Source organism: Leekyejoonella antrihumi, assembly GCF_007845645.1.
GTDB classification, from domain to species: Bacteria; Actinomycetota; Actinomycetes; order Actinomycetales; family Dermatophilaceae; genus Leekyejoonella; species Leekyejoonella antrihumi.
Map to the genome: position 1 here is coordinate 1 of NZ_VCQV01000006.1, position 56130 is coordinate 56130.

Genomic DNA, 56130 nt, shown 5'->3' on the forward strand with positions numbered 1-56130 from the left:
ACCGGTCGACGTCGGCAGTAGCGGCTCGACTATTGCCCAGAACTCATCGGAAATCTGATCCTCACGCACCATGCATCCCACGCTCTCAACGTCAGCGCCGAATCTTTGGGAGACACGCTCTAGTCACCCCACGAAGTTCTCCGCTCGTGCCTCGCTTCGATACTTCGCGGGGACCCCGTCATGCGGGGAGCGGCTGTCAGGGCCTTATGCGGGCGCGACACCGGTGATCCGGTGTATCGAAAACGTCTGCGTCCGGTCGTCGTCCGTGACACCGACTGCCCGCCCGCCTTCGACGCGGTGCGGTGTGAAGAGGGTGCGTCGCACGCTGCCTGATGCGTCGACATACCCGATCCAGACAGGCACCTGTTCTGCGGTGGCGTCCTGCAGCATGCCTAGCGTGACCGTCGGATCGGTCGCCGGTATGCGAGGTCCTGCCTTCGGCGGCTGCTGCGCGCGCGCCGTCTCGGCCTGACGCAGCTCCGAGACCATCGCTCTCGCTGCCGGCTCATCGAGCACCGTCACCTGCACCGGGTGAGCACGAGCATGCCGAGAGTGTGCACGGGGCGGCGTGCGTCCGGTAATCACGACACCACCGTCGGAGGTCTCGGCAATCGGCGAGTGCTGGTGCTCGCGCAACAGGTCCAGCACGGTCCCGGGGCTCGCGGGGGACACCAGCACGGACGGCGCAATCCGACGAAGCTGCAGTGGTGACAGGTCACGATCGGCGAGCATCGCGGTCAGCGCCGTCTCGTCGTCACTGCGGACGTAGGAACTGGCCGTGCCGACGCGGGCCTGTCCGTGCCGCCTGGCCAGATCCGAGATCAGGTAGGTCAAGGGTTGCGGAAGCGGCGTGCTGCTGGCTCCCTGCAGGGTCCGAAGCAGCTCGTCACTGGTCATGCCGGTGTCGAGGGCGCGGCGAACGCTCGCCTTCGTGAAGCGGAATACCGTTGCGCCACCGCGCGACTCCACATCGGCGGCCACATGCATGACGCGGCGCAACGAGTCTTCCAGCGGACCTGGCGCTATCGCTGTCAGGTCGGCCTGGATCAGCACGTGGTCGACGGGTTCTGGAAAGTGCGCGCTCATGGCGGCACTCACGTCGTGCCCGTCGACGACTGCGCGGCCTGCGGACGACAGCGCCCCGCGACCGGTGAGGCCCAGCCAGCCGGCTTCGCGCAGAACAACGTCCGCTCGAGTCGGCACGCCAGGCGGAAGACGCAGTGGGCGATGCCACCGTAGTAGGACATCAACCGAATGAGTTTCTGCCACAGTTCCTTCGGGCAGGGTGGCAACGGTGCGCAGGACGTCCTGACGGCGGTGCCGGATCAGTGGCCAGGCGGCTCCGGGGCCAAGCACGTTGATCGTGGGGGCACTTCCCGTGCGCGAGGGAGGGTGCTCGCCTCCGGTGCCTACGAGGAACGGCGCGCGAATCGTCTCCCACCAGGCGTCGACCAGTCGCGCCCACCGCTCGATGGGGGTGCTCGCAGCCCAGTTGTCATACTCCGACGTCGGCAGCCAGCACGGCTCGAGCTGGCCATCCTCGCTGAGGAGGCCTGCGGCGTAGGCCAACTCGATGATGAAGGCGCTGAGCTCCGGGGACGCCTCCAGTCGGGCGGTCGCGATCCGATGATCACGGACGCTGAGCCCACCGGAGCGCAGCACGCGGGGTGGGTCCGTCTCCCAGGCGGTCGCCAGCTCCTCCAGCCGCCAGAGCAGCTCGAGCGCCTCCGCACCCGCAGCGGCGTCGACGTCAGCCGAGGTGAGGACTTTTCCCTCCGGCGGTGGAGGACGCAGGGCATCGGGATACAGTTGCCCGCCGCGCAGTGCCAGCCCGACCTCGCGGGGGATAGTGCCGGTCTCGAGGTCGGTGCGAACCATGAGCCCGGCATCGGTCAGCTCGGTCAGCACCGTGCGTCCGGTGGCACCGGTGAACGCCGCGCTCGGATGCGTCCACCGCAGCTGGTCGATGGCCTTGCGCGCCCCGCTGGACAGGTGGTTGTATGCCGCGTCGGCGTCCACCGCCCGCGTCGCGGCCGGTAGGTCGGCGGTGGGCGGGCCGAGCTTCGCGGGCCGGGTCAGCAGCTCGCCGACCGCACGGGCGGTGCGCAGTCCCTCCGGCGAGCGCCAGAGCAGCCCGGCTGCCCACAGATCCTGCAGCAACGGGTCGATCTCCGCAGTGGTGCAGCCGAGCAGCCGGGCCGGATCGTTCTCGTCGCCGCTGACCAGGACGGCCTCCAGGGCGTGCAACTGGTCGGCCTCCAGGCCCCCGAGTGCTCGTTGCACACTGGCTCGGGTCGAGGCTCGTGCGGCGAGGGCGGTCAGGTCGCTCGGTGCCGGCCGGGCAAGGTCTGGTCGACGTTGCAGCAGCACACGTAGCTCGTCGTCGCTGCGCGTGCGAAGGTCCTCGGCGTAGCTACGCGCGGTTGACGGCACGGCACCCAGCCTATTGCGTCTCTCCGATGGCGGATCGGCCGTCTTCGGCTGGGCGGATTCCAAGCGATGCCCCGGTCCGCGATCTAAGGTTGAGGCTGCACCGCAACGATGTGTCCCTTGGAGGTCATTGTGTCCGAGCCGCCCGTCCCGTCCTACAGCTCAGCAACGTCGCAGGAGCCGCTGCTCGGCGACACGATCGGGGACAACCTCGCGCGGACCGTGGCGTCGTTCGGGGATCGGGACGCGATGGTCGATCTGCCCAGCGGGCGTCGCTGGACGTATGACGAGCTGCTGACCGACGTCGACCGGGTCGCCAAGGGGCTCATCGCCGCCGGGGTCCTCAAGGGGGACCGGGTGGGGATCTGGGCGCCGAACTGCCCGGAGTGGACCCTGCTGCAGTACGCCACGGCACGCATCGGCGCGGTGCTGGTCTGCGTCAACCCGGCCTATCGCTCGCATGAGCTGTCGTTCGTGCTCAAGCAGTCGGGGATGAAGCTGCTGGTCAGTGCCGTGCAGCACAAGACCTCCGACTACCAGGCGATGGTCGGCGAAGTGCGAGAGAGCTGTCCGAGCCTGAAGGATGTCTACTTCGTCGCGGTCGGCGGTGGGGAACCGCATACCGGTCCGGACAGCTGGCAGGCCCTGCTCGACGGTGGCTCGGGCGTCGCCGATGACGACATCAGTTCTCGTGGCGCCGCATTGACCGCGGATGACCCGATCAACATCCAGTACACCTCTGGCACAACGGGGTTCCCGAAGGGTGCAACTCTTTCGCACCACAACATCCTCAACAACGGCTACTTCGTCGGCGAGCTGGTCAGTTACACCGAGCACGACCGGATCTGCATACCCGTGCCCTTCTATCACTGCTTCGGCATGGTGATGGGCAATCTTGCGGCCACCTCGCACGGGGCGTGCATGGTGATCCCGGCGCCGTCCTTCGAGCCAGTCGCCACACTGGACGCGGTGGTGTCCGAGCGGTGCACCTCGTTGTATGGCGTGCCGACGATGTTCATCGCGGAGCTCGGCCTGGACACGTTCGACGCCTACGACCTGTCCACCCTGCGGACCGGCATCATGGCGGGATCACCCTGCCCGGTGGAGGTGATGAAGAAGGTTGTCGCGCAGATGAATATGACCGAGGTCGCCATCTGCTACGGCATGACCGAGACCTCCCCGGTCTCCACGATGACGAGGGTGGACGACGACCTGGCACGCCGCACGGAGACGGTCGGGCAGGTGATGCCGCACCTCGAGGTCAAGGTCATCGACCCGGTCACCGGTCTGACGGTGCCACATGGTGAGGCGGGCGAGTTCTGCACGCGTGGATACAGCGTGATGCTGGGCTACTGGGAGCAGCCGGAGAAGACCGCCGAGGCGATCGACGTTGCCCGCTGGATGCACACCGGCGATCTCGCCACCATGGACGCGGACGGCTACCTCAACATTGTCGGCCGGATCAAGGACCTGGTGATCCGTGGCGGTGAGAACATCTACCCTCGGGAGATCGAGGAGTTCCTCTACACGCACCCGGACATCGCGGACGTCCAGGTCATCGGGGTACCCGACCAGAAGTATGGCGAGGAGCTCATGGCGTGGGTCGTGATGCGCCCCGGCACCACCCCGCTGACCGCGGAGGCGCTCGCGGGATTCTGCCAGGGCCGGCTCGCGCACTACAAGGTGCCGCGCTACGTGCACGTCACCGACGGATTCCCGATGACCGTCACCGGCAAGATCAGGAAGGTCCAGATGCGCGAGGAGTCGGGCAAGCTGCTGGCGGAAGGGGGCCGTTCATGAGCTTCCCCAGCGGCGAGCAGTGGACGATTCGACACGGCGACCAGGAGGTCACCGTCGTCGAGGTCGGCGGGGGACTGCGCACCTACACGATCGGCGGAGTCGACGTGCTGCACGGGTATGCCGCCGACGCGCGAGCCGACGGCGGCCGTGGGCAGGTGTTGATGCCCTGGCCGAGTCGTATCGGAGACGGCAAGTACACCTTCGACGGGGTGGACCAGCAGCTGCCGATCACCGAAGTGCCGAACCACAACGCGATCCACGGCCTGGTGCGCTGGGCGATGTGGACGGTCAGGCAGCGTTCGGACTCCTCGGTGAGCGTTGCCCATCGACTGTTTCCGCAGCCCGGGTGGCCGGGGTCCCTGGACCTGCAGATCACCTACGCCCTCGGAGCCGACGGGCTGTCGGTGACTCCGTCGGTCACGAACCTCGGCGCTGCCTCGGCGCCCTTCGGGTATGGCGCGCATCCCTACCTGACGGTGGGAGAGGCGAAGGTCGACGAGGTCACGCTGACCGTCCCGGCCCACACCAGGATCAACCTGGATGACCGGTTGCTCCCCGTAGACGCGGCGCCCGTCAGTGGTGCTGCCGACTTCCGCACCCCACGGCAGATCCGGGACACCGTCCTGGACAACACCTACACAGACCTGGCTGCGACGGACGGCGTCTGGCGCGCGCGCCTCGAGCATGGCGGCCGGTCGACCGCGATGTGGGCGCAGGCGGAGGTCTTCGGCTACGCCCAGGTGTTCAGCGGTGACACGCTGCCACCCGGGCGGGCTCGGTGCTCCGGCCTGGCGGTGGAGCCGATGTCCTGTCCGGGCGGTGCGTTCGCCAGCGGCGACTCACTGATCGTCCTCGAGCCGGGGCAGGTCTGGACCGGCACGTGGGGCATCACGGCGACGCTGCCGACCTGAGCTCTCACGGGGGTTGCGTTCGGGCGGTGCATGGACCTGCCCGAGGACGACGACGAGGTGCCCGAGCGCGCGACCTGACGTGTCACGTCACGGCGAGTGCGGGAGGATGAGGCGTGTGAATCCCTCGACTGCCATCGCCACGGTCCTGATCGACGAGCTGATCCGGCACGGTGTGCGGGAGGTGGTGCTGGCTCCCGGTTCCCGCTCGGCACCGCTCGCGTATGCCGTGGAGGAGGCCGACCGGGCAGGTCGGCTCCGTCTGCACGTGCGGGTCGACGAACGATCCGCCGGTTTCCTCGCCCTCGGCCTGGCGAAGACCACGCGGATGCCGGTCCCGGTGATCACCACCAGCGGCACCGCAGTCGCCAACCTGCACCCCGCCGTGCTCGAGGCGTCGCAGGGGCATGTGCCGTTGCTGGTGCTCAGCGCAGACCGGCCGCAGGAGTTGCGCGGCACCGGCGCGAACCAGACGACCGACCAGGTCAAGATCTTCGGTGGGGCGACCCGCTGGTTCCACGAGCTCGGCACTCCGGAACGACGAGCGGGCCAACAGGCGATCTGGCGCTCGGTGATCGGGCGAGCCGTCGCCGAGAGCCGCGGTCTGCCGTCGGGCGACCCCGGCCCGGTGCACCTGAATGTGCCGCTGCGGGACCCGTTGGTGCCGACGACGGACGAACAGCCGTGGCCGGAGTCGCTGGAGGGTCGTGCGCACGGTGAGGCGTGGCTGAGTCTGCGGACACCGAGCAGTCACCGGGGTTCGGCGCCGGCCGGCCCAGGAATCGCGCCCGTCCCGCAGACCTTGGTCCTCCTCGGTGACCTGCCGAATCCGACACAGGCGGCGGAGCTTTCGGAGCTGGCAGATGCTGCGGGATGGCCAGTCATGGCCGAGCCGTTCGGGCAGTACAACCGCGGTCGCGCCACGGCGAACGGCCCGCTGATCCTGCGGGCGCAGGAGTGGCTCGAGGACAACCTGCCCGAGCGCGTGCTCATCGGCGGGCGGGTGACCCTCGACCGCTACGTGGCCAGGCTGTTGCAGCATCCGAAGGTCTCTGTCGAGGTCGTCACCCCGCTGACATCTTGGGCGGACCCCGGCCACGTTGTGCGCCGGGTGCACGACTGGGCCGACATCGAGCGCAGCCATCAGGCCGTCTCGTCGTGCGTGGACCGCGCCTGGGCCTCTCGGTGGCGTCGGGCCAACAGTGACGTCGCGCGGGCGGTGAGTCCGTTGATCGACGAGTCCTGGCCGAGTGGGCCGGCGGTAGCCCGCACCGTGGCGCACAACCTGCCGGAGTACGCCGGTCTGTACGTCGGCTCGTCCAACTCCGCGCGCGACCTGGACCTTGCGCGGGACCCGCATCGGATCGCCTCGGGGGTGGTTGCCGTGGCCAACCGTGGGCTGGCTGGCATCGATGGGCTGGTCTCCTCGGCGGTAGGCATGTCGCTCGCCCGTCCCGGGCGCGCGGCATACGCCTTGGTAGGCGACCTGACCTTCCTGCACGACGCGAACGCCTTGCTGATCGGACCGGAAGAGCCGCAACCCGACCTGACCGTGGTCGTGATGAACGACAACGGTGGGGGGATCTTCGGCACCCTGGAGCCGGGTCAGGCCCGCCTTGCTCGGTCGTTCGAGCGGGTATTCGGCACGCCGACGGTCGCGCGGATCGGCGCTTTGTGCGCGGCTCACGGGGTGGAGCACGAACTGGTCACGCAGCGCGACGTGCTCGCCGATCGGATTGCGCATCCGAAACCGGGGCTGCGGGTTGTCGAGGTGGAGATCCCGCGCGAGCCCCAGCGGCAGCTGCGCGAACGCCTGCGTCAGGCGGCGATCGACGCGCTGGCGTAAGGCACCGATGCGTTTGTGCGGCAGGCGGCCCGGTACCCGACGACAGGCAGCGTAGGTGGCCGATTTGTGACGACCGCCGTCTCGCAGATGACATTCCGGTAACATCCCGCGGTTCGGCACGGGATTTGCGACGCTGGCCGTAATCTCAAGATGTCCACGGCGGCTGTGCGACCTCTGCGCGCCACTGCCGCCGCAGCGCAAGGCATGTGGAGGCCACAAGTGAAGAGACTCAGCACCACAATCATGTCGGTGACGGCCGGTGTTGCGCTGGCTGCGGCCGCCGCCGGCTGCGCGGCCCCCTCGTCCTCCTCCTCGAGCAACTCCTCGGGAGCGGGCTCGGCGACCTCCGCCAAGGCGTTCGGCGGGATGGACGCCTTGGTCAAGGCCGCGAAGAAGGAAGGCACGCTGAACGTGATCGCGCTCCCGCCGACCTGGGCGAACTACGGCGCCATCATCTCCTCCTTCTCCAAGAAATACGGGATCAAGGTCAACTCCGCGCAGCCGGACGGCGCCAGTCAGGACGAGATCAACGCCGCCAAGAAGCTGAACGGGACCTCGCGCACCCCGGACGTGTTCGACCTCGGCCAAACGGTGGCCATGGCAAACACGAGCATGTACGCGAAGTACGAGGTCAGCACCTGGAACACGATTCCGAGTACCTACAAGGACCCGAACGGGTTGTGGACCAACGACTACGGCGGCTACATCTCGATTGGCTACGACTCCAAGAAGGTCCCCGCGGTCACCAGCCTGAACGACCTGCTGAAGCCCGCGTACAAGGGCAAAGTTGCGCTCAACGGTGACCCAACCCAGGCCGGTGCGGCATTCAGCGGCGTGATGATGGCAGCGGTTGCCAACGGCGGCGGCCCGAACAATATTGCGCCGGGCGTGAACTTCTTCGTCAAGCTCAAGAAGGCCGGCAACTTCCTGCCCCTGGACCCGACTCCCGCGACGATCGAGTCGGGACAGACCCCGGTCGTCATCGACTGGGACTACACCAATGCCGCGGAGACCTCGAAGCTGCCGTCGTGGAAGGTCATGGTGCCGAGCAATGCGGTTGTCGGCGGTTACTACTTCCAGGCGATCAACAAGGACGCCGCGCACCCGGCCGCGGCCCGGCTGTGGGAGGAGTACCTCTTCTCCGACGCGGGGCAGAACCTGTATCTGAACGGGGGCGCCAGGCCGGTCCGGGCCGACGCCATGGTCAAGAGCGGCACCATCGACAAGGCCGCCTTCGCCAAGCTGCCCGCGGTCAGCGGCAAACCCGTCATCGCCACGGCGGCCCAGACCAAGAAGGCCGCAACCTACCTGTCCACGAACTGGTCGAAGGTGACCAGTTGAGCGACCCCGGGTCTCGACCGGTCAGTCGAGTTGCGCGCGGCTCATGAAGACGCGGGCACGGCGGCTGCTGCCCACGCTGGGGTTGGTCCCGTTTCTTGGGTATCTCACGGTCTTCTTGTTCATCCCGACGATCATCATCGTCGTCGGGGCGTTCACCGACCACGGTCGGGCGAGCCTGACCAATATCCAGGGACTGGCCAACCCCACCGTGTGGCAGGCGCTGAAGCAGAGCCTCATTCTGTCGGCGAGCACGGCCGCGATCGGCGCGGTCTTCGGCAGCCTGCTGGCGTATGCGCTGGTGTCGGGCAACCCCAGTGGGTTGGCGCGGCGGGCGGCGACCAGCGTATGCGGTGTGCTCGCGCAGTTCGGCGGTGTCATGCTCGCCTTCGCGTTCATCGCGACGCTGAGCTACTCGGGCTCCTTGACCGACCTGCTGCGTGACCATGCCGGCATCGACATCTTCGGCAGTGGGTGGCTGTTTGCGCTGCCGGGCCTGATTCTGGTCTACAGCTACTTCCAGATCCCGCTGATGGTGATCGTGTTCCTGCCGGCGCTCGACGGCATCCGGGTGCAGTGGCGGGAGGCGGCCGAGAACCTCGGTGCGACAACCTGGCAGTTCTGGCGTCATGTCGGCGGGCCGTTGCTGTTCCCCGCGTTCTTGGGGTCGGCCCTGCTGCTGTTCGCGAACGCGTTCGCGTCGTATGCGACAGCGGCGGCCCTGGTGAGCCAGGGCAACCCGATCACGCCGCTATACATCCGTGCCGCACTCACCAGCGAGATCATCCTGGGCCGGCAGAACCTGGCCTACGCCCTGGCGCTCGAGATGATCGTCGTCGTCGCGATCGTCATGGCCGCCTACGCACTGCTGGTGCGCCGAACCTCGAAGTGGCTCTCATGATCAGCACCCCACAAAGTCCTCGCTCCTTCGTCGCTCAGTCCTCGGTCGACAGCTCGCGGAGGCTCACATGAGTAGGACTCCACGGCAGCAGCGAGCGCGCCGGCTGCGGACCTTCCGGATCACCGTCTTCGTGGCTCTGGGCCTGTTCTTCCTCGTCCCACTGATATCGATGGCCGAGTACAGCACGCGGGTCAATGGCGGGGGCCGCTCGGGCGCTGCCTGGGCGGCGCTCGTCACCGACCCCGACCTGAGGTCGGGCATCCTCACCTCGCTCGAGCTCGCCGTGCTCACGGTGGTCGGGATGATTGTGCTGCTCGTGCCGACCATGGTGTGGGTGCGCCTACGGGTTCCCAAGGCGGCGCGGACCATCGAGTTCTTGTGCCTGCTGCCGCTGACGATCCCGGCGCTGGTGATCGTGGTCGGCATCGCCCCCGTCTACGCGTGGGTGACCTATTTCTTGGGGAACTCGGCGCTGACGCTCACGTTCGCCTACGTCGTGCTCGTGCTGCCCTACTCCTTCCGCGCACTGGACGCCGGCCTTTCGGGCATCGACGTGCAGACGCTGTCCGATGCGGCCCGGAGTCTGGGCGCCGGGTGGTTCACGGTGATCGCGCGGGTCATCGTGCCCAACATTGCCTCGGCGCTGCTCTCGGCCGCCTTCATCTCGGTGGCGCTGGTGCTCGGTGAGTACACGTTTGCGTCGCTGCTGGACTTCCAGAACATGCAGGTCGTCATCGACTATCTCGGCAAGTCCAACTCCCAAGCCTCCGTAGCGGCCTCACTCGCAGCATTGATCTTCGGGTTCCTGCTGCTGCTGCTGCTCACACTGGTCGGACGGCGCCGGCGTGGGGAACCCGCCGTGCTGGCACCTACCCCACAACCTGGCCAGGAAGGATGACCATGGCAACTGCTGTCACCGAACGCACCGGACTCGAGGTCCGGCTGGAGGGCCTGTCGCGTCACTTCGGTGACGTGCGGGCCCTGGACAACCTCGATCTGACGCTGCACCCGGGTGAGCTCGTCGCCCTGCTGGGGCCGTCGGGGTGCGGCAAGACCACGGCGCTGCGGCTGGTCGCGGGCCTGGACGAGCCCGACGCCGGCCGGATCCTGGTCGGCGACCGCGACGTGACCCACATGCCCGCAAACAAGCGCGACATGGGCATGGTGTTCCAGTCCTACAGCCTCTTTCCGCACCTGACCACCCAGGAGAACGTCGCCTTCGGCCTCAAGCTGCGCGGCACGGATCGGGGCGCCCGCGAGAAGCGGGCCAAGGAGATGCTCGAGCTGGTTGGGCTGGGGCATCAGGCGAACCGCTACGCCAACCAGCTCTCCGGCGGCCAGCAGCAGCGCGTTGCACTGGCCCGAGCGCTGGCGATCGAGCCATCGGTGCTGCTGCTCGACGAGCCGCTGTCCGCGCTCGACGCGAAGGTGCGCGCCCAGCTGCGCGACGAGATTCGGCGCGTGCAGCTGGAGGTCGGCACCACGGCACTGTTCGTGACCCACGATCAGGAGGAGGCGCTCGCCGTCGCCGACCGTGTCGGGGTGATGAACAAGGGCAAGATCGAGCAACTGGCGGAGCCGGAGACGCTCTACAACCAGCCCGCCAGCCACTTCGTGGCGGAGTTCGTCGGGCTGATGAACCGCGTACCGTGCCACGTGGCCGACGGTCGGGTCGAGGTGCTGGGCGCCACGCTGGGCGCCCGTGAGGGATCGCTGCCCTCGGGCCCGGGGGACGCACTGGTGCGCCCTGAGCAGCTCGAGGTGGCTGCCGCGGAGGGTGGATCCGGGCGCGTCATCACGGTGAGCTTCCTCGGATCGATCACACGCGTCAGGGTGCGGATGCCGAACGGGTCCGAGCTGCTTGCCCAGGCCTCGGGCGCCGAGGCTGCCCGGCTCGCCGCCGACCAGGTGGTCACGGTCAGCATCACGGCCGCCGATGTGCTGGTTGCACCGGCGGACTGAACCCCTCGTAACCGGCAGGGACCGGCCGCGCGCCATACGTCCATCGAGAGTCAGGCTCCCGACCACACGAGAATCGTGCTCCGCGACGTGCTCGGCCGAGTCGGGACGTGCATCCGCGCCGGTACTGCAGTTCGTTTGGGCCCTCCCAAACGCGCCGCGCAGCACCCGAAGCGCGGCACGCAACTGACCTTTTGCGTCGGCGTCGCGGGCGAGTGTCCAGATTTCGTTAAGAATGCACTGAACGTTTGACTTGGAGCCCGTATGTTCAACGCCCGAAGATTCGGCTGACGATCGCATGGATCACGAAATGGGTGACAATTCTGGCGTCGCTGGGCGAGCGATTGTGCAGGTCGCGGCGCTCGAACGCGGGCAGGCCGATGATCTTGTGACTGCCATAAATGTCGGCCGCACGACGTTCACCGTGATGCTTCCGGGCGATAGATTGCTCCGGTTGCCCTACGACATTTCCGCGGATGAGTTGTTCGCGGCGTTGTCAAGCATCGTGGCCGGTCTAGCGGCCGAAGTGCCCACACCTGATCACTTTCCATCCGAACCGCTGACCTGCCATCAGAAATGGACCGAGCTACTCGACGACATCGGTGGGTGGCACCAAATGCTGAACGGGGTGAGCCCCGGCCTGCGACTCGCATCGATCCGCCGCACCGACGCGGTTGCCGACATCACTGTCACCGACGACCACCGGCGCACGACGACCACCATCCCCCTTGACGACGGGCACCTCGTCGTCGGCCTCAACGACGACATCGCCACCCGGTTCGGCACACTATCTGGACACACATGACACTTGAGTTTCGGCCACCGGCGACGGTCGCGGCGTTCTTTACAGTGGCGCGCTCGACGCCGTTGACCACGATCGCGAAGGCAGGGAGCCGATTCGTCCACGCTGACTTCTCGCGTCGAAACCCGGATCGTTGATGTCATGCAGTGCCGACCTTTCCTGACCGCGTCAAGGATGCCAACCTGCTGACGGGAGCGGTTAACACCCCGCCCAGTGGACGATCCCCTCGAAGCAGGATGAACCAATATGGTGCAGTTTGATACCATCACGTCATGGCTATGACATTGCGCCTACCGGCTGAGATGGATGAGGCCCTGCGTGCAGCCGCCGCCGAGGACCACCGCAGCGTGCAGCAGGAAGTGGCTCACGCCATCGAGGACTACCTTGCTCGACGCGAGACCGAAGAGATCAAGTCCGACCCCGAGACGCTGCGCGCCCTTGCCGAGGCGCGTGAGTCGGTTCGGGCCGGTGATGTGGTCTATGGCGTCGAAGCAGCCCGCGCTCTGGTCCGCGACCGCGACGCTTCGTGAAGGAACCCTACGAACTCGGTACTGCCGGACCTGCACGACGAGCCCTCGCCGATCGACTTCCACCCGAGGTGGCCGCAGCAGCCGTCGAACTCATCACGGGCCCCCTCCTGGAGAACCCTCAGCGTGTCGGCAAGGCGCTGACCGAGGAGCTCACCGGTATCCGCAGTGCTCGACTGGGCAGGGACTTTCGCGTGCTCTACGAGATCGATGACACCAAGCACACAGTGATCGTGCTCGACATCCGACACCGAGCCAACGCCTACCGACCACGCTGACGCATGGCGAAACGTCACCGTACGTCGATCGGCAACCGGACGCTTGACAAATCTGCCTGTACGACAGACTGTATACACATGGCGACTTCAACTGGCACGACTGAGGTGTGGCAAGCCCGCATTGGGCGCGGCTTCGCCGAGCAACTGCAGCAGGACGCCGTAGCGCTGGGACTGGACGGGCGCACTGACATCGTCAAGGCTGCTTTGCAGCTGCTCCACCGGCGGGCGGCTGAGGAACGAATGGCAGGCAGTGTCGAAACCTTCTACGCCGGTGCGACGCCGCCACTACCCATCGGGGTGCTGCCCGACGACGCAGACGAGCCGGACCCCAACGACGTGATGGGCGCCAGTGGCCCAGCCTGAACCCCTGCGTGGCGAGGTCTGGGAGGTGCGCTTCCCCGCGTTCGGACTCCACCCGGCCGTCGTGCTCAGCGTCAACCCGCTCAACGCGCGTCTTGGCCACGCCGCCGTGATCCCCATCACCGGCACCCGCGGGCCCGAAGGCACCCACGTCCCATTGACTGCTGACGTTGGGCTGACGCGTTACCCGGAGTCCTACGCCGACGTCACCGGCCTCCAACCAGCCGCCCGCAGTCGATTCCGGCGACGACGTGGACTACTGGCCAGCGCCGAGATCGCCCACCTCGAGGACAGGCTCCGCATCTACCTCGGGCTGTGACCGGTGAACGATCGGCGGGACGGTCGCTGCGGTGACCGTCGCATATTCACCGTGCGGAGCAGTTCCGGAGATCTGAGCCCTGGGCAGCGATCTGCCACACTTCGTCGCCGATGATCGTTAGACGAACCCTCGGAAGATTCCTTGCGAGTCAACGCACTTCGCGAAGTCTTCCCAGTCCATGTTCGAGATGTTGAGATTGTTCTCGATTGCCCATAGCTCGGATGCGATGGAACGAAAAGACGACCGATGCTCAACGAGGTCGATGACCACGATCGGAAAGTCCTCAGTCGTGAGGGTTTTCTCATCTGCGCTGAAGAGGATTGACGGCTCACTCGAGTGCGGCAGAGCCGCTCGGAGTTGATCTGGCAAGTATTCGTACCAGTCCGGGTCGTCTACGAACTCGACGTACGCACGGAATCCGTCATCGTTCTCGGTCAGGACCGCGGACACGAGACGCATCCATTCCTTGTCGTGACCGGCATCTGCGCGAACTAGTAGCGAGGAATTGGCAATCGGCAGCGGAGGCACCAGTTGAGTCTCTCAGTAGAACCACCCGCGGGTCCGATCTTCAACCGGCGACGTGTTCGGGGCCGTTCCGCATAGGGCACCCACGTGGGACGGTCGCGGAGATATGAGCTCCGATCCTCGATCTGCCGGAGTGCCGTCGCCGGTGATGGTACGGCCTACGGAACAGCCCTAAACGCGTCGCCGTAGGTCGATGGTCTATGGCGACCGCGACGGCGACGGTTGAGTGGCTTGAGCCGCGCCGGCTACTCAGCTGAGCTTGACCCCGCGGGAATGCTGCCTCCTCGCCGAGCGCTGTACCGGAGGACCGCCGGAGGAAAGTTTCCCGTGACGCCGGTGGCTGAAGAGGAGCGAAATATATGACCGCGCAAGGCAAGAAAGCGCTCGTCCTGGTGACCGACTTCGGTGTCGAGGAGGCGGAGTTGCTTCGTCCTGTCGAAGACTTGAAAAGGGCCGGCGTCGAAGTGACTGTGGCCTCCGACAGTGGAAACACCGTCCAGACCGTGAGCGGCGACAAAGACTGGGCATCGACCTACAAACCGGACACCTCGCTCGACGCCGTCACCGCGAACGATTTCGACATCATCGTCCTCCCGGGAGGCACGGTGAACGCCGACACCTTGCGCGGCAACGAGAAGGTACAGGCCTTGTTGCAAGCTGTCAGCCGCGCCGGTAAGCCGATCGCCGCCGTCTGTCACGCCCCGTGGGTGTTCATCGACGCCGCTCTCGCCGAGGGCAAGACATTGACGTCATACACCAGCGTCAAGATTGACCTGGAGAACGCGGGTGCGACCTGGGTGGACGAGCAGGTCAAGCGATGCCCGGCAAATGGGTGGGTCGCGATCACTTCGCGCAATCCTGGCGATTTGGACGCTTTTGACCAGGCGATCGTCGACGAGTTGGCGCACGCCTGACCGTCCGTTGGCAGCGGGTTCCTGCCCACGTCGACCCACTACCGAGCACGAGCATCGACCGGTAACCGCGAGGTCGCCGAAGGGAATCCACACAACTCGCCGACGCCCTCATCCGCTTCCACGACTCTCAGTCTCGGTAGACCATCGTCACGCGGAGCGTCACCGTACACCGATCACTGGCATGCGGAGCATGCCACATGGGGCAGGGCCCCGGAAAGGTCGCGTTTCAGCAGGTCAGCAGTAGTGTGATGGCCTGTTCGGGATGCCTGGCGTGATGTCGTAGGCCGGCGGCGATGTTGTCCCATCCGGCCATGCGGAGCAGGCCGATCACGGTGCTCCGAACGGTTGCCATAGTCCGCGGCGCACGCCCGGTGCGCACTTGTGACAGGTCCTCTCGAAGCGTCGAATCACGCACATAGTGAAGACGATTCTCCACACCCCGGTGTCCTCGAGCCCATCCTGCGAGCACGTCCGGTGGCGCGTCGTGACTGCTGGCGGAAGTGATCAGGTAGACGACCTCGATGGTCTTGGCGCCGTTGCAGGTGACGGTGCGACGGAGCTGAGCGACCTGGGCTGCGCCGGGGAAGTCGACCCAGTGGGGTACCTCGGTGACCTTGGTGGTGCGGGTGGCGCGCTGGCCGTGGGCACGGGTGGTCTGTGATGTGGCGGGGATGTCTTTCCAGGGCAGCTTCTTCAGCTTGGCACGCAGCGTCGGGGTATTGCCTTTCACCGTGAGCACGTAGTCGCCACCCGTGGACCGTTTCACGACCCGCGCCGCCACCAACGCCAGTGGAGCTCGGTTGGCATGTCGCGACCGGCCAAGTACACGAGCCGGAACGATACGTGCCAGTTCGAGGTTCGATGGCCGAAGTGCAGCAACTCGCGGAGACGCTGACGACGCCGTGACCTGTTTGAAGTTCGCCGGAGGCTATTCGGACGGGCGCCCCGTCTTTGGCCCCGAGTGGATCGACAACCCCATCGGGTGGTTCATGACCAAGAGACTCGCGCACGAACCAATCGGTAAACCAGCGGCAGGCATCCTGAGTACCGCTGTCGATGGCGCGATCGTGACCGCGCAGGTCACGCTCGGCGCCTCCGGCAGAACCGATGCCCTGGCACAGCCTCGAACCGGTGCACAGCGAATGGGTCGACGACCAGCAGCCGACGACAGCCCAGGTCCGACCGTCGTGTGTCCCGCTCGCCAGTATCACTGGCGGATAGTCAGCAACCCTTCCCGGACTTCCGCAGATGGGAGGCACGCGATTCGGCGGAAAGGGCCTGTGACCTGCGCAAACGTGCATTGAGGGGGTTTGGGGTCGTGTTACTACACGACGTTGTCGGCGCGGGTTTGGTCAGTCGGCGGCCGGGACGGTGAAGAACCGCGGCGTATCTGAGATAGCTAACCAGTTCGCCGGTGGGAGTCCCAGGTGGTCCGGTGATCGATGCGTGATGCGCTTTCCACCCTCCCGTACAAGGAGACCCAGCACCCACAGGGAGGCTCCCTCCCGGTGGGTGCCACGTCGACGGGCGTTGCGCTTGCCTTGCAGCATGGGCTGCGCCTGCCCCCAGCCGGCGCGTGGGGTCAGTCGGTGGAGAACGACTGGTTGGCACCGCCGTTGGGATACCAGGCATCGATCGCCGCGCCGGGCCACGGGCTGTTGCCGTCCACGTCGACGTCCAGCCCGGTCTCGGGGTTGGACATGGTGGCGACGGCGCCCAAGTCGCCCGGGTTCAACCCGGTGTTCCACAGCTGGCTCCAGCCGCCCCAACACGGGTACTGGTACAGCTGGTCGCCCGCCACGCCGTCGGTGGTCAGGCACTGGCCGCTGTTCTGGTTGACGATCTCGTAGCTCCCGCCTCCGGCGTCGATGAAAGACCAGGCCTGGTTGGCCCCGCCGTTGGACCACCAGTCGATGACCGGCGCGCCGGGTGCGGTGGACGCACCGGACACGTCCAGTTGCAGGTAGAAGGTGTTGTTCGGGGTCAGGTGCGTGGTGAAGGCTGTACTGGCCGAAGCGGTGCCGGCGCCGGCCGCGATCAGCACGGCGCTGCACGCGGCGAGGCCGGCGGCGGTGCCGACCCGCCGCAGCCCGCGGCGGCGGTTGCTGCGGGCACCGACGGGTGAATCGGTGGTCGAGACAGTCGCGGTTGTGTCAGTGGTGGTGCGAAACATGATGATCTCCTGTGGTCGACCGGGGTCGCCCCGAGAGACGAGTGCCGGTGGGCTGATGGCCGCGGACTGGGCCACATCACAAGGGTCTCGGCCGGCGGACCGCGAGGCGAGGGTGCCACCCGGTGTCTCGACATGGGGGTGTCCACACCCCTACGGGGCCGCCTGAACGCGGTGCGCCTGGCGAAACCGGCACCGCTGCGGCCGGCTCCCAGATCGCCGATGAGTCCGCAATCACCCGACAGACGATCTGCGCCACCTAACCAAAGCCGAACAACTCCAAGGAAATTCGAGCACAGACACACCACCATGAGTGCGGTGCCGGAACCGCTCCACTCCGTGTCGAAGCTACCTTGCCCCTGGGCACACGTTCGGGAGTACCGGGCCCACTGCCCCCGCCGGTCGCCCTCCCCGGGCCAGACTGCGTAGGTATACGAGCGACCTGGGCGAGCGACTCAGCCTCGACAGGCGTCCACGCCACGATGACCGCGACGGGCGGCGACAGCCCCGGTCAGGTACCCGCCGAAATACCGATGATGATCGGACCACACGGCGAACGCGCCCACGTCCACGCCGACAACCCATGCCCACGCAACGGGCACAGTGCGGCGCCTGGCAACTGTGTCATTTACGGAACCAGCACCGGCGACGGAGAGGGTGAGATGCGCCTCGAGCCAGAGTCGTTCCGCCGGGGTGACCTATACCGGTCGTCTGCCGAAGCCGTTGCAACCAGACCGAGAGCCGATGGTCAATCGCGAAGCTTGACGATCTGCTCCTTCGGAACGTAGAAGGTGACTTCGCCGGTGTCGGCATCCACCCTCGCCTTGAGGTCCACCTTCTGCCGGATGCGATGCCCGTGAGAGATGGACACGGGGTACGAACTCGCTGCGTAGACGTCACAGTTCTCGATGACTTCGCTCATCGCCCGAACATAACGCGGTTTCAGCCGGATCTCCTCGCGGTCCTGGCCGAGGGATGCGGGAACCGTACCGTAGGGAGCACCGTAGCGGAACAGCCGGCTCGCGGCCCCAAAGGTCTGGACATGGCGGGATAATTGGCGAAGGGTGGGGATTCATTCTGCGGCGGTGGTGGCGGTGTGCAGACCCATTCGGACTGCCGGAATGGCGCCGGTTTGACCTGGTCGGCCCTGGAGGCTGCTTACGTCGGCGCCGACCACCCGCTGATAGAAGGCGATCGCTTCGGATGGGCGCGCGACCCATCGTTCGGGCTGGATGTCGCTGATAGTGAGTCCGAGCAGGTCGCGGTTCCCGGCAAGGCCGTGGTATGCACGCGTGCACCCGCCAACAGCAGTTCCGCGGCGACCCGCGCACGACGGATCTGGCCAGTGGTGTCGCCGGTGCGGGCGGTGGCCGATTGGAACCGGTGCTCCACGGTCTGGCCGGATGCGTTCACGCGGTGCCTGATGAGCGTTGCGGCCGCCACCGGGTCGCGGACGAGGCCGCTGCTGCCACGAGTCTGGCCACCAACGCTTCGGCGTCGTCGACGACCTCCCGTCCGGCCGGGTCGTGGTCGGCCGGATGAGAGGTCGTGGCGTTACGCCTCGGGGGTGATGATGACCAGCCCGGCCCGGGCCGCGCCAACGGGGGAGTTGAACCCCCGTTGGCCCCGGCACCGCCAGTCCCGGCCAATCCCGGCTGACCGCCGCCGCCGGCCGTTCCGTTCCTGCCGCTCCCGCCCGCGCCGCCGATACGCGCGACGGGACGGCTCCCAGCGCGGGTCTGCTCGTGGGCCAAACTGGTGGAACATTGGTTCCATCCCGTTCGGCACGTGGCGGGAGCATTCCGCTGCCGGTGCCCCTGACCTAGCCAGCCACCAGGCCCGCGCCGACTGGTGCCGCCGCCGGCTGGGTTGGCAATGGTGGCTGGGCGGTCCGCAAAGGAGGCGACTGCTGGGGTGAGGCCGGGATGGGCACGGGTGGGCTCGCTTGGCTCGTGGTCTGGGTGGTCACGGTGAATCGCGGGGTGGGTGGGGACTCGCGGTCGTTACCTCCGTGGTGTTCTGCTGGCCGGGCCGGGTCAGTGGAGCAGGTTCAGGGTGTTGGTGTCGTCGTTGACGTAGTACACGCCGCGCGGGTGGGTGCTCGTGGCCAGCCCGAACAGGGCACCGCCGGGCGGGTCGACGGGGTCCAGATCGCGGGTGGTGATCACCGTGCCGCGGGGGGTGATCTCAACGAGGGTGTTGTCGCCGCTGTTGACGGTCAGCAGGTCACCGTCGTGAGTCAGCGCCAGCCCGAGTGGCCCGTTCAGGGGCGCCCCGGAAGCGACCGTGGCCCGCCCGGCGCCGGCATCGACCGGAGTGCTGCGGGTCAGGGCGCGGGGAATGCGGGCAATGCGGGAGCCGGCCGTGTCGGCCACGAACAGCGTCCCCCCGGGGGCCAGGGCCAGGCCGGTCGGTCCGACTACGAGTGCGGCCGGGTCGGTGCGCACCGGTAGGTCGTCCGCGACCACCGTCGAGCACAGGATGCGGGGCCGGGCTCCGCGCAGGTCCAGCCTCAGCCGGATAACATCACCGCGCCGGGTCGTCGGTGGCTGCCCGGCTGTGATGCCGGGTAGTACGTTGCTGACGAACAGGTCCGCGGTCCGGCCGTGGTCGGCGGTGGTGGCGTCCCAGGGCCCGTCGATACCGTGGCCGCGCAGGACTGCCCGCACCTGCCCGCGGGGGTCCAGCACGATCAGCGCGCCCGGTCGCATGGTCGCGGGGGTCCCGTCGGTGGTCGGCAGGCTGCCGACGATCACCCAGCCGGATCGCAGCACCACCAGTGCGGTGCTCAGTCCGACGCCGCCGGGTACGGAGGCGGCCCCCACGTGCGCGAACAGGCGCCGGTGCCCGCGGGGGGAGATCTCCACGATCGTGCTGCCTCGACCCTGCTGCCCGCCCGGGCTGCCGGTAGTGGGGGCATTGTTGAAGTTGCTGACCAGCACGTCGCCGACGATCAGCCGGCCGGTGCTGCGCGGGACCACGGCCACGCCGTAGGGGTTCACGTCGCCGTTGCCGGGGATGGTGCTGGCGACCACGTGGGTGCGGGTGAACCCGGTGTTGGTCCCACCGGCCGCCGTTGCGACCGCGGGTGCGGTCAACGAGGTCGCGGCCAACACCGCGGCCAGGGCCGTGCCGGCGGCCAGTAGCCGGGACGGGTGACCCGAGTGTGCATGCATGAGGTGCCTCCTGAGGATTGCGGAAAGTGACGTGTAACTGGGGGATACGAGTGGAGTGGAGGGGCTGTTCAACCCGGGCGGTCCGCCACTGGAGGGCGGTGAGCCCGACGAGCTGATCGGGTCGGCCGGCCAGCGTGCCGTGACAGCTGCAGCCCGGTCGCGGCCAGCAGCGCGGCCACGGCCTGGATGCGGAACAGGCCGGCCTCGCCGACCAGCGCGCCGCGGACCGGGGTGTAGAACATCGCATCGCGCAGGTGCACCACCGCGTCGATGACCAGCGCCGCCGGCACGGCCAGCCGCAACAGCGGCAGGAAGGTCGGGCCCGGGGTGGGGGGTGCCGGTGCCGCGGTAGGGCTCATCTGTTGCCATCCCCGTCGTTGGGTCCGCCGGAGTTGTCCGCGTCGCCGTCACCCCCGTCGCCTTGCGAAATCGGGTTCGTCGGTGCCGGTCGCGTGGTGGGGCGTGCCGGCGGCCGCGCCGGGAGACTGGCTGACGGTGCCGTGACCGGGGCATGCGTGGCAGGGGGGCCGGCGACCGGTGCCGGGGCGGGTTGACGCCCGTCGACGCGGGCGTCGAACCAGACACCGTTGATGCCCTGCCAGTGGGTCTGCCCGGGCTCGTGGTCCCCGGCGAAGGTGTACGGCGGGCGCGACGCGGCGTGTCGAGGGCAGCGCCGCTGCCAGGTGGTGCTGGTATGAGCCGGGTGCGGTCGCCTCCGGCGTGCCTGCCGCCTGCCCAGCGGCGCCGGCGCCGCAGGCGGCCAGCGTCAGCGCGAGCACCCCGATCGTGGCCGCGCCGCCGCGCCGATGCCGTGTCCTGGTGTGCATGACCATCTCCACGTCCTTTGAGCTTTCTGCCTTCCGCGACCACGGGGGATGCTGGTAGGTACGTGTTAGGGCAGCCGCCGGTTCACTCCTCCCGAGTGCCCGGCGATGAGTGAACCGAACGCGATGCAGCCACGTACCTCGTGCGTCACCTTTTGGCGAGTCCCCCGGAGGAACACATGAACCAGCACCACACGACCACCACCTCTGCACGGCTGCTGACCAGGGGTCTGGCCATCGCGGCCCTGGCCGGCATCGCGCTGGTCCACCTGGTCGAGATCCCGGGCGCGTTCGGGCCGATGCCCGTCTTGTGCGCGATGTTCATCGCGCTGACTGCGGGCGCGGTGGTCGTGGCCGCCGCCCTGGTGCATGCCGACCGCCGGGTGCTGTGGGTCGCTGCCGGGCTGACCGCGGCCGGCGCGTCCGGCGGGTACTCGCTGACTCGGCTGGTCGCGGTGCCGTTTGATACCGGGGACGTGGGCAACTGGGGCGAACCGCTCGGGCTGGTGTCTCTATTCGTGCAGACCTGCCTGCTGCTGTTGTGCGGCTACCGGCTGCTCATCCTGCGCGACCTGCCAGCCCGCATCGACCAGACCGGGCCCGCCACCAGGTCGGTCAGCAGCCCCGGATGAGCCAAACCGACGGAGATCCGGCGTCGAGCTCGCGACCGGCCAACCGGAGACGTGACGTCTCCTGGCGCGTGGCCACCACACTCGACGGTTCCGCCAGTCGCCGTTGTCGTCGACCCGACGCCCATAGCGGGTCCGGACGACCCCGGCCCCGCTGGTCGCAACGACAGAAGCGCCGACGCAGCCCCGGGCGCCCCTGCGGCGGGTCCCGGCCGGTGATGCCGCCTGCTGCGTCCGACCACGCGGTTTCGTCACATGGCCGGGTGAACTCTCGAACCGCTCACGTCGTGTCCGTAGTGCCTGCTCCTCGTGGGGGCCTGCCGCCCGGGGCAATTCAGGAGCTCTGCTGAAGGAGGTGACCGATGACCGACACCAACCAGGACACCCTGCTGCGCGCCCTGCACGACCAGCACGCCGATGCGCTGTGGGCCTACTGCGTACGACTGACCGGCGATCGCACCTATGCCCAGGATGTCACCCAGGAGGTATTGCTACGAGCCTGGCGCCACCCCAAGGTGCTGGATCAGTCCCAACGCTCGGCGCGGGCGTGGCTGTTCACCGTTGCCCGGCACCTCGTCATCGACCAGTGGCGAACCCAGCGGGCCCACCGCGAGGTGGTGACCGACCAGCTGCCCGAGCCGCGTCCGGACTCCAGCGTCGAGGACACCGATCGGTTGCTGCAGTCCTGGGTCGTCGCTGAGGCCCTCGACCAGCTGTCCCACGAGCATCGCCAGATCCTGATCGAGTGCTACTACCGTGGGCAGTCCGTGGCCCAGGCCGCGGCCCGTCTGGGCGTGCCGACGGGCACCGTGAAGTCCCGCACGCACTACGCGCTGCGCGCGCTTCGGCTCGCGCTGGAAGAGATGGGGGAGGCCCGGTGAACACCAACCCACCGCTGGACCAGTTCAGCCAAGATGCCGGCGCCTACGTCCTGGGGGCCTTGTCGGTGCAGGAGCGTCACCAGTTCGAGCTGCACCTGCGGGGCTGCCCGCGCTGCGCGCAGTCCGTGCGCGATCTCGCCGGGCTGCCGGGGCTACTGGCCACCGTCCCCGAGGCAGTCGCCGAAGCCGGGCCGGCCGGACCCGCACCGGACACCCTGCTGCCCGCACTCATCCGACAGGTCCGCCGCGGCCAGCGCCGCCGCCGGTGGCTCACCGCGGCTGCCGCTGCCGCTGCCGCTGCCGTGTTGAGTGTCGGCGGCCTCACCCTGGCTGGTGGCCCACCCTCCGGCAGCACCGACGCGCTGCCTCCCTCCGTCACGACCGGGACGACGCCGGCGCACAGCACGCAGGCCCGGTCAATGACCGTGCTGGCGCCCACCGGGCTGCGCGCCAGTCTTAGCGTGCAGGACGTCGCCTGGGGAAGCAGACTGGAGCTACGCTGCACCTACCCCACCAGCGCCGACATGATCCCGCCAGCGAGCAGCGTCGGCGAGCAACCGGAGTACCAGCCGCCGGAGTACCAGTTGATGCTGCGATCTACCACCGGCAGGACCCAACGCCTAGCGACCTGGCGGGCCGTCCCGGGCAAGACGATCACCATCACCGGGGCTACCTCCTGGACCCGCGCGGACATCGCCGACATGCAAGTACAAACCACCTCAGGCCAACCACTGCTCGGCCTGACCGGCTGAGCCAGCGACACAGCCAAGACCGCCAGAGCGCTCGCAATAGTCCTCACGTGGGACGGCTCCGTGCCCGGGGACACCTATCCGGCGCTCATCCGCGTGTCCAGCGTGCTGTGAACCGCGCAGCGGCTGGGATCTCGTCCCGTAAGCGGTCGATGGTGACGATGGATGCCCCTGCTCACTCATAGTGTGTCCACATTCGCAGTACGTGAACAACGTGCTCGTCGGGGAGCACCTCGTAGACCAGGCGGTGCTGGATGTTGATCCGCCGGGAATAGCATCCGGCCAGGTTGCCCACGAGCTTCTCGTAGCGCGGCGGGGTGGCGAACGGGTCCTCGGTGATGACGTCCAGGAGCCGTTGCGCCCGTTGCTTGAGGCCCGATGCCGCGAGCTTCTTGGCGTCCTTTTGTGCCTGGCGCGAATAGACCAGCGTCCAGTGGCTCACCAATCCAGTTCCGCAGATCCGGCCTCGACGCCCTCTTCGCGGGCCTGTCGGATGGACTCGGTCAAGCCGGGCACCGACTCAAGGAGCAAGGTCTCCTGGATCGCCCGCCAGTCGTCCTCACCGATGAGGACCGCGTTGCCGCGCTGGCCGGTGATCGTCAGTGGTTGGGACTCTTCGTTCACCTGGTCGATCAGGTTGTACAGGTTCGAGCGTGCAGCGGTTGCGCTGATAGCAGTCATCGTGAACCACCTCCATTTGAAGCGTACGTTATTACGTACGCTTGCGCAATCGGATCGCCCGGCCGCGCGACTACGCATATAGCCGCCTCGCGTCCCCTAATACGAACGGTCTGCGGTGAATGCGCAGGTCGCGGCGGTGCGCAAACGCGACCTGCCGATGGCCGTCCCGATAGCTGATGGGACGTGTCGCCGGGACGGGGATGTGCTACGGGACATCTACTGTCCTGCGATCTATGAACATTGCACAACCAACTTGGCGACATCGGATTCGTCCGATCTTCACCGCGCGTCGCGATCAAACTGGACCGGCTCTCGACAGCTCCACGTTGACCAACTCGTCTCGGGTCAGGTAGTCGACCGCGCCTCCCACGACAGAGACGGTGTCGATCGAGCGGACCTGGTCAATCAGCATGCGCTGGCCGACCGGTGATCTCCGGCTCTGGACGGTGGATGGACGGCCGGTCGACGTCGATGTCGGGATCACGGTCAGGACCGGCAGTGGTGAGTTCGACGGAGAGATCATCAGACCCAGACGCTGTCCACTTGCTCAAGACCGCGGGGCCGGTCAAGGTCGATCCGGTACACGGCTCCGCGGATCACCAGGCTTCGGGCCCTGCGTTGGCGTCTTCGCCCCTGAGCGCCTCACCGGCTGCGTGAAACTGTTCTCCAGCCACCGTTCGTGGTCCAAGAGCCACAACGCCCGACGCGTGCCCACTTTGAAGCGGGTTCCGGTGGTGCCGGGCCGTCGAGCTCGGATGAGAATGGCCCGGTCGCCGACGCCATACGTCCACCGAGAATCAACAAATGGCTGCGCGGACTGCCTGGCCGTGCGGGTTCGCGCTCGCGCGGTTGGGTCAGTCGCTGGTGAGGGCGTCGCGCATCGGGAGCAACTTGGCCTCGGACTCGGCGAGCTCGGCGTCCGGCTCGGACCCGGCAACAACGCCGCACCCGGCGAAGATCGTGATGTGCCGCGTGTCGTGCGGGTCGAGGGCGCCGCACCGCAGCGCAATACCCCACTCGCCGTCGCCTGCGGTGTCCATCCAGCCGACCGGGCCCGCATAGCGCCCACGGTCCATGTGCTCGAGCTCCTCGATCACCGCGGCGGCCGCGGCGGTCGGGGTCCCGCACACCGCGGCGGACGGATGCAGCGCGGCGGCGAGCTTCAGCGAGCTGGCCCGGTCGTCCAGCACACCGGCGACATCCGTCGCCAAGTGCATGACGTTGGGCAGGTGCAGGACGAACGGCGACTCCGGCACGTTCATCGACGTGCAGTGCGGGCGCAGCGCATCGGCAACCGAGCGCACGGCATACTCGTGCTCCTCGAGGTCCTTGGATGAGCGAGCCAGCGACCCGGCCAGGGCCAGGTCGCGCTCGTCGTTGCCGGTGCGTTGGATCGTTCCCGCCAGGATGCGAGACATCACCAGGCCCTTCTCCCGGCGCACCAGCATCTCCGGGGTCGCGCCGATCAGGCCGTCGACGCTGAAGGTCCACGTGTTCGCGTACTGCTCGGACAACCGCTGCACGAGCCATTGGGGGCCGATCGGTGCGGCCGCCTCGACCTGGACGTCGCGCGCCATGACGACCTTGTCCACGTCGCCGGCCTGGATCAGCTCGACCGTGCGGGCGATCGCGGTGGTCCATTGTGGGCCGGTCAGTGCGCCGTCGCTGTAGGCCAGCTCGCCGGGCGCACTCGCCGCCGGGGTGGGCACGATTCGTGGCGCAGGCGACAGCCGCCCGGCCGGGCTGATGTGCGTCACCCAGCTGACGCCATCACGTCGTCCGACGACCACGGCCGGTATGACGAGGGCCGCCCCCGCATCGGAGTGCGGGCTGAACGCGAACGAGCCGAACGCGATGGGGCCGCTTCCGGGCACATCGACGTCTGTGCGGCACACGGCCTGCGCGGACACCTGGCGCCACCAGGCCTCGGCGTCCTCGAACCGGTCTTCGCCGGTGGTGCGCACGCTGGCGGCGCGCCCCCAACCGATCAGGCCGTCGCCGTCGCGTAGCCAGGAGACGACGTCGCGAGCGGGGACGTCGGCGGGCACCAGGGCAGCCAGATCGCCGGGGTCGGGGATTGCGGTGGTGCGGGCGACCAGCGAGGGTGTGCCGGGCGCGTCGTCGACCAGGGGAAGGGTCATGGCCTACAAGAGTAGTCGCGGGACCGGGGGAGGGGCGGGGGAGGCCCTCGCGCGGCGGGAGCAGGGCGTACGGGACGATGGGCGCATGAACCGCGCCAGCCTCGAGAAACGCCCCACCGACGTCGCCCGAATGTTCGACGGGGTGGCTGCCAGGTATGACCTCACCAACGATGTCCTCTCGATGGGACAGGATCGCCGTTGGCGCCGGCTGGTGCTGGAGGCGGTGCAGCCGGCACCCGGCGACGTGGTGCTCGACATTGCGGCCGGCACCGGGACGAGCAGTGAGCCGTTCGCCGATCGCGGAGCGCGGGTCGTTCCGGCGGACTTCTCGCAGGGGATGCTGCGTAAGGGCAAGGTGCGCCGGCCGGATCTGGCGTTCACGGCCGCCGATGCGATGTCGCTGCCGTTCGCGGACGGAGTGTTCGACGCGGTGACGATGTCGTTCGGGCTGCGCAACGTGCTGGACCCCGTGCAGGCGTTGCGGGAGTTCCACCGAGTCACCAGGCCGGGTGGGCAACTGGTGGTCTGCGAGTTCTCGAAGCCCGTCAACAGAGCGTTCCGCAAGGTCTACTCGGAGTACCTCATGCAGGCACTGCCGAAGGTCGCCCGTCGAGTCGGCTCGAACGCCGAGTCGTATGTCTATCTCGCCGAGTCCATCCAGGCCTGGCCGGACCAGCAGGGCCTGTCGTCGTGGTTGCAGCGCGCCGGCTGGAGAGGCGTCGAGTGGCGCAATCTGTCGGGCGGCATCGTCGCACTGCACAGAGCGACCAAGGCGATCGAAGTAAGGAGTGCCTAAGTGGGTCCGGCAAAGGCCTAAGCCGTAGAGTGCCGTGGTTAGTGAATGCCTTCACAAGCTTAAGGAACACACTGTGAGCCAGGTGGCATCAATCGCCGAAGCGGAGGAGACCGCCGACGTCATCATCGTCGGAGCCGGTCCCGGCGGGTCCGCCACTGCGGCATACCTGGCAATGTCCGGACTGGACGTCCTGCTGCTGGAGAAGACGCGCTTCCCCCGAGAGAAGGTCTGCGGCGACGGACTGACCCCGCGGGCGGTCCGTGAGCTGATCAGCCTCGGCGTTCCCACGCCCGAGGACGACGGCTGGATCAAGAACAAGGGCCTGCGGATCATCGGCGGCGGTATGCGGTTGCAGCTGGACTGGCCGGACGTGGCCAGTTTCCCGCCCTACGGACTGGTGCGCACCCGACAGGACTTCGACGACATCCTGGCCAGGCACGCCGTCAAGCACGGCGCCCGACTACGGCAGGGCTGCAACGTGACGACACCCATTGTCGACGATGCCACCGGAAACATCACCGGTGTCGAGGCCAAGGAGATGGGTCAGGACGGGCGCGCGACCGGCAAGCGTCTGCGATACACCGCTCCGCTGGTCATCGCGGCCGACGGCAACTCCTCGCGGCTGTCCCTGTCGATGGGGCGGGAGAAGCGCGAGGACCGCCCGATGGGCGTGGCCGTCCGTGCCTACTACACCAGCCCCCGGCATGACGACGACTACCTCGAGTCCTGGCTGGAACTGTGGAGTAAGGACGCAGCGGGTAAGCGCGTGCTGCTGCCCGGCTACGGCTGGATCTTCGGTGTCGGAGACGGCACCAGCAACGTGGGCCTCGGCATCCTGAACACCTCGTCCGCCTTCGGCAAGACCGACTACAAGGACGTCATGCGGCAGTGGGTCGCCACGATGCCGCAGGAGTGGACGTACAACGAGGAGACCATCACCGGCCCGATCCGCGGCGCCGCCCTGCCGATGGGGTTCAACCGGCAGCCGCACTACGACAAGGGACTGCTGCTCGTCGGCGACGCCGGCGGCATGGTCAACCCGTTCAACGGCGAGGGCATCGCGTATGCCATGGAGTCCGGCCGACTGGCGGCGGAAGTCGTGGCCCAGGCGTTCGCTCGCGGGGATGCCGCCGGACGCGAGCGTGTCCTTGCGTCCTACCCTGGCGTCATGAAGGATGCCCTCGGTGGCTACTACACACTGGGGCGGATGTTCGCCAAGATGATTGGTAACCCGGATGTCATGCGGCTGGCCGTGAAGTACGGACTGCCACGGCAGACGATGATGAAGTTCCTGCTCAAGGTGATGGCGAACCTGGGTGATGGACGCGGTGGCGCAGTGGATGACCGTCTGCTGCACGCGCTGTCGCGGATGGCCCCGGCCGCATGACCAATACCATGGGAGCGCGCCGCACCGCAGGTGCGCGGAAGGAGTCGCGACGATGAACGGGCCGGACTACTCATATGCCCCGTTGCTGTTCTTTGCGGGGATCGGCGCTGCATTCGCGGTGTTCTCGGTCTTTGCGGCCTCCATCGCGGGACCCAAGCGTTACAACCGGGCCAAGGCCGACGCCTACGAGTGCGGAATCCAGCCGAGCCCGCATGCCGAAGGTGGCGGCCGAGTGCCGATCAAGTACTACCTGACCGCGATGCTGTTCATCGTGTTCGACATCGAGTCGGTGTTCCTCTATCCGTTCGCCGTGTCGTTCGACCGGATGGGTCTGTTCGCCCTCGTGGAGATGGTCCTGTTCGTCGTGACCGTCTTCATCGCCTACGCCTATGTATGGCGTCGAGGGGGCCTGGAATGGGACTGACGAGGTCAACGGCACCGGTCGGCATCAAGTCAAGCGAGGCATAGATGGGTATCGAAGAGAAGCTCCCGGCTGGGTTCCTGCTCAGCACGGTCGAGAACGTCGCGGGCTACATGCGCAAGTACTCCGTCTGGCCGGCAACGTTCGGGCTGGCGTGCTGCGCCATCGAGATGATGGCCGTCGGCACACCGGACTACGACATCGCCCGGTTCGGTATGGAGCGGTTCAGCGCCACGCCGCGTCAGGCCGACCTGATGATCGTGGCCGGCCGGGTCAGCCAGAAGATGGCGCCGGTCGTCCGGCAGGTCTACGACCAGATGCCCGAACCGAAGTGGGTCATCTCGATGGGCGTGTGCGCCAGCTCCGGCGGGATGTTCAACAACTACGCGATTGTGCAGGGGGTCGACCACATCATCCCGGTCGACATCTACCTGCCCGGCTGCCCGCCGCGACCGCAGATGCTGCTGAACGCGATCCTCGAGCTGCATGACCAGATCCAGAACACCAAGCTCGGCGTGAACCGGCAGGAGGCGGCCCGTGCCGCCGAGGCGGCCGCGCTCAAGGCGACGCCGACTCACGCGATGAAGGGACTACTCGCGTGAATGAGGAATTGAAGCCGACGCCCGACGAGAACTCCGGACAGGAGACTCACGAGCAGGGGACGGGTGTCGTCCCGGCAGGGCAGTCCCACGAGCCGGTGGTCGTGGCCACCAAGAAGGGCCTGTTCGGTTCGTCGCTCGGCAACGACACGAGCGGTTACGGCGGGTTGAACCGACCGATCCTGTTCCCGGGAGCGGCCGAGCGTCCCTACGGCTCCTACTTCGACCAGCTCGCGGACGACCTCGAGTCGTCGTTGGAGCGCAGCGGTGACCTTACCTACGACGACGCGGTCGAGCGCGTGGTCGTGCACAACCGCGAGATGACGATCTTCGTGGCTCGCGAGCACATTGCCCGGGTGGCCCGAGTCATGCGCGACGACCCGAGTCTGCGATTCGAGCTGTGCATGAGCGTGTCGGGTGTCCACTACCCGCAGGAGACCGGTCGCGAGCTGCACGTGCTCTACCACCTGCTGTCGATTACCAACGGCAGCAAGCGAATTCGCTTGGAGGTCACCGCTCCTGAAGGGGATCCGCACATCCCTAGCGTGGTGGAGACCTACCCGGGGGCCGACTGGCACGAGCGCGAGACCTGGGACATGTTCGGGATCCAGTTCGACGGGCATCCGTCGCTGACCAGAATCCTGATGCCGGACGACTGGCCCGGTCACCCGCAGCGCAAGGACTACCCGCTCGGAGGCATCCCGGTGGAGTACAAGGGCGCGACTATTCCGCCGCCGGACGATCGGAGGTCGTACAACTAATGACGACACACACGAACTCTGCGCACACCGCGGGGTCGGATGCGTTCGGTGCCTCGACCCCGGGAGATGTCGACGCCGACACCCCCGTGCTCAATGCCGTGGGCGGCGACTGGGACGACCTGGTCGACGAGGCGGCCGCGATGCACGAGGAGCGCATCGTGGTCAACATGGGTCCGCAGCACCCCTCGACCCATGGTGTGCTCCGACTGATCCTCGAGCTCGACGGCGAAACCGTGACCGAGGCGCGGGCCGGTATCGGCTACCTGCACACCGGCATCGAGAAGAACATGGAGTTCCGCACCTGGACCCAGGGCGTGACTTTCTGCACGCGCATGGACTACGTCATGCCATTGTTCAACGAGGCCGTCTACTGCCTGGCCGTGGAGAAGGCGCTCGGCATCACCGACCAGATCCCGGAGCGGGCCAACGTCATCCGGGTGCTGATGATGGAGCTCAACCGAGCGGCATCCCATCTGGTGGCGATTGCCACCGGCGGTATGGAGATGGGCGCCACCACCGTCATGACCATCGGGTTCCGGGAGCGTGAGCGGATCCTCGAGGTCTTCGAGATGGTCAGCGGCCTGCGAATGAACAACAACTACATCCGCCCCGGCGGGGTGGCGCAGGACATTCCGGCGGGTTGCATCGACAAGGTGCGCGAGATGGTGCCGCTGGTGCACAAGGGCACCAAGGAGATCGAGGACCTCCTCAACGAGAACCCGATCCTGAAGGCGCGCACGGTCGACGTCGGCTACCTGGACCTGACCGGTTGCATCGCGCTCGGCGCCACCGGCCCGATCCTGCGATCGGCCGGCCTGCCCTACGACCTGCGCAAGGCCGACCCGTACTGCGGTTACGAGACCTACGACTTCGAGGTGATCACCCGGGACACCTGCGACTCCTACGCGAAGCTGCGCAACCGGCTGGACGAGATCCACGAGTCGTTGAAGATCGTCGACCAGTGCATCGAGCGGCTGGACAAGAACCCCGGACCGGTCATGGTCGAGGACAAGAAGATCGCCTGGCCGGCTCAGATGTCCGTCGGCGGCGACGGTCAGGGCAACAGCCTGGACCACATCCGCGAGATCATGGGTGAGTCGATGGAGTCGCTCATCCACCACTTCAAGCTGGTGACCGAGGGGTTCCGGGTCCCACCGGGCCAGGCGTATGTCGCCATCGAGAGTCCCAAGGGCGAGCTCGGCTGCCATGTGGTGTCCGACGGCGGCACGCGCCCCTATCGTGCGCACTTCCGGGACCCGTCATTCAACAACCTGCAGGCCGTTGCGGCGATGTCAGAGGGCGGCAGCGTCGCCGACGTCATCATCGCGGTGGCCTCCATCGACCCCGTCATGGGAGGCGTTGATCGATGACAGACAACATGATTCATGTCCATGCGGAGAAGCACCCGCACGCATCGGATGCGATCCTGCACCCGCCGACACCGCTGCACGCCAGTGATGAGCCCTACACGGCGGAGCAGTTGGAGTCGCTGCACAGGGACTGCGCGGAGATCCTCGCCCGCTACCCCGTGAAGCGGTCGGCGCTGCTGCCGATCCTGCACCTGGTGCAGAGCGTCGACGGCTATGTCACCGGTCGCGGAGTGCGCCTCTGCGCCGAGCTGCTGGACCTCTCCGAGGCCGAGGTCAGCGGTGTCGCAACGTTCTACACCCAGTACAAGCGGCACCCCAACGGTGAGTACACGGTCGGTGTCTGCACCAACACGCTGTGCGCGATCATGGGCGGCGACCTGATCTACGACCGGCTCTCCGAGCACCTGGGGATCGGGCACGACGAGACGACCCCGGACGGCAAGATCACCCTGGAGCGGGTCGAGTGCAACGCCGGCTGCGACTACGCACCGGTCGTGATGGCCAACTGGGAGTTTTTCGACAACCAGACTCCGGAGTCGGCCTGTGCGCTCACCGACGACCTGCGGGCCGGCAAGGACGTGGCGCCGTCGCGCGGCGCGGCCACGGTCTGCAAGTTCAAGCACGTCGAGCGAGTGCTCGCGGGGTTCCCCGACGGTCGGGCGAATGAGGGCCTGGGCGCCGGCGGTCCGTCCATCGAGGGCCTGGCGCTGGCCAAGCAGAACGACTGGCGCGCGCCCGGCGCCCAGCCGACCGATCAGGACCAGGCGAGCGCACTGACCGACGAGCCGGGCGGCCCGCATACCGGCCACCCGCACAGCTCCAGTGGAGAGGCGAACGAATGACCACCCTCACACCGGTCCTCACCAGGTTCTGGGACGAGCCGCAGAGCTGGACGCTTGAGACGTACCTCAGGTACGACGGCTACCAGGCGCTCGGCACGGCCTTCGAGACCGAGCCGGCGGACCTCGTCGAGCAGGTGAAGTCCTCCGGGCTGCGGGGCCGTGGCGGCGCCGGGTTCCCCACCGGCCTCAAGTGGTCGTTCCTGCCCAAGCCCGACGGCGGCCCCCGCTACCTGGTGGTCAATGCCGACGAGTCGGAGCCGGGCACCTGCAAGGACATCCCGCTGATGATGGCCGCACCGCATCTCCTGGTCGAGGGCGCCATCATCACGTCGTTCGCGATCGGCTGCAACCACGCGTTCATCTACCTGCGCGGCGAGGTCGTGCACGTCTACCGGCGACTGATGAACGCGGTTCAGGAGGCGTATGACGCGGGCCACCTGGGCAAGAACATCCACGGGACCGGATTCGACCTCGACGTGACGGTGCACGCCGGCGCCGGCGCCTACGAGTGCGGCGAGGAGACGGCGCTGCTCGACTCGCTCGAGGGTCGCCGCGGCCAGCCGCGGCTCAAGCCGCCCTTTCCTGCGGTCGAGGGCCTGTATGCCAGGCCGACAGTGGTGAACAACGTCGAGTCGATTGCCTCGGTTCCCTCGATCGTCGGCAACGGCGCGGACTGGTTCGCCGGCATGGGCACCGAGAAGTCGCAGGGCTTTGGCATCTTCAGCCTGTCGGGTCACGTCACGCGTCCCGGTCAGTATGAAGCGCCGCTGGGCATCACGCTGCGCGAGCTGGTCGACATGGCGGGCGGTATCCGCGAGGGGCATCAGCTGAAGTTCTGGACCCCCGGTGGATCCTCCACGCCGATCTTCACCGACGAGCACTGGGACGTGCCGCTGGACTTCGAGTCGGTGGCCGCGGCCGGGTCGATGCTGGGCACCCGTGCCCTGCAGATCTTCGACGAGACCGTGTCGGTGGTGCACGCCGTAGCGCGCTGGACCGACTTCTACGCCCACGAGTCCTGCGGCAAGTGCACACCGTGCCGCGAGGGCACGTTCTGGCTGAAGCAGATCATGACCCGGCTGGAGGAGGGCCAGGGCACGCAGGACGACGTCGACAAGCTGCTCGACATCTGCGACAACATCCTGGGTCGCGCGTTCTGCGCGCTCGGCGACGGGGCCACCAGCCCGGTCACCTCGGCGATCCAGTACTTCCGTGAGGAGTTCGAGCTCGGGATGCACACCCCGTGGTGGGAGGCCTACCCGCCCGAGCGATCGGCCCTCTTTCCTGTAGCGAACAAGGAGACTGTCTCAGCATGACGACTGTCACCTCATCGTCCTCCGGCGGCGACTCGGCCGCCAAGGACGCACCGAAGGCGCCCCCTGCGGAGGACCTGGTCACCCTGACGATCGACGGGGTCGAGACCAGCGTGCCCAAGGGCACCCTGGTCATCCGCGCCGCTGAGCAGATCGGCATCCAGATCCCACGCTTCTGCGACCACCCGCTGCTGGACCCGGTCGGCGCCTGCCGGCAGTGCCTCGTCGAGGTGCCGGACGGCGGCAACGGCCGACCAATGCCGAAGCCGCAGGCCTCCTGCACCCTTGCCGTCGGCGAGGGTATGCAGGTCAAGACGCAGCTCACCTCGGCCGTCGCCGACAAGGCGCAGCACGGTCAGATGGAGTTTCTGCTGATCAACCACCCGCTGGACTGCCCGGTCTGTGACAAGGGCGGCGAGTGCCCGCTGCAGAACCAGGCGATGTCCAACGGTCGGCCGAAGAGCCGGTTCGAGGACGTCAAGCGGACCTTCCCGAAGCCGATCAACATCTCCTCCCAGGTGCTGCTGGACCGGGAGCGCTGCGTCCTGTGCGCACGGTGCACCAGGTTCTCCGAGCAGATCGCCGGTGACCCGTTCATCGCTCTGCTCGAGCGCGGTGCCCTGCAGCAGGTCGGCATCTATGAAGAGAAGCCGTTCCAGTCCTACTTCTCGGGCAACACGGTGCAGATCTGCCCGGTCGGGGCGCTGACCGGCGCGGCCTACCGCTTCCGGTCCCGGCCGTTCGACCTGGTGTCCACACCGAGCGTGTGTGAGCACTGCGCCAGCGGGTGCGCGCAGCGCACCGACCACCGCCGCGGTGTGGTGCTGCGCCGGATGGCGCTGGAGGCGCCGGAGGTCAACGAGGAGTGGAACTGCGACAAGGGTCGCTGGGCGTTCACCTACGCGACGACCAAGCGTCTTCAACTGCCGCTGGTGCGCGATGAGCACGGTGAGCTGCAGGTGGCCGCCTGGCCAGAGGCCCTGGCGGCCGCGGCGAAGGGACTGCAGGCTGCGCGCGACGCGCAGGGTGTCGGCGTACTGACCGGTGGCCGGATCACCATCGAGGACGCCTACGCCTACAGCAAGTTTGCTCGACTGGCCCTTGGCACCAACGACATCGACTTCCGGTCACGTCCGCACTCGCGCGAGGAGGCCGACTTCCTGGCCCACGCGGTCGTCGGGACCGGCCCGGACAGTGACGGCGGCGCCCGTGCGGTGACCTACCGCGACCTGGAGGCCGCGGCTTCCGTCCTGCTCGTCGGGTTCGAGCCCGAAGAGGAGTCGCCGATGGTCTTCCTGCGGCTGCGAAAGGCGCACCGCGACGGCCGGACCAAGGTCATGGCCATCGCGCCATTCGTGACACACGGACTGGAGAAGATGGGTGGCTCGCTGATTGCGGCGGCGCCCGGCACCGAGGCCGAAGTCGTTGATGCGCTGATCGGCGGTGGCGGCGAGCTCACCGAGTTCAGTGACGCAATCGGCACCGAAAGCATCGTGCTGGTCGGTGAGCGGATGGCCACGGTGCCCGGTGCGCTCTCCGCGGCGTCCGCCCTGGCCGCGGCCAAGGGAGCACGCCTCGCGTGGATCCCGCGCCGTGCCGGCGAGCGCGGCGCGCTCGAGGCCGGCGCCCTTCCTGGGCTACTGCCCGGCGGCCGCTCGGTCACCGATGTCAGGGCTCGCGACGAGGTCGGCACGGTATGGGGCGCTCAGGATCTGCCGGGCACTCCGGGCCGGGACACCGCGGCCATGCTCGCGGCCGCCCGCGACGGTGAGCTGTCGGGCCTGCTGGTGGCCGGCGTCGACCTCGACGACCTGCCGAGCAGAGACGCTGCGGTTGCGGCCCTCCAGCGAGCGTTCGTGGTCTCCGTCGAGGCACGCGACAGCACGACGCAGGCCTACGCCGACGTCGTGCTCCCGGTCGCACCCCAGCAGGAGAAGGCCGGCAGCTTCCTCGACTGGGAGGGTCGCGTGCGTCCCTTCCAGCGAGCCATCGAGAGCCAGTACTTCTCCGACTTCCGTGCACTCGACCTGCTGGCCGGTGAGATGGGCGAGTTCCTCGGCACCCGCACCGTCGAACAGGTCCGCGCGGAGATCGACGAGCTCGGCGGCTGGACGGGCGACCGAGCCGTGCGGCCCCGCGTGAAGTCGAAGGGCGTGCCGCGTCCGCTCATCGGCGAGGCGGTCCTTGCCACGTGGAGCCACCTGCTGGATCGTGGTGTGCTGCAGGACGGCGAGCCATACCTCGCGGGCACCGCCCCTCGGGCCGTGGCTCGACTCTCGCAGGCCACGGCCCGCAGTGCCGGGGTGGCCGAGGGCGAGCCGATCACCGTCTCGACGAAGACCGGGTCAATCACCGTGCCGGCCGCGATCACGGCGATGCCCGACCACGTGGTCTGGCTGCCGACGAACTCGGGCGACAGCACCGTGCGCGCGTCGCTCGGCGCTGACGCCGGTGACATCGTCGCACTGACCAGGGCGCACGCCCTGACTGAGCGAGCGCAGCGAGCGAACAATGATGCAGGCGAATGGGAGGCCCCGACGCAGGAGGGGGCCACCATGAGCAAGGGAGAGCAGCAGTGAGCATGTCGATGGCCGTCGCTGCGAGCTCCATGCACGCGCTGGCGATGAACACGGACCACCCGGCCGCCGACTTCAGCGACACCCCGTGGTGGCTGTCGTTGATCAAGGCCGTTCTGCTGTTCGTCATTCTGCTGCTCAACACGCTGCTGGTGATCTGGTTCGAGCGGCGCGTGATCGGTCGTATGCAGCAGCGTCCCGGACCGAACCGGGCCGGTCCCTTCGGCCTGCTGCAGACCCTGGCCGATGGTGTGAAGCTGGCGCTCAAGGAGGATGTCACTCCGAAGAACGCCGACAAGCTGATGTTCATCGCGGCGCCGATCATCGCCGGCGCGATGGCGTTCGTCGCATTTGCGATCATTCCGCTCAGCGGCAGTGTCTGGATGTTCGGCCACCACACGCCGCTGCAGTTGACCGACACCCCGGTCGCCGTGTTGCTGGTGCTGGCCGTGGCGGGCGTCGGTGTCTACGGCATCGTGCTCGCCGGCTGGTCCTCCGGCTCGACCTACCCGCTGCTGGGTGGCCTGCGCAGCAGCGCCCAGGTCATCTCCTACGAGATTGCGATGGGTCTGGCCCTCGTCGCCGTGTTTCTCTACGCGGGTTCGATGTCAACCAGTCAGATTGTGCTGGCGCAGAAGGGGATCTGGTACTGCATACCGGCGTTCTTCTCCTTCATCGTCTACATAATCACGATGGTGGGGGAGACCAACCGGCTGCCGTTCGACCTCGCCGAGGGCGAGGGCGAGCTGACCGGTGGTTTCCACACCGAGTACTCCTCGCTGAAGTTCGCGATGTTCTTCCTCGGTGAGTACGTCAACATGTTCACCGTGTCCGCGCTGGCCACCACGCTGTTCCTCGGCGGATGGCAAGCACCTCCGGGGATCGCGGCCATCGGCGGCGGCATGTTCAACGGCGGATGGTGGGGCCTGCTCTGGTTCTTCATCAAGCTGTGGCTGTTCATGTTCTTCTTCGTCTGGCTGCGCGGCTCGCTGCCGCGTGTCCGCTACGACCAGTTCATGCGGCTCGGCTGGAAGGTCCTGATCCCGACCACGTTGGTCTGGGTCGTCGCCGTGGCCTTCATTCGTGCCGCGCAGCTGGGCTTCCTCGGCGACTCGAAGGCCTGGGGCGGTATCCCGCGTGCCACCTTGATCGTCATCGCGGTGATTGCCGTTATTGTGCTCGCGATTGCCTGGGTATGGGACACCAAACAGGCACGCAAGGACAACGAGGTCACTGCACCACCGGACGAGGTCAACCCGTTCGCAGGTGGTCACCCCGTGCCACCTCTGCCGGGTCAGCGCCTGGTCGAGCCCGTTCCAGCGATTGCGGCGGCCCCGGCGGCCCGCAGCTCAGTCGACAACCACTCGGAGGAGCCCCGTGGCTGATAATCCGAACGCGAAACCGCGGCACTCCGGTGCTGACGGCGACCCACAAAAGTCCGAAAGCAGTTTCTTGTCCGACCTGTTCGCGCCGGTGGCCGGCTTCGGGGTCACCTTCTCGACCATGTTCCGCAAGGTCGCCACGGAGGAGTACCCCGAGCAGAAGCGCCCCACCCAGTTGCGCTATCACGGACGTCACCAGCTCAACCGGCACCCGGATGGGCTGGAGAAGTGCGTGGGTTGCGAGCTGTGCGCCTGGGCCTGCCCGGCGGACGCGATCTACGTCGAAGGCGCCGACAACGACGACGAGTCGGGGCAGCGCTACTCACCCGGTGAGCGGTACGGGCGCGTCTATCAGATCAACTATCTGCGGTGCATCTTCTGCGCTTTGTGCATCGAGGCCTGCCCGACCCGTGCGCTCACGATGACCAACGAGTACGAGTTGGCGGACAACAACCGGGCCGACCTCATCTTCACCAAGGATCAGCTGCTGGCCCCGATCCAGTCCGGGATGCTGCCGGCGCCTCATCCGATGGTTGAAGGCATGGAGGAGCGCGACTACTACCAGGGCAAGGTGACCGGCCCCACTCCCGATCAGGAGAAGTGGGTCCGGGAGCACTCGAGCGATGAGGAGAGCGCGGAATGACGCACTTGGGTGGCGCCGAGTCAACGCTCTTCTGGTTCGCCGCACCGCTGTCCGTGCTCGGCGCCTTGACCTTGCTGTTTGCGCGCAAGGCCGTGCACGCGGCCATGGGGATGGCAATGACGATGATCCTGCTGGGGATCTTCTACATCACCGAGCAGGCGGAGTTCCTGGGGATCATCCAGATCTTCGTCTACTCGGGCGCGGTCATGATGCTGTTCCTCTTCGTGGTCATGCTGGTCGGAGTCGACTCGTCCGACTCGCTGGTCGAGACGATCCGTGGCCAGCGCGTCGCCGGTCTGCTCTTCGGCCTGGCGCTGCTGGCTCTGACGATCTCGGGTGTCGCAAGGACGACCTTCCCGAGCTTTATCGGGCTGGACAAGGCCAACGCCTCCGGCAACGTCAGCGGACTGGCGAACCTCATCTTCGGCAAGTATGTCTGGTCGTTCGAGGTGACCTCGGCCCTGCTGATCACCGCGGCCGTCGGTGCCATGCTCCTGGCGCACCGTGAGCGGCTGCGTCCGAAGCTGAGCCAGGCCGACTGGTCGCGTCGCCGCATTCGCGAGGGTGTCAACGTCGCCGGCCTGCCGGTGCCGGGTGTCTACGCCCGCCACAACGCCGTCGACACGCCGGCGCTGCTGCCGGACGGGTCGATCAGTGAGCTGTCCGTCTCCCGTGTGCTGAAGGCACGCGGTCAGGTGGTCAACACGCAGACGCTGACGGCTGCGACCGAAGAGTTCGAGGAATCCACCGGCGACTCGACTCAGGAGGAGGGTGGCCAGCAGTGAGCCCGCTCGTGTACGTCTACCTCTCGGCGATCTTGTTCTCGATCGGCGCCACCACGGTCCTGCTGCGCAGGAACGCAATCATCGTCTTCATGGGGGTGGAACTGATGCTGAATGCAGCCAACCTCGCCTTCGTGACCTTTGCCCGAATGCGCGGAAACCTCGATGGACAAGTCATCGCTCTGTTCGTGATGGTGGTGGCGGCCGCTGAGGTCGTCGTCGGCCTCGCGATCATCATGTCCATCTTCCGTGCCCGCCGCTCGGCCTCGGTCGACGACGCGAACCTGCTGAAGCTGTAAGGAGCGGTGAACGGAGTGCAAACCTTAGCCACCTCTGTGCCCGGGCTGTCTGCCTTGGCCACCTCTGGTGATGCCGGCGTCGCGCACAACGCGACCGGCGTGGCATCCGTGGGCTGGTTGATCATCGCCCTGCCACTGCTGGGCGCGGCGATCCTGCTCATCGGCGGGCGCCGGACCGACAAGTTCGGTCCATACCTGGCCGTGGCGCTGTCCTGGGCCGCCTTCGTGGTCGGCCTGCTGCTGATCATTCAGGTGCATGGGCTGAACTCCGGCGATCGGGCGTTCCACAAGCACCTGTTCTCGTGGATCCCGACCGGCGGCTTCAACCTCGACTTCGGCCTGCTGATGGACCCGCTGTCGCTGGCCTTCGTCATGCTGATCACGTTCGTCGGCTCGCTGATCCTGGTCTACTCGCTCGGCTACATGGCGCACGATCCGGACAGGCGCAAGTTCTTCGCTTACATGAACCTGTTCATCGCCTCGATGCTGACGCTGGTGCTGGCAGACTCCTACCTCGGGCTCTTCGTCGGCTGGGAGGGTGTCGGCCTGGCGTCCTACCTGCTCATCGGCTTCTGGAACTACAACCCCGAGTTCGCCTCTGCCGCCAACAAGGCGTTCTTCTCCAACCGCGTCGGCGATTTCGGTTTCCTACTGGCGATCTTCTTCATGTTCAGTGCGTTCGGGCGGGTCGACTTCGCCGGTGTGGACGCAGCCGTCCCCGGCACCGGCAAGGGCACGCTGATCGGGATCGGGCTGTTCCTGCTGCTGGCCGCCTGCGGTAAGTCCGCGCAGGCCCCCCTGCAGGCCTGGCTCGGTGACGCGATGGCCGGCCCGACGCCGGTGTCGGCACTGATCCACGCGGCGACCATGGTGACCGCCGGTGTCTACCTGATCGTGCGCAGCCACGTCATTTTTGACGCCACCCCGGACGCGCGGCTCGCGGTGTGCATCGTCGGCGCCTTCACCCTGATGTTCGGCGCGATCGTCGGCTGTGCCAAGGACGACCTCAAGAAGGCGCTGGCGGCGTCGACCATGTCGCAGATCGGCTACATGGTCCTGGCTGCCGGTCTCGGCCCGGTCGGGTACGTCTTCGCGATCTTCCACCTGCTCACGCACGGCTTCTTCAAGGCCGGGCTGTTCCTCGGGTCGGGATCGGTCATGCACGCGATGAACGACACCATCAACATGCGCAGGTTCGGCGGGCTGTGGTGGATCATGAAGGTCACCTGGGTCACCTTCGGTCTCGGTTTCCTGGCGATCATCGGCTTCCCGGGCCTGTCTGGCTTCTGGTCGAAGGACAAGATCATTGAGATGGCCTTCGTCGGCAGTGGCTGGCGGCCGTGGGTGTTCGGTCTGACGGCCTTGATAGCGGCCGGGATCACCGCCTTCTACATGACCCGCCTGTTCATCATGACCTTCCACAGCAACCCGCGGTGGGAGAAGCCCGAGTTCGACCCGCACGAGGCGCCGATGACGATGAAGGTCCCGATGATCGTGCTGGCCCTCGGCTCGGCGTTCCTCGGTCTGATCCTCGGTCCGACGAACATCATCACCAACTGGCTGGAGCCGGTCGTCGGCAGACAGGAGGGCCATGCCGTCCTCAGCGCCCCCGTGCTGATGATCCTCACGTTCGTGCTCATGGTGGCCGGCATCTGGTGGGCCTGGCGCCTCTACTGGGTGGAGGTTCCGGTGACACCGCCGGTCGGCACACCGCTGACGCGGCTCGCCCGCCGCGACCTGGGCCAGGACGACTTCAACGAAGCGGCCTTCCAGCGTCCCGGTCTCCACCTGACCCGTGCTCTGGTGTTCGCTGACAACAGGGGAGTCGACGGCGCAGTAGGTGGCCTCGCTGCCTTCATCGGCGGCACGGCCGAGCGGCTGCGCAGGCTGCAGAACGGATTCGTGCGCTCCTATGCCCTGACGATGCTCGTGGGCGTCGTCGCAATCCTCGGTGTGCTGTTGGTGGTGCAGTAATGAGTAGCTTTCCCTGGTTGACGACGATCGGTGTCATTCCGCTCGTCGGAGCCCTCGTCATTTCGGTCCTGCCGAAGGGTTCGGCGAAGCTCGCGCGCCCGGTGGCGCTCGGATTCTCTGTGCTCGCGCTGATCGTCGGCATCCTGGCTGCGACCCAGTTCAAGACCAGCGGCCACAACCCGCAGTTCCAGCTGGCCGAGGTGCACGAGTGGATCCCACAGATCGGTGTCTCCTACGCCCTTGGCGTAGACGGCATCGCACTCAGCCTGATCCTGATGAGTCTGGTGCTCGTCCCGGTCTCGCTGCTGGCCGCCTGGCACGACGTCCCGGAGCCGGGCCGCAGGCAGCAGGGCTACTACGCGCTGATGCTGGTCTTGGAGACGACCATTGTGGGTGTCTTCGCATCGACTGACGTCTTCCTCTTCTATATCTTCTTCGAGGCGATGCTGATCCCGGTATTCTTCCTGATCGGATCATTCGGCGGCGGGCCACGTGCTCGGTATGCCGCGCTGAAGTTCCTGCTCTACTCCCTCGCGGGCAGCCTGCTCATGCTGGTAGCCGTGATTGCGCTGTACCAGCAGGGCCCCGGCGGAAGCCACGGGTTCCTGGTCGGCAACCTGACCGGTCTGCACATGTCGCAGGACACCGAACGATGGCTGTTCGTCGGCTTCTTCATCGCGTTCGCGATCAAGGCGCCGATGTGGCCGGTGCACACCTGGCTGCCGGATGCAGCCAGTGAGGCCAAGCCGGCGACGGCCGTCCTGCTGGTCGGGGTCCTGGACAAGGTCGGCACCTTCGGGATGATCCGTTTCTGCCTGCAGCTGTTCCCGAACGCCAGCAAGTGGGCGACTCCGGTGATCATCGTTCTGGCGGTCATTTCGATCCTTTACGCCGCGATGGTGGCCATCGGCCAGAAGGACATGATGCGCGTGATCGCCTATGGGTCGGTGAGCCACTTCGGTTTCATCGTGCTGGGCATCTTCGCGATGACTGCGACCTCGCAGTCCGGCGCGGACCTCTACATGATCAACCACGGGTTCACCACGGCGGCGCTCTTCCTCTTCGCCGGGTTCCTGATCGCCCGCAACCGTAGTCGCAACTACCCGGACTACGGAGGGTGGCAGCGGGTGACCCCGTTGCTCTCCGGGTTCTTCCTGCTGGCCTGTCTGTCCGGGCTGGCACTGCCGGGGCTCAACTCGTTCGTGTCGGAGTTCCTGGTTGTTGCCGGCACCTTCCAGCGGCACAAGGTGGCCGCCGGATTCGCGGTGTTCGCGGTCATTCTGTCCGCGCTGTACATGCTGCTGCTGTTTCAGCGGCTCTACACCGGGCCCAAACCGGCGGGCAAGGAGCACGTCCGCGACCTCGGAGTCCGGGAGAAGGTCGTGGCCGGAGTGCTCGCCGTGTTCATCATCGGACTCGGCGTCTACCCGAAGCCGGCCCTGGACGTGCTGCGGCCTGCGGTGACGCAGACCCTCCAACATGTCGGTGTTCATGACCCCGCGCCCACTCATGGCGCGGCCGTTGACGGGAGCAGCAAGTGATGGCGGCCGATAGCTTCGTCCAGGCCCATATCGACTACGGCGCAGTGGCGCCGATGCTGATCGTGTTCGGGACGGCCATGGTCGGCATCCTCGTCGAGGCCTTCGTGCCGCGCGCCAGCCGGTTCTGGGTGCAGTTGCCCCTGGCCATTGCCGGGATGGTCGTGTCCCTGGTGGTGCTCGTCACCATCTCGCGTGGGCATGAGGTGATCACCGCCGGCGGCGCCGTGGTCATCGATGCGCCGGCACTGATGCTGCAGGGGACGGTGCTGGTGCTGTCCATCATTGCTCTGCTTGCCATGGCCGAGCCGCTCGGCACCCGCTCACCCGACGCGTTCACCCAGTCGGGTGCGTCGGTGCCGGGCTCTCCGGCCGAGGCGAATGCCGTGCGACTGGGCGCGACCAGCACCGAGATCTTCCCGCTGACGATGTTTGCGGTCGGCGGGATGATGCTCTTCCCTTCGGCGAGCAACCTGCTGGTGGTCTTCATCGCGCTCGAGGTGCTGTCGCTGCCGCTCTACATCCTGACGGGGCTGGCGCGTCGACGGCGCCTGCTGTCGCAGGAGGCGTCGATGAAGTACTTCCTGCTCGGCGCGTTCTCCTCCGCGTTCTTCATCTTCGGGGCTGCGCTGATCTACGGGTTCGCCGGGTCGCTGGACTTCGACGCCATCAACAAGGCGATCGGCACGAACGGTGGGATGGACGGACTGCTGGCGCCGGGGGTGCTACTGGTGGCGGTGGGCCTGCTCTTCAAGGCGGGTGCGGTGCCGTTCCACTCGTGGACGCCGGACGTCTATCAGGGCGCGCCGACGCCGGTCAGCGGATTCATGGCCGCCTGCACCAAGGTCGCGGCATTCGGGGCGTTGCTGCGCATCTTCTATGTCGCGTTCGAGAGCCTGCGGTGGACGTGGCAGCCGGTGCTTGCCATCGTGGCGCTGCTGACGATGGTGATCGGCGCCGTGCTGTCGGTCGTGCAGACCGACATCAAGCGGTTGCTCGCCTACAGCTCGATCACCCATGCGGGGTTTGTCCTCGTGGGCCTGATCGCGCTGAACACGGTCGGTATCTCCGGCACGTTGTTCTACCTGGCCGCCTACGGGTTCAGCATCATCGCGGCCTTTGCGCTGGTCGCCCTGGTGCGCTCGGGGGGAACCGAGGCGACGCACCTGTCGCAGTGGGCCGGTCTGGGCAAGACCAACCCATTGCTCGCGGGGACCTTCTCGTTCCTGCTGCTGGCGTTCGCCGGGATCCCACTGACCTCCGGGTTCGTGGCAAAGTTCGCGATCTTCTCGGCGGCCGTCGGGCACGGCGCGACCTGGCTCGCGGTGGTCGGTATGGCCATGAGCGCGGTCACCGCGTTCGTGTACGTGAAGGTCATCGTCCTGATGTACTTCTCGGAGCCGGCTGAGGGCACCGCCGTGGTCACGCCGTCGGCGCTGACCGGCATCTCGGTTGCGGTCGGGACCGTGCTCACCCTGCTTCTCGGCATCATCCCGGCTCCGCTGTTCGAGATGACGCAGCACTCGACGCTCTTCCTTCGATGACTGTTGTCACGGGAGGGTTTCCCGGAGCGACCCCCGAACTGGCTGCCAGGCTGGCGGAGGGACTCAGCGAGGTCGACGCGCGGCTGAAGGCCGTGGTGGACCACGACGACCCGTTCGTGGCGCGGGCCTCGGGCCACCTGCTCGCCGCCGGTGGCAAGCGGCTGCGGCCGCTGCTCACGCTGCTGTCGAGTGAGCTGGGCACCGGGCGCAATGCGAAGGTCGTCGACGCGGCAGTCGGTGTGGAGTTGACCCACCTGGCGTCGCTGTATCACGACGACGTGATGGACGCCGCCGACATGCGCCGCGGGGTGGCCAGTGCGAACAGCCACTACGACAACGCCACCGCGATCCTGGTCGGTGACCTGCTCTTTGCTCGCGCCTCGGAGATCGTTGCCGGGCTCGGAGCCGAGGCGGTCCTGATCCAGGCCCAGACGTTCGTGCGGCTGTGCACCGGTCAGATTCAGGACGATCGCCAGGCGCCGGAGGGCGCCGACCCGATGAAGCACTACTTCGAGGTGCTCGAGCACAAGACGGGTTCGTTGATCTCGACGGCCGCGCGCTACGGTGCGATGTTCGCCGGTTGCCCGCAGGCGACGATCGATCTGGTCAATCGGTATGGCGAGCTGGTGGGTATGGTCTTCCAGCTGGCCGACGACGTGCTGGACATCGCCTCTGACTCGGCGGACTCGGGCAAGGTTCCCGGGACGGACCTGCGGGCGGGCGTGACCACCCTTCCGGTGCTCTACGTGCGGGCGTCGACCGATCCGGGCGACGCGCGACTGCAGGAGCTGCTGTCGCGGCCCCTCACCGAGGATGCCGAGCACGCGGAGGCGTTGAAGCTGCTGCGCGCCCACCCCGCCGTCGACCAGGCGCGCGAGCACACGCTGTCCGTGGCCCACGAGGCGGCCGACCTGCTCGCGCCGCTGGGGGAGAGCTCGGCACTGGACATGCTGCGCGCACTGCCGATGTCGCTGGCCACGCGCAGCAGCTGACCGGCCCCTCACCCGTCGAGTGGAGCAGGTAACCTTCGAGTGGCGCAGCTATAACCCCTCCACTCGGCGCTTTGCTACGTCACTCGGCGGATGCAATCCTGGTCAAGCGTCCAAGTAGCGGGTAGGGTCCAGTCGTGGCCAGAGTTGCAGCGGATGTCAGGCGTGGTGAGCTGGTGGACGCCACGATCAAGGTGGCGCTCGCCGAGGGGCTCGAGGCGGCCACCGTGCGCCGGATCGCTCAGGAAGCGGGCGTGCCACTGGGCACGGTGCACTACTGCTTCGGTTCCAAACGTGCGCTGCTGGAAGCCGTCGTCGAGCAGGTCGCGCAACCCGACATCCAGGTCGAGCTCGACGCCGGGCGGACGTACACCGTGGCCGAGGTCATCCGCTGCGCATTTCGCAGCTACTGGTCCGCCGCGGGTGGCAACCGCGACCGTCAGCGGTTGGTCTATGAATTGGTCAATCATCTTGTGCGGCAAGACGACCCAGGACCCCGACTTGCCCGTCTGATCTTCCAGCGAGCGTATGCCGCGGTTGACAAGGTGCTCGCGGACCAGCACGACAGGTTCGGCGAGCTGCCACTCTCGCGCGAGCTGCTCAGCAGGATGGTCACGGCTGTCACGGACGGCGTGGCGCTCGCTTGGATCGCCGACCAGGACGACGAGTTGGCGCTGGAGGTGCTGGATGGTTTCGCGGCCGTTTTCGGCCTTGCGCTGGGGTCATTCGCAGGCACCTCGGATGGGTGACCTGTGGCGGGCCGTCGGACGGGTGGCAGCGCCCACGGCGGTGCTGGACCTGGACGCCTTCGAGGCCAATGGCACCGAGATGCTGCGCCGGGCACATGGCAAGCCGATCCGGGTGGCGTCCAAGTCGATTCGGGTGCGCGGCCTCATCGAGCGAGTGCTGCAGCGGGACGGGCACTCCGGGGTGCTGGCCTACTCCGCGGCCGAGGCACTGTGGTTGGCCCGACACGGCGTCGAGGACATCGTCATCGCCTATCCGACCGTTGACGCCGAGGTGATGAAGGCGGTCGCCGCGGATCCCGTGCTCACCGGCCGAGTGACCTTCATGGCGGACCTGCCGGAGCACCTGCAGATGTTGGACGCGGCCGCGCGGGACATGCCGTTGCGGGTGTGTCTCGACATCGACTCCTCGCTGCGGTTGGGTCCGGTCGCTGTCGGCGCGCACCGGTCCACCCTGCATACGGCGCAGGAGGCAGGCCGCGCCGCGGAGCGCGCCGCGTCGATGCGTGGAGTGCGCGTTGTGGGCCTGATGTTCTACGAGGCGCAGGTTGCCGGAGTGCCAGACACGAGCCCCGTCGTGCGGCTGATGAAGCGCCGCTCGCTGGCCGAGCTCGCGACTCGGCGGTCTCTGGTGGTGGCGGCCGTCAGTCGGCATGCCGAGCTGGAGCTGGTGAACGGCGGCGGCACCGGTAGCCTGCACTCGACCACACGCGACAGTGCGATCACCGAACTGGCTGCTGGCTCAGGGTTTTTCACGCCGCGCCTGTTTGATGGCTACGACGACACGGACTTGCGGCCGGCCGCATACTTCGTGTCGCCGGTCGTGCGCAAGCCGGCGGCCGATATCGCGGTCACCTTCAGTGGTGGCTACATCGCTTCAGGTCCGCCGGGCAAGAGTCGCGTGCCGGTGCCCGTGCATCCTGCGGGCCTGTCCCTGATGGGCCAGGAGGGCGCAGGGGAGGTGCAGACTCCCCTGCGGGGCAAGGCCGCTCGTGATCTGGACGTCGGTGACCCGGTGTGGTTCCGGCACGCCAAGGCCGGCGAGATGTGCGAGAGGTTCAACGAGATCCTGTTGGTGCGAGGCGGCCGGGTCGAGGACCGACTGCCGACCTATCGAGGCGAGGGAGAGAACTTTGGTTGACTGGTCCAACTGGGCGGGCACGGTGCACGCCTCACCGTCGGAGACCGTCATGGTGCGCGATGTCGCCCACCTGCAGCTGTTGTGCGAAGAGAGCAGCCTGGAGGGTCGCCGGGTCAAAGCAGTGGGAGCCGGGCACTCGTTCACCGGCATCGCAGAGCCGACAGACATTCTCCTGCGGATGGACCAGTTGTCCGGGGTGATGTCGGCCGACGCGGTCACCGGGCGAGTTTGGGTGCAGGCCGGCACGCCGCTGCACGTGCTCGGACCCGAGCTCTACCGCCGAGGGCTGGCGATGACCAACCTCGGTGACATCGACCGCCAGACCATCGCCGGGGCGATCTCCACCGGTACGCATGGCACGGGTATGGGTTTTGCCGGTCTGTCCGGGCAGATCCGCGGCGTCGAGATGGTCACGAGTGACGGGTCGTTGCTGCGCATCACCGACGACCAGAGTCCCGAGATGCTGCCGGCGGTGTCGCTGGGGCTGGGTGCCCTCGGCATACTCACGGCCGTCGAGATCCAGTGTGTGCCGAAGTTCTTGCTGTGCGCGCAGGAGAGCCCGGACACCTTGCACTCCGTCCTGGAGTCGCTGGACCAGCGGGTGGATGGATCGGACCATTTCGAGTTCTACTGGTTCCCGCACACCGATCGGGTGCTGACGAAGACCAATACGCGCAACGATGACGAGTCGCTGCGTTCGCCATTGCCCGGCTGGCGGTCGCGCCTGGACGACGACCTGCTTTCCAACAAGCTCTTCGACGGGGTCAACCGTCTGACCGCAAGGGCGCCGCGCCTTATCCCGAAGGTCAATCAGCTGTCCTCTCGCGCGCTTTCGGCCCGGTCCTACGTCGACTGGTCCTACAAGGTTTTTGCCTCGGCGCGCGATGTGCGGTTCCGGGAGAGCGAGTATGCCGTGCCGCGGGAGGCGGTGCCGGCGTTGCTGCGGGAGCTGTCGCGGTGGATGCAGTCGAGCACGGAGCGCATTGCCTTCCCGGTCGAGGTTCGCTTCGCCGCAGCCGACGACCGCTGGCTGTCCACGGCGTACGGCCGAGAGACCGGCTACATCGCCATTCATCAGTATCACCAGCGGGACCATTCGGCCTACTTCAACGCGTTCTGGTCGATGCTGAGCGACCACGAGGCACGCCCGCACTGGGGCAAGCTGCACGATCTCGCCGCGGACGACCTGCGCGAGCGCTATCCGAACTTCGACGAGTTCGTCGCGCTGCGCAACCGGCTCGACCCGCGCCGCATCTTCACCAACGCCTACCTCGACCAGGTCCTCGGCGCCTAACTCACCGAGGGGCATACAAACCCACTGAGCGGCATACAAAGTTTGTGCACCTCTCGCCGTGAGGTATGCCTCTCGACGAGGTGAAGGCCGCCCGTCAGCCGGTGAGGACCGTGCTGACGAGGATGACGTGGACCACGGTGCCGCCGAAGATGCTCACCAATACGTTGTGCCGCCACAGGTGCAGGCCGATCGTTGTGAGCACGGCAAGGACGAAGGCCAGTCCCGCCGCGCTCTCGAAATCGACATTGCGCATCGTGTAGATCGTCAGGATCATCATCACGCCCACCGGCATGGTCGCGGCGAGGTAGGGGATCAGCCGACTGCGACGAAGCGGGGAGATCACCAGGAACGGCATCGCCCGCAGCATCCACGTGACTCCTGCGCTGATCACCAGCGCACCCAGGAGGTAGGGCGTGTCAGGCATGCCACCCTCGCCTCCGGACGGCATACTTCGCCATGAGGAATGCCGCGAGGGCGGGCAGCGCGAACACCAGCATGTCGTTGCCGAACGCCACGCGCCCGACCAGCGCGCACGCCGCGGCCACCAGCGGCCCTGGGATGTCGCGGCGCACGCGGAACGCGTCCATGCCGAGCACTAGGAAGAGGGCCGTGATCGCGAAGTCGAGGCCCTTGACCCCAGCCGGGATGAAGGACCCGCCGATGACGCCGATCGTGGCGCTGGCAACCCAATACGCCTGGATGAGGGCCTGGAGCCCCACGATTCGCGTGCGGCTCCACGTCTGCGCGTCCGGGCCCGTGGTCAGGGCGTACGCCTCGTCGGTGAGCGTATAGGTGCTGTAGAGCTTCGCGGGAGCCCCGTTCACCCGGTGCAGCGGGAACGACAGCGAGTAGAACACGTGTCGGAAGTTGACCATGAACGATGTGATCGCGATCTGGGCCAGCGGAGCGAATGCCGTGACCATGCCCAGCACGAGGAACTCCAGCGACCCGGCGAAGATCACGGCCGCCGACAGGGTCGCCCACCACCACGGCAGTCCGGACTGCGACACGAGCACCCCGAAGGCCAGACCCACGGGGACGGTCGCCAGACCGACCGAGGTGGAGTCGCGCAGTGCAAGGACGAGATCCGCGCGTCGTGGCTCGGGGGCTGCGACCTCTGCGCCGGGCATGGCTAGTGGCAGTCTTCGGCCGCGAGCTCGACTTCCAGGAGTCGTCGCTGCCGCCGACTGCGGGTGCCTGCCCGCAGCGAGTCGAGGCTGAGCAGCGCCAAGGCAACCCAGACGATCCCGAAGCCGATCCACCGCGCGGTGTTGAGGTGCTCGTCGAGCAGCAGGACACCGCACAGCAGCTGCAGCACCGGCGTGATGAACTGCAGCAGACCGATGGTCACCAGTGGCACGCGACGTGCTGCAGCGGCAAACAGCAGCAACGGGATCGCCGTGGCCACGCCGGAGCTCATGAGCAACAGTGCATGGCCGGTGCCGTCGGTGGTGAAGGTGGTGTGGCCGGTCACCGTCAGGGCGACGAGCACGACCACCGCCACCGGGGTGAGAACCGCGGTCTCCGAGGCGAGGCTTTCCAGCGGAGTCATCGACCCGCCGATGCGATTCTTCATGAACCCGTAGGACGCGAAGGACAGAGCCAGACAGACCGAGATCCACGGGAGGTGGCCGTAGTCGATCGCCAGGTAGATGCACGCGACGATGCCGACCCCGACGGCTATCCACTGCAGCCGGCGCAGGCGTTCGCGCAGTACCACCACGCCTAGGGCGACCGTGACCAGCGGGTTCAGAAAGTATCCCAGGGAGGCCTCGACGACGTGTCCGGTGACCACGGCCTCCACGTAGATCGTCCAATTCGTGGCGATCATCAGACTGGCAATGGTGACCGCGGCCAGTCGCCGTGGGTTGTGCAGCAGGTCGCGGGCGAACGCCATCTTGCGCAGATAGGCGAGCACGATCACACAGACGACGAAGGTCCACAGGATCCGGTGGACCAGGACCTCCCACGCACCCGACGGTTCGAGCGCGTGGAAGTAGAGCGGGAAGGCACCCCAGATCACGTAGGCGGCGAAGCCGTAGGTCGCGCCCTTGCTGACCTCGGTCTGCCCCGAGGTGCCGCTTCGCGTGAGTAGGCCCATGCTCATTCGGGGTGGATCACTTCAGGCTGCTACGGCCGAGGCTGTCGGCGACATCCCACGCGTCGTTGCCGCGCAGCAGCGCGGCCAGGTCCGCATCACTCGCCGGCCCGTCCGGCGCGGCGGCGGCGAGCTGAGAACGCACCAGGTCGTCATACGTCGGCCGCTCGACATTCCGGAAGATGCCCATCGGCACCTGGGTGAAGGCCGGGTCGTCCAGACGGGAGAGGGCGAAGGCCTGCGACGGGTCGTCCGCCGCGGCGTCGTGCACGACGATCCGCGCGGGGTCCGCCTCCGACTCCGCGACGACCGCGAGGTTGCCGGCATCGGTGCGCACGACGACCCGGGCGTGCTCACCCTCGCCGATGCGCAGCGGCGCGCCATCGGTCAAATGCAGGATGCGACCGGCCCGCTCATCGCGGTCCTTGAGGATCTCGAATGCGCCGTCATTGAAGATCGGGCAGTTCTGATAGATCTCGACCAGTGCCGTGCCGCGGTGGGCCGCGGCAGCCCGCAGGATCGACTTCAGGTGCTTGGGGTCGGAGTCCATGGTGCGTGCGACGAACGTGCCTTCGGCGCCGAGCGCAAGCGAGACCGGGTTGAAGGGGCGGTCGACCGAACCGAGCGGTGTCGACTTGGTGATCTTGCCGACCTCGGACGTGGGGGAGTACTGCCCCTTGGTCAGCCCGTAGATCTTGTTGTTGAACAGCAGGATGGTCAGGTTGACGTTGCGGCGCAGCGCATGGATCAGGTGGTTGCCGCCGATCGACAGCGCGTCGCCGTCGCCGGTGATCACCCAGACCGACAAGTCCGGGCGTGACGTGGCAAGGCCGGTCGCGATCGCGGGCGCCCGGCCGTGGATCGAGTGCATGCCATAGGTGTCCAGGTAGTACGGGAACCGGCTGGAGCAGCCGATGCCCGAGATGCAGACGATGTTCTCGCGCTTGAGGCCGAGCTCGGGCAGGAAGCTCTGGATTGCGGCCAGGATGACGTAGTCGCCGCAGCCCGGGCACCAGCGCACCTCCTGATCGGAGGTGAAGTCGCGCTTGGACAGCTTCTCGCCCTCGGCCAGGGTCGGCACTCCGTCGGTGCCACGGGACGGCATCCCGATGTCGACAGTCACTGTGGGTCCACCTCTTTCAGGTGCTCGGTGATCGCGCCGGCGAGCTCGGCGCCGGTGAAGGGCGTCCCGCGAACGGCGGTGTGACTCTGCACGTCGACCAGGTATCGCGAGCGCAGCAGCATGGCGAGCTGGCCGAGGTTCATCTCGGGCAGCATGACGCGGTCGTAGCTGCGCAGCACCTCGCCGAGGTTGCGCGGGAACGGGTTGAGGTGACGCAGGTGCGCGTGCGCGACCCGCGCGCCGGTGGCACGCACGAGCCGCGCCGCTGCAGCGCAGGGCCCGTAGGTGGACCCCCAGCCGAGCAGCAGGAGCCTGGCCTCGCCGGAAGGGTCGTCAACGGTGAGATCCGGTATGGACTGGGCGATGCCGGCGATCTTGTCGGCGCGCAACCGCACCATCCGGTCGTGGTTGGCCGGGTCATAGCTGATGTTGCCGGTGACGTCGGCCTTCTCCAGACCGCCTACCCGGTGCTCCAGGCCCGCGGTGCCTGGCACCGCCCATGGGCGGGCGAGCGTGTCGAGGTCCCGCTTGTAGGGATGGAAGACCGGATTGCCTTGCTCGTCCTGGTCATTGGGCTCGGTGGCGTATTCGACGCTCAGGTCCGGCAGGTCGTCGACTGCCGGCAGCCGCCACGGCTCGGAGCCGTTGGCCAGATAGCCGTCGGAGAGCACGATCACCGGGGTGCGGTACGTCGTGGCGATGCGCACGGCCTCCAGTGCGATGGCGAAGCAGTCGGACGGTGTCGACGGGGCGACGACCGCGACCGGTGACTCACCGTTGCGGCCGAACATCGCCTGCAGCAGGTCGGCCTGCTCGGTCTTCGTCGGCAGCCCCGTGGAGGGGCCGCCGCGCTGCACGTCGATGATCAGCAGCGGCAGCTCGAGCGAGACCCCGAGGCCGATCGTCTCCGACTTGAGTGCCAGCCCCGGGCCGCTGGTGGTCGTCGCGCCGAGCGCACCGCCGAAGGCGGCCCCGAGCGCGGAGCCGATCGCGGCGATCTCGTCCTCCGCCTGGATCGTCGTGACACCGAAGCGCTTCATCCTCGACAGCGTGTGCAGCAGGTCAGAGGCCGGCGTGATCGGATAGCTGCCGAGCACCAGCGGGAGGTGAGCGCGGTGGGCGGCAGCCACCATCCCGTAGGCCATGGCCAGGTTGCCGGTGATGTTGCGGTAGGTGCCTTCCGGCATCGGGGCCGGAGCCACCGAATACTGCACCGAGAACGCTTCTGTCGTCTCGCCATACGCGTGGCCCGCATGCAGCGCCTTCAGGTTCGCGGCCAGGATTTCCGGCTGGTCGGAGAACTTGGTCTTCAAGAAGGACTCGGTGCCGACCAGCGGCCTCGTGTACATCCACAGCAGCAGACCGAGCGCGAACATGTTCTTCGCGCGCTCCTTGTCCTTGCGGGTCAGATCGAAGGAGGTCAGCGCCTCGACGGTGATCGAGGTCAGCGGGAGGCTGTGCACGTGCCACGACTCGAGCGAGTCGTCCTCGATGGGGTTCGCGGCATACCCCGCCTTGGCCAGGTTGCGCTTGGAGAACTCGTCACCGTTGACGATGATCGTGGCACCGCGGGGCAGGTCGCCAAGGTTGGCCCGCAGGGCCGCCGGGTTCATGGCCACCAACACGTCCGGTGCATCGCCGGGAGTCAGGACGTCGTGGTCGGCGAAGTGCAGCTGGAAGCTGGAGACCCCCGGCAGCGTGCCCTGGGGCGCACGGATCTCCGCGGGGAAGTTGGGTAGCGTCGACAGGTCGTTGCCGAGAAGCGCCGTCTCGGAGGTGAACCGGTCGCCGGTGAGCTGCATACCGTCGCCGGAGTCACCGGCGAATCGGATGACGACCTTGTCCAGCGTGTGGATCGACGTGCTCATACTGCCGCGGCTCCCTATTTCTCACAGTTCGACTGGTTCAAACGTACGCCGCCGGTCGGTTCTTCCCCGAGCGGGTCCGGTGGGCAGACACGGGCCGACGGGAGGCATCCAGGAAGGCGTGCCAGAGTAAGACTGTGCGTTGTGTGCAGATCGCCCTGGGGCGGGTGAGGTGGCCATGAGCCCGAACGGGTCGGGCATGGGCCAGCACATGGGTGGCCCCATGTGGCATCCGACGCTTCCCATGAGTCTGGGTCGTCTGTTGGAGTGGCATCCACAACCGGTGCCCGTCATGCCGCTGCTGTGCCTGGCCGGTCTGCTGCTGTATGGCTGGGGGGTCTGGCGGTTGCACCGCCGCGGCACCCGCTGGCCGGTGGGCCGCACCCTCAGCTTCCTGGTCGGGCTCGCCCTCATCGTGCTGGTCACCGCCACGGGTATCGGCGGCTACGGGATGCAGCTGTTCAGCGTGCACATGGTGCAGCACATGGTCCTCAGCATGCTTGCCCCGATCCCGCTGCTGATGGGCGCGCCGATCACGCTCGCCCTGCGCGCCATGCCCAACACTCACGGGCGGGCGGGCGCGCCGCGACGGGCGCTGCTGCGAGTCCTGCACAGCCGGTTCGCCACGGTGATCAGCTCACCGTTGTTCAGCATCCCGGTCTTCCTCTTCAGCCTCTACGGGCTCTACTTCACCCCGATCTTCGACTGGATGATGAGCGGGTTCGTCGGCCACGAGGTGATGATGATCCACTTCGTCGCGGTCGGTCTGCTGCTCTTCTGGCCCATCCTGGCCGTCGACCCCAGCCCGCACCAGCAGCCGCCGGTCCTGCGGATCATCGAGCTGTTCATCACCGCACCGTTCCACGCGTTCTTCGGCATCGCGGTGATGCTGGGCAACACCATCATCGCCACCTACTTCGCCCACCCGCCGATGGCATGGCACATCAGTGTGATGTACGACCAGAAGGTCGGTGGGGCCATCGCGTGGGGATTCAGCGAGATACCCACCCTGCTGGTCGTGCTCGCGATCGCGGTGCTCTGGTCACGCAGCAGCGACCGCGAGGGTCGGCGCTTCGACCGCACCGAGGATCGTGCGGAGCGGACCGGTTCACACAGCGATCTGCAGAGCTACAACGACTACCTCGCCCGGCTCGGTCGGCGCGACCACTGATCGCATCGGCCGGCGGAGTGCGGCCTAGTGGTTGCCGAAGCCGTTCGACTGTCCGCGGATGCCCTCACGCAGGCCCGCGGCATATGCGCCGTGAGCGCCCGGGCCGTTCAGGCCGGAGCCGTCCTCGATGGCCGTCTTCATCCCGCGCCGCCGCCGACGCCTGTCGATTGCCGCGCAGAACGCCAGGACAACGACCAGCACTGCTAGAACGATCGCCCAGAACATGAGTGGCCTCCCATCCGATGCGAGGTCGTGGTTGGCCTGCATCGCTCGTTTTTCACCCTAAGCGCGCAGGGCGACAGCACGGGGCGATGTCATTCCTTACGCCGTTTCCACGGCGTACGGCGAGTGCGACCAGGTGTTCGGGCGCGTACCTCGTTAGGCTGCTCTCGTGGGATCTGGACTGACGGGCTATGTGGTGCTCGCGGGCGTGCTGCTCGCCGGGGCGCTGCTCTTTGTCGTCGCGATGCTCGGGCGGCGGATGCTCGCACCTCGTGCGCCGACCCGCGCGAAGCTGACGACCTACGAGTCCGGTGTGGATCCGGTGACCGGTGGATGGGCGCAGACCCAGGTGCGGTACCTCGCCTACGCCTTCCTTTACGTGGTGTTCGCCGTCGACGCCGTCTATCTCTTTCCGTGGGCACTGGTGCTGCGTGATGCGCACCTGGGCGTCGCCAGCCTGGTCGAAATGGGGATCTTTGTCGCGGCCCTGGTCGTAGGCCTGGCGCACGCGGCGCGTCGCGGTCTGCTCACCTGGGTGGGCACCGCCTCCGCGAGCAGGAGTGAGAGTCCGCGATGACCACCAGTCTCCCCATGCCCAAGGTCGGGCCGATGCAGGCTGCGGCACCCAAGCCGATGCGACTGGTGCTCAACTGGGGCCGTCGCTACTCCTTGTGGGTCTTCAACTTCGGGCTCGCCTGCTGCGCCATCGAGTTCATCGCCACGTCAATGGCACGGCACGACTTCATCCGACTGGGCGTCATCCCGTTCGCGCCCGGTCCGCGGCAGGCCGATCTCATGGTCGTGTCGGGCACCGTGACCGACAAGATGGCGCCCGCCGTGCGTCGACTCTACGACCAGATGCCGGAGCCGAAGTACGTCATCTCCTTTGGTGCGTGCTCCAACTCGGGCGGGCCGTACTGGGACTCCTACTGCGTCACCAAGGGCGTCGACCAGATCATCCCGGTCGATGTCTACGTGCCGGGCTGCCCGCCGCGCCCGGAGGCGCTGCTGCAGGGCATCCTCAAGCTGCAGGAGAAGATCGCCGCGGAGCAGGTGCGGGGCGCCAGTCTGCGGGAGCGTCTCGGATCTGCGGTAG

Annotated in this window: 56 protein-coding genes (1 of these 56 only partly in view); 40 read left to right on the top strand and 16 right to left on the bottom strand. The window is 67.3% G+C overall.

The window, feature by feature from the left end:
* Nucleotides 1–204: 204 nt before the first annotated feature.
* Nucleotides 205–2433, bottom strand: coding sequence for a helicase-associated domain-containing protein (locus FGL98_RS05840; protein WP_146315803.1), 2229 nt, complete (start codon nucleotides 2431–2433; stop codon nucleotides 205–207).
* A 108-nt stretch (nucleotides 2434–2541) separates the two neighbouring features.
* On the opposite strand from FGL98_RS05840, the gene FGL98_RS05845 reads away from it, so the two are divergent.
* The 12 genes from FGL98_RS05845 (at nucleotide 2542) to FGL98_RS05900 (ending at nucleotide 13468) form a co-directional block, all read left to right on the top strand.
* Entirely contained in the window at nucleotides 2542–4230 is a 1689-nt protein-coding gene (locus FGL98_RS05845; RefSeq protein ID WP_146315804.1) for an AMP-binding protein, read from the top strand.
* Nucleotides 4227–5141: an aldose 1-epimerase family protein gene (locus FGL98_RS05850; RefSeq protein ID WP_146315805.1), complete on the top strand. Its 915-nt coding sequence runs from the start codon at nucleotides 4227–4229 to the stop codon at nucleotides 5139–5141. Before FGL98_RS05845 ends, FGL98_RS05850 begins: the two co-directional genes overlap by 4 nt.
* 106 nt (nucleotides 5142–5247) lie before the next feature.
* On the top strand, nucleotides 5248–6984 hold the full coding sequence (gene menD / locus FGL98_RS05855) for a 2-succinyl-5-enolpyruvyl-6-hydroxy-3-cyclohexene-1-carboxylic-acid synthase (RefSeq protein WP_146315806.1): 1737 nt from the start codon (nucleotides 5248–5250) through the stop codon (nucleotides 6982–6984).
* A 219-nt stretch (nucleotides 6985–7203) separates the two neighbouring features.
* The gene (locus tag FGL98_RS05860) at nucleotides 7204–8325 is read left to right on the top strand and encodes an ABC transporter substrate-binding protein (RefSeq protein ID WP_246136393.1); all 1122 of its coding nucleotides are present in this window, start codon (nucleotides 7204–7206) and stop codon (nucleotides 8323–8325) included.
* A gap of 43 nt (nucleotides 8326–8368) precedes the next feature.
* Nucleotides 8369–9223, top strand: coding sequence for an ABC transporter permease (locus FGL98_RS05865; RefSeq protein WP_146315807.1), 855 nt, complete (start codon nucleotides 8369–8371; stop codon nucleotides 9221–9223).
* 67 nt (nucleotides 9224–9290) lie between these two features.
* Nucleotides 9291–10121 carry an ABC transporter permease gene (locus FGL98_RS05870; RefSeq protein WP_146315808.1) on the top strand — a complete coding sequence of 277 codons (831 nt, stop codon included), beginning with the start codon at nucleotides 9291–9293 and terminating at the stop codon, nucleotides 10119–10121.
* A gap of 2 nt (nucleotides 10122–10123) precedes the next feature.
* Nucleotides 10124–11185, top strand: coding sequence for an ABC transporter ATP-binding protein (locus tag FGL98_RS05875; RefSeq protein WP_146315809.1), 1062 nt, complete (start codon nucleotides 10124–10126; stop codon nucleotides 11183–11185).
* 307 nt (nucleotides 11186–11492) lie between these two features.
* Complete coding sequence (locus FGL98_RS05880; RefSeq protein ID WP_146315810.1) at nucleotides 11493–11987, top strand: hypothetical protein; 495 nt, start codon at nucleotides 11493–11495, stop codon at nucleotides 11985–11987.
* 269 nt (nucleotides 11988–12256) lie between these two features.
* Nucleotides 12257–12514, top strand: a complete 258-nt coding sequence (locus FGL98_RS05885) for an Arc family DNA-binding protein (RefSeq protein ID WP_222432034.1) — start codon at nucleotides 12257–12259, stop codon at nucleotides 12512–12514.
* A complete protein-coding gene (locus FGL98_RS05890) occupies nucleotides 12511–12789 on the top strand; it encodes a type II toxin-antitoxin system RelE family toxin (RefSeq protein ID WP_146315811.1) in 279 nt (92 codons plus the stop codon). Before FGL98_RS05885 ends, FGL98_RS05890 begins: the two co-directional genes overlap by 4 nt.
* A 78-nt stretch (nucleotides 12790–12867) precedes the next feature.
* The gene (locus FGL98_RS05895) at nucleotides 12868–13152 is read left to right on the top strand and encodes a hypothetical protein (RefSeq protein WP_146315812.1); all 285 of its coding nucleotides are present in this window, start codon (nucleotides 12868–12870) and stop codon (nucleotides 13150–13152) included.
* Complete coding sequence (locus FGL98_RS05900; RefSeq protein WP_146315813.1) at nucleotides 13139–13468, top strand: type II toxin-antitoxin system PemK/MazF family toxin; 330 nt, start codon at nucleotides 13139–13141, stop codon at nucleotides 13466–13468. Before FGL98_RS05895 ends, FGL98_RS05900 begins: the two co-directional genes overlap by 14 nt.
* A 117-nt stretch (nucleotides 13469–13585) precedes the next feature.
* Here FGL98_RS05900 and FGL98_RS05905 read toward each other — a convergent pair whose 3' ends face one another.
* A complete protein-coding gene (locus FGL98_RS05905) occupies nucleotides 13586–13996 on the bottom strand; it encodes a DUF6924 domain-containing protein (protein ID WP_146315814.1) in 411 nt (136 codons plus the stop codon).
* Nucleotides 13997–14352: 356 nt separating this feature from the next.
* On the opposite strand from FGL98_RS05905, the gene FGL98_RS05910 reads away from it, so the two are divergent.
* Nucleotides 14353–14907, top strand: a complete 555-nt coding sequence (locus FGL98_RS05910; protein ID WP_146315815.1) for a type 1 glutamine amidotransferase domain-containing protein — start codon at nucleotides 14353–14355, stop codon at nucleotides 14905–14907.
* Between the two features lie 226 nt (nucleotides 14908–15133).
* On the opposite strand, the gene FGL98_RS05915 is transcribed toward FGL98_RS05910, so the two are convergent.
* The 3 genes from FGL98_RS05915 to FGL98_RS25285 all read right to left on the bottom strand — a co-directional run bounded on the left by FGL98_RS05915 (nucleotide 15134) and on the right by FGL98_RS25285 (nucleotide 17999).
* Nucleotides 15134–15673 (bottom strand): ISAs1 family transposase, encoded by a 540-nt coding sequence (locus tag FGL98_RS05915; protein ID WP_186526005.1) that lies wholly within the window; start codon nucleotides 15671–15673, stop codon nucleotides 15134–15136.
* 816 nt (nucleotides 15674–16489) lie between these two features.
* The gene (locus FGL98_RS05920) at nucleotides 16490–17080 is read right to left on the bottom strand and encodes an RICIN domain-containing protein (protein ID WP_146315817.1); all 591 of its coding nucleotides are present in this window, start codon (nucleotides 17078–17080) and stop codon (nucleotides 16490–16492) included.
* A gap of 745 nt (nucleotides 17081–17825) precedes the next feature.
* Nucleotides 17826–17999: a hypothetical protein gene (locus FGL98_RS25285; protein WP_186526006.1), complete on the bottom strand. Its 174-nt coding sequence runs from the start codon at nucleotides 17997–17999 to the stop codon at nucleotides 17826–17828.
* Between the two features lie 362 nt (nucleotides 18000–18361).
* Here FGL98_RS25285 and FGL98_RS05925 point away from each other — a divergent pair, with 362 nt between their 5' ends.
* On the top strand, nucleotides 18362–18619 hold the full coding sequence (locus FGL98_RS05925) for a hypothetical protein (protein WP_146315818.1): 258 nt from the start codon (nucleotides 18362–18364) through the stop codon (nucleotides 18617–18619).
* Nucleotides 18620–19113: 494 nt separating this feature from the next.
* Here FGL98_RS05925 and FGL98_RS05930 read toward each other — a convergent pair whose 3' ends face one another.
* Both FGL98_RS05930 and FGL98_RS05935 read right to left on the bottom strand, forming a co-directional pair.
* Nucleotides 19114–20253 (bottom strand): NHL repeat-containing protein, encoded by a 1140-nt coding sequence (locus tag FGL98_RS05930; RefSeq protein WP_146315819.1) that lies wholly within the window; start codon nucleotides 20251–20253, stop codon nucleotides 19114–19116.
* Between the two features lie 68 nt (nucleotides 20254–20321).
* Nucleotides 20322–20612 (bottom strand): hypothetical protein, encoded by a 291-nt coding sequence (locus FGL98_RS05935; RefSeq protein WP_146315820.1) that lies wholly within the window; start codon nucleotides 20610–20612, stop codon nucleotides 20322–20324.
* 644 nt (nucleotides 20613–21256) lie between these two features.
* Here FGL98_RS05935 and FGL98_RS05940 point away from each other — a divergent pair.
* The 3 genes from FGL98_RS05940 (at nucleotide 21257) to FGL98_RS05950 (ending at nucleotide 23339) form a co-directional block, all read left to right on the top strand.
* The gene (locus tag FGL98_RS05940; RefSeq protein ID WP_146315821.1) at nucleotides 21257–21709 is read left to right on the top strand and encodes a hypothetical protein; all 453 of its coding nucleotides are present in this window, start codon (nucleotides 21257–21259) and stop codon (nucleotides 21707–21709) included.
* 359 nt (nucleotides 21710–22068) lie between these two features.
* A complete protein-coding gene (locus FGL98_RS05945; protein WP_146315822.1) occupies nucleotides 22069–22587 on the top strand; it encodes a sigma-70 family RNA polymerase sigma factor in 519 nt (172 codons plus the stop codon).
* Entirely contained in the window at nucleotides 22584–23339 is a 756-nt protein-coding gene (locus tag FGL98_RS05950) for an anti-sigma factor family protein (RefSeq protein ID WP_146315823.1), read from the top strand. The genes FGL98_RS05945 and FGL98_RS05950 overlap by 4 nt, the downstream gene beginning before the upstream one ends.
* 172 nt (nucleotides 23340–23511) lie before the next feature.
* Here the strand turns inward: FGL98_RS05950 and FGL98_RS05955 are convergent, their stop codons facing one another.
* From FGL98_RS05955 to FGL98_RS05970, 3 genes are all read right to left on the bottom strand, one after another.
* On the bottom strand, nucleotides 23512–23778 hold the full coding sequence (locus tag FGL98_RS05955; RefSeq protein WP_146315824.1) for a Txe/YoeB family addiction module toxin: 267 nt from the start codon (nucleotides 23776–23778) through the stop codon (nucleotides 23512–23514).
* On the bottom strand, nucleotides 23775–24017 hold the full coding sequence (locus tag FGL98_RS05960; RefSeq protein ID WP_146315825.1) for a type II toxin-antitoxin system Phd/YefM family antitoxin: 243 nt from the start codon (nucleotides 24015–24017) through the stop codon (nucleotides 23775–23777). Before FGL98_RS05960 ends, FGL98_RS05955 begins: the two co-directional genes overlap by 4 nt.
* 854 nt (nucleotides 24018–24871) lie before the next feature.
* Entirely contained in the window at nucleotides 24872–26158 is a 1287-nt protein-coding gene (locus FGL98_RS05970) for an isochorismate synthase (protein WP_146315826.1), read from the bottom strand.
* An 85-nt stretch (nucleotides 26159–26243) separates the two neighbouring features.
* On the opposite strand from FGL98_RS05970, the gene FGL98_RS05975 reads away from it, so the two are divergent.
* The 20 genes from FGL98_RS05975 (at nucleotide 26244) to FGL98_RS06070 (ending at nucleotide 48555) form a co-directional block, all read left to right on the top strand.
* Nucleotides 26244–26954, top strand: coding sequence for a demethylmenaquinone methyltransferase (locus FGL98_RS05975; RefSeq protein ID WP_146315827.1), 711 nt, complete (start codon nucleotides 26244–26246; stop codon nucleotides 26952–26954).
* Nucleotides 26955–27027: 73 nt separating this feature from the next.
* Nucleotides 27028–28341, top strand: coding sequence for a geranylgeranyl reductase family protein (locus FGL98_RS05980; RefSeq protein ID WP_246136394.1), 1314 nt, complete (start codon nucleotides 27028–27030; stop codon nucleotides 28339–28341).
* Nucleotides 28342–28393: 52 nt separating this feature from the next.
* Nucleotides 28394–28765: an NADH-quinone oxidoreductase subunit A gene (locus FGL98_RS05985; RefSeq protein ID WP_146315828.1), complete on the top strand. Its 372-nt coding sequence runs from the start codon at nucleotides 28394–28396 to the stop codon at nucleotides 28763–28765.
* 44 nt (nucleotides 28766–28809) lie between these two features.
* Entirely contained in the window at nucleotides 28810–29364 is a 555-nt protein-coding gene (locus FGL98_RS05990; protein WP_146315829.1) for a NuoB/complex I 20 kDa subunit family protein, read from the top strand.
* Nucleotides 29361–30122 carry an NADH-quinone oxidoreductase subunit C gene (locus FGL98_RS05995; RefSeq protein ID WP_246136395.1) on the top strand — a complete coding sequence of 254 codons (762 nt, stop codon included), beginning with the start codon at nucleotides 29361–29363 and terminating at the stop codon, nucleotides 30120–30122. Before FGL98_RS05990 ends, FGL98_RS05995 begins: the two co-directional genes overlap by 4 nt.
* Complete coding sequence (locus FGL98_RS06000) at nucleotides 30122–31492, top strand: NADH-quinone oxidoreductase subunit D (RefSeq protein ID WP_146315830.1); 1371 nt, start codon at nucleotides 30122–30124, stop codon at nucleotides 31490–31492. The genes FGL98_RS05995 and FGL98_RS06000 overlap by 1 nt, the downstream gene beginning before the upstream one ends.
* On the top strand, nucleotides 31489–32334 hold the full coding sequence (gene nuoE, locus FGL98_RS06005) for an NADH-quinone oxidoreductase subunit NuoE (protein WP_246136396.1): 846 nt from the start codon (nucleotides 31489–31491) through the stop codon (nucleotides 32332–32334). The genes FGL98_RS06000 and nuoE overlap by 4 nt, the downstream gene beginning before the upstream one ends.
* Complete coding sequence (gene nuoF, locus FGL98_RS06010) at nucleotides 32331–33650, top strand: NADH-quinone oxidoreductase subunit NuoF (RefSeq protein ID WP_146315831.1); 1320 nt, start codon at nucleotides 32331–32333, stop codon at nucleotides 33648–33650. Before nuoE ends, nuoF begins: the two co-directional genes overlap by 4 nt.
* Complete coding sequence (locus tag FGL98_RS06015; protein ID WP_146315832.1) at nucleotides 33647–36226, top strand: NADH-quinone oxidoreductase subunit G; 2580 nt, start codon at nucleotides 33647–33649, stop codon at nucleotides 36224–36226. The genes nuoF and FGL98_RS06015 overlap by 4 nt, the downstream gene beginning before the upstream one ends.
* Before the next feature lie 2 nt (nucleotides 36227–36228).
* Complete coding sequence (gene nuoH, locus FGL98_RS06020; RefSeq protein WP_246136405.1) at nucleotides 36229–37608, top strand: NADH-quinone oxidoreductase subunit NuoH; 1380 nt, start codon at nucleotides 36229–36231, stop codon at nucleotides 37606–37608.
* Nucleotides 37601–38248 (top strand): NADH-quinone oxidoreductase subunit NuoI, encoded by a 648-nt coding sequence (gene nuoI, locus FGL98_RS06025; RefSeq protein ID WP_186526007.1) that lies wholly within the window; start codon nucleotides 37601–37603, stop codon nucleotides 38246–38248. The genes nuoH and nuoI overlap by 8 nt, the downstream gene beginning before the upstream one ends.
* Nucleotides 38245–39033: an NADH-quinone oxidoreductase subunit J gene (locus FGL98_RS06030; RefSeq protein ID WP_146315834.1), complete on the top strand. Its 789-nt coding sequence runs from the start codon at nucleotides 38245–38247 to the stop codon at nucleotides 39031–39033. The genes nuoI and FGL98_RS06030 overlap by 4 nt, the downstream gene beginning before the upstream one ends.
* Nucleotides 39030–39329, top strand: coding sequence for an NADH-quinone oxidoreductase subunit NuoK (gene nuoK, locus FGL98_RS06035; RefSeq protein ID WP_146315835.1), 300 nt, complete (start codon nucleotides 39030–39032; stop codon nucleotides 39327–39329). Before FGL98_RS06030 ends, nuoK begins: the two co-directional genes overlap by 4 nt.
* 6 nt (nucleotides 39330–39335) lie before the next feature.
* The gene (gene nuoL, locus FGL98_RS06040; protein WP_146315836.1) at nucleotides 39336–41303 is read left to right on the top strand and encodes an NADH-quinone oxidoreductase subunit L; all 1968 of its coding nucleotides are present in this window, start codon (nucleotides 39336–39338) and stop codon (nucleotides 41301–41303) included.
* Nucleotides 41303–42844: an NADH-quinone oxidoreductase subunit M gene (locus FGL98_RS06045; protein WP_146315837.1), complete on the top strand. Its 1542-nt coding sequence runs from the start codon at nucleotides 41303–41305 to the stop codon at nucleotides 42842–42844. Before nuoL ends, FGL98_RS06045 begins: the two co-directional genes overlap by 1 nt.
* Entirely contained in the window at nucleotides 42844–44385 is a 1542-nt protein-coding gene (nuoN, locus tag FGL98_RS06050; RefSeq protein WP_146315838.1) for an NADH-quinone oxidoreductase subunit NuoN, read from the top strand. The genes FGL98_RS06045 and nuoN overlap by 1 nt, the downstream gene beginning before the upstream one ends.
* Nucleotides 44382–45377 (top strand): polyprenyl synthetase family protein, encoded by a 996-nt coding sequence (locus tag FGL98_RS06055; RefSeq protein ID WP_146315839.1) that lies wholly within the window; start codon nucleotides 44382–44384, stop codon nucleotides 45375–45377. Before nuoN ends, FGL98_RS06055 begins: the two co-directional genes overlap by 4 nt.
* A gap of 134 nt (nucleotides 45378–45511) precedes the next feature.
* Nucleotides 45512–46123 carry a TetR/AcrR family transcriptional regulator gene (locus FGL98_RS06060; RefSeq protein ID WP_146315840.1) on the top strand — a complete coding sequence of 204 codons (612 nt, stop codon included), beginning with the start codon at nucleotides 45512–45514 and terminating at the stop codon, nucleotides 46121–46123.
* Nucleotides 46116–47261 carry an alanine racemase gene (locus FGL98_RS06065; RefSeq protein WP_146315841.1) on the top strand — a complete coding sequence of 382 codons (1146 nt, stop codon included), beginning with the start codon at nucleotides 46116–46118 and terminating at the stop codon, nucleotides 47259–47261. The genes FGL98_RS06060 and FGL98_RS06065 overlap by 8 nt, the downstream gene beginning before the upstream one ends.
* Complete coding sequence (locus FGL98_RS06070) at nucleotides 47254–48555, top strand: D-arabinono-1,4-lactone oxidase (protein WP_146315842.1); 1302 nt, start codon at nucleotides 47254–47256, stop codon at nucleotides 48553–48555. The genes FGL98_RS06065 and FGL98_RS06070 overlap by 8 nt, the downstream gene beginning before the upstream one ends.
* A 94-nt stretch (nucleotides 48556–48649) precedes the next feature.
* Here the strand turns inward: FGL98_RS06070 and FGL98_RS06075 are convergent, their stop codons facing one another.
* Genes FGL98_RS06075 through FGL98_RS06095 form a run of 5 tightly spaced genes read right to left on the bottom strand, consistent with a single transcriptional unit; the run spans nucleotide 48650 to nucleotide 53644 of the window.
* Nucleotides 48650–48979: a branched-chain amino acid transporter permease gene (locus FGL98_RS06075; RefSeq protein WP_146315843.1), complete on the bottom strand. Its 330-nt coding sequence runs from the start codon at nucleotides 48977–48979 to the stop codon at nucleotides 48650–48652.
* Entirely contained in the window at nucleotides 48972–49685 is a 714-nt protein-coding gene (locus FGL98_RS06080) for an AzlC family ABC transporter permease (protein ID WP_146315844.1), read from the bottom strand. The genes FGL98_RS06075 and FGL98_RS06080 overlap by 8 nt, the downstream gene beginning before the upstream one ends.
* A 2-nt stretch (nucleotides 49686–49687) precedes the next feature.
* The gene (gene rarD / locus FGL98_RS06085; protein ID WP_246136397.1) at nucleotides 49688–50662 is read right to left on the bottom strand and encodes an EamA family transporter RarD; all 975 of its coding nucleotides are present in this window, start codon (nucleotides 50660–50662) and stop codon (nucleotides 49688–49690) included.
* A 10-nt stretch (nucleotides 50663–50672) separates the two neighbouring features.
* A complete protein-coding gene (locus FGL98_RS06090; protein ID WP_146315845.1) occupies nucleotides 50673–51776 on the bottom strand; it encodes a 2-oxoacid:ferredoxin oxidoreductase subunit beta in 1104 nt (367 codons plus the stop codon).
* On the bottom strand, nucleotides 51773–53644 hold the full coding sequence (locus FGL98_RS06095; protein WP_146315846.1) for a 2-oxoacid:acceptor oxidoreductase subunit alpha: 1872 nt from the start codon (nucleotides 53642–53644) through the stop codon (nucleotides 51773–51775). Before FGL98_RS06095 ends, FGL98_RS06090 begins: the two co-directional genes overlap by 4 nt.
* 175 nt (nucleotides 53645–53819) lie before the next feature.
* Between FGL98_RS06095 and FGL98_RS06100 the strand changes: the two genes are divergently transcribed.
* Nucleotides 53820–54812 (top strand): cytochrome c oxidase assembly protein, encoded by a 993-nt coding sequence (locus FGL98_RS06100; RefSeq protein ID WP_222432035.1) that lies wholly within the window; start codon nucleotides 53820–53822, stop codon nucleotides 54810–54812.
* 24 nt (nucleotides 54813–54836) lie between these two features.
* Here the strand turns inward: FGL98_RS06100 and FGL98_RS06105 are convergent, their stop codons facing one another.
* Nucleotides 54837–55037, bottom strand: a complete 201-nt coding sequence (locus FGL98_RS06105) for a hypothetical protein (protein ID WP_146315847.1) — start codon at nucleotides 55035–55037, stop codon at nucleotides 54837–54839.
* 178 nt (nucleotides 55038–55215) lie between these two features.
* Between FGL98_RS06105 and FGL98_RS06110 the strand changes: the two genes are divergently transcribed.
* Together FGL98_RS06110 and FGL98_RS06115 are read left to right on the top strand one after the other, a co-directional pair.
* On the top strand, nucleotides 55216–55611 hold the full coding sequence (locus FGL98_RS06110; protein WP_146315969.1) for an NADH-quinone oxidoreductase subunit A: 396 nt from the start codon (nucleotides 55216–55218) through the stop codon (nucleotides 55609–55611).
* Nucleotides 55608–56130 carry the 5' portion of an NADH-quinone oxidoreductase subunit B gene (locus FGL98_RS06115; RefSeq protein WP_146315848.1) on the top strand. It continues 80 nt past the right edge of the window, so only the first 523 of its 603 coding nucleotides appear in the window; its start codon is at nucleotides 55608–55610; the stop codon falls past the right edge of the window. The genes FGL98_RS06110 and FGL98_RS06115 overlap by 4 nt, the downstream gene beginning before the upstream one ends.

Bases quoted from the DNA above. Each gene is read 5' to 3' on its own strand.
- FGL98_RS05845 (WP_146315804.1), top strand. From the start codon at position 2,542: ATGTGTCCCTTGGAGGTCATTGTGTCCGAGCCGCCCGTCCCGTCCTAC.
- FGL98_RS05850 (WP_146315805.1), top strand. From the start codon at position 4,227: ATGAGCTTCCCCAGCGGCGAGCAGTGGACGATTCGACACGGCGACCAG.
- menD (WP_146315806.1), top strand. From the start codon at position 5,248: ATGAGGCGTGTGAATCCCTCGACTGCCATCGCCACGGTCCTGATCGAC.
- FGL98_RS05865 (WP_146315807.1), top strand. From the start codon at position 8,369: ATGAAGACGCGGGCACGGCGGCTGCTGCCCACGCTGGGGTTGGTCCCG.
- FGL98_RS05870 (WP_146315808.1), top strand. From the start codon at position 9,291: ATGAGTAGGACTCCACGGCAGCAGCGAGCGCGCCGGCTGCGGACCTTC.
- FGL98_RS05875 (WP_146315809.1), top strand. From the start codon at position 10,124: ATGGCAACTGCTGTCACCGAACGCACCGGACTCGAGGTCCGGCTGGAG.
- FGL98_RS05880 (WP_146315810.1), top strand. From the start codon at position 11,493: ATGGGTGACAATTCTGGCGTCGCTGGGCGAGCGATTGTGCAGGTCGCG.
- FGL98_RS05885 (WP_222432034.1), top strand. From the start codon at position 12,257: ATGGCTATGACATTGCGCCTACCGGCTGAGATGGATGAGGCCCTGCGT.
- FGL98_RS05895 (WP_146315812.1), top strand. From the start codon at position 12,868: ATGGCGACTTCAACTGGCACGACTGAGGTGTGGCAAGCCCGCATTGGG.
- FGL98_RS05910 (WP_146315815.1), top strand. From the start codon at position 14,353: ATGACCGCGCAAGGCAAGAAAGCGCTCGTCCTGGTGACCGACTTCGGT.
- FGL98_RS05920 (WP_146315817.1), bottom strand. From the start codon at position 17,080: ATGTTTCGCACCACCACTGACACAACCGCGACTGTCTCGACCACCGAT.
- FGL98_RS25285 (WP_186526006.1), bottom strand. From the start codon at position 17,999: ATGAGCGAAGTCATCGAGAACTGTGACGTCTACGCAGCGAGTTCGTAC.
- FGL98_RS05925 (WP_146315818.1), top strand. From the start codon at position 18,362: ATGCACGCGTGCACCCGCCAACAGCAGTTCCGCGGCGACCCGCGCACG.
- FGL98_RS05930 (WP_146315819.1), bottom strand. From the start codon at position 20,253: ATGCATGCACACTCGGGTCACCCGTCCCGGCTACTGGCCGCCGGCACG.
- FGL98_RS05935 (WP_146315820.1), bottom strand. From the start codon at position 20,612: ATGAGCCCTACCGCGGCACCGGCACCCCCCACCCCGGGCCCGACCTTC.
- FGL98_RS05940 (WP_146315821.1), top strand. From the start codon at position 21,257: ATGAACCAGCACCACACGACCACCACCTCTGCACGGCTGCTGACCAGG.
- FGL98_RS05945 (WP_146315822.1), top strand. From the start codon at position 22,069: ATGACCGACACCAACCAGGACACCCTGCTGCGCGCCCTGCACGACCAG.
- FGL98_RS05960 (WP_146315825.1), bottom strand. From the start codon at position 24,017: ATGACTGCTATCAGCGCAACCGCTGCACGCTCGAACCTGTACAACCTG.
- FGL98_RS05970 (WP_146315826.1), bottom strand. From the start codon at position 26,158: ATGACCCTTCCCCTGGTCGACGACGCGCCCGGCACACCCTCGCTGGTC.
- FGL98_RS05975 (WP_146315827.1), top strand. From the start codon at position 26,244: ATGAACCGCGCCAGCCTCGAGAAACGCCCCACCGACGTCGCCCGAATG.
- FGL98_RS05985 (WP_146315828.1), top strand. From the start codon at position 28,394: ATGAACGGGCCGGACTACTCATATGCCCCGTTGCTGTTCTTTGCGGGG.
- FGL98_RS05990 (WP_146315829.1), top strand. From the start codon at position 28,810: ATGGGTATCGAAGAGAAGCTCCCGGCTGGGTTCCTGCTCAGCACGGTC.
- FGL98_RS06000 (WP_146315830.1), top strand. From the start codon at position 30,122: ATGACGACACACACGAACTCTGCGCACACCGCGGGGTCGGATGCGTTC.
- nuoE (WP_246136396.1), top strand. From the start codon at position 31,489: ATGACAGACAACATGATTCATGTCCATGCGGAGAAGCACCCGCACGCA.
- nuoF (WP_146315831.1), top strand. From the start codon at position 32,331: ATGACCACCCTCACACCGGTCCTCACCAGGTTCTGGGACGAGCCGCAG.
- FGL98_RS06015 (WP_146315832.1), top strand. From the start codon at position 33,647: ATGACGACTGTCACCTCATCGTCCTCCGGCGGCGACTCGGCCGCCAAG.
- nuoH (WP_246136405.1), top strand. From the start codon at position 36,229: ATGTCGATGGCCGTCGCTGCGAGCTCCATGCACGCGCTGGCGATGAAC.
- FGL98_RS06030 (WP_146315834.1), top strand. From the start codon at position 38,245: ATGACGCACTTGGGTGGCGCCGAGTCAACGCTCTTCTGGTTCGCCGCA.
- FGL98_RS06045 (WP_146315837.1), top strand. From the start codon at position 41,303: ATGAGTAGCTTTCCCTGGTTGACGACGATCGGTGTCATTCCGCTCGTC.
- nuoN (WP_146315838.1), top strand. From the start codon at position 42,844: ATGGCGGCCGATAGCTTCGTCCAGGCCCATATCGACTACGGCGCAGTG.
- FGL98_RS06055 (WP_146315839.1), top strand. From the start codon at position 44,382: ATGACTGTTGTCACGGGAGGGTTTCCCGGAGCGACCCCCGAACTGGCT.
- FGL98_RS06065 (WP_146315841.1), top strand. From the start codon at position 46,116: ATGGGTGACCTGTGGCGGGCCGTCGGACGGGTGGCAGCGCCCACGGCG.
- FGL98_RS06075 (WP_146315843.1), bottom strand. From the start codon at position 48,979: ATGCCTGACACGCCCTACCTCCTGGGTGCGCTGGTGATCAGCGCAGGA.
- FGL98_RS06080 (WP_146315844.1), bottom strand. From the start codon at position 49,685: ATGCCCGGCGCAGAGGTCGCAGCCCCCGAGCCACGACGCGCGGATCTC.
- rarD (WP_246136397.1), bottom strand. From the start codon at position 50,662: ATGAGCATGGGCCTACTCACGCGAAGCGGCACCTCGGGGCAGACCGAG.
- FGL98_RS06095 (WP_146315846.1), bottom strand. From the start codon at position 53,644: ATGAGCACGTCGATCCACACGCTGGACAAGGTCGTCATCCGATTCGCC.
- FGL98_RS06100 (WP_222432035.1), top strand. From the start codon at position 53,820: ATGAGCCCGAACGGGTCGGGCATGGGCCAGCACATGGGTGGCCCCATG.
- FGL98_RS06105 (WP_146315847.1), bottom strand. From the start codon at position 55,037: ATGTTCTGGGCGATCGTTCTAGCAGTGCTGGTCGTTGTCCTGGCGTTC.